The organism is Ruegeria sp. CDSA021, assembly GCF_059612325.1.
This window is the reverse complement of the sequence record NZ_JBXWQJ010000011.1, coordinates 55812-112244: the sequence shown is the minus strand read 5'-3', so window position 1 is coordinate 112244 and position 56433 is coordinate 55812. Positions and strand designations below refer to the sequence as shown.

Below are 56433 nucleotides of genomic sequence, written 5' to 3'. Positions count from 1 at the left end.
TTGCGCCGAGATGACGCAATATCCGGTGTTCATGATCCGGCGCGGCCCCCTGAAATACATTCACTGCGACCCGGACCCTCCACAACTTTACGATCTATCAAAAGACCCGCTGGAGAAAGTGAATCGTGTTGGCGACCCGGCCTACGCTGAACAGTCCGCACAGTTTGCTGAAGAAGTTGCACGACGTTGGAGCAGCGAAAGCCTGCGCGCGGACGTGATCTCGACACAAAGGTCCCGTCGCGCCCTTCACGCTGCGATGGAGGCGGGTGCCGGTGAGGCCTGGGACTACAGCCCGCCACGAGATGCCGCTCAGGAATACGTGCGCAACCATATGGATTGGACAGTCGCTGCGACCCGCTATCGCTATCCGCCTTTGAAGGAGACCAAAGAATGATGCTGGAAGGAAAAACAGCCCTTGTGACCGGTGGGCGCGGCGGGATCGGGCGCGCGATCGCGGCGCGTTTCCTGCGCGAGGGTGCGCGGGTCTATGCAGCTGATCTGACGCCCGAGGGATCTCTGACGGTCCATAACGACGACGGCAGCATCTTTGTGAAACTGGACGTCACGCAGGAAGCTGACGCAATTGCGGCGATGGAACAGGTTGGGGCCGAGGCCGGCCAATTGGACATTTTGGTCAACGCCGCTGGCATCGAGATTGAAAAGACCATTGAACAAACCACGCTGGAAGAATGGAACCTGTCCTTTGCGGTGAATGTCACTGGCACATTTTTAACTTCAAAACACGCGTTGCCACTTTTGCGCAAAGGGGCTGCGTCGGGAGCATCAGCCTCAATCATTAATTTTGGCAGCTATGACGGGTTCATTGCTGATCCCGGCCTTGCCGCCTATTGCGCAACCAAGGGTGCGGTTCATGCCCTGACCCGTGCGATGGCGTGTGATCACGGGCCGGAAGGTATTCGCGTGAATGCCATATGCCCCGGCTATGTCGACACGCCCATGTTGCAGAGCTTTTTTACCGGCGATGGTTCTGGCGGAGGCGGTAAGACCATCGATCAACTGCAACAGGCCGTGCGTGACGTGCATCCGATGCGCACATATGGAACGCCTGACGATATTGCCAATCTGGTGAACTGGCTGGCTTCGGACGAGGCGCGCTATGCCAGCGGTCAGCTTTGGGTTCTGGACGGAGGGCTGAGCGCGCAAGTTCAGCAGATGAAGCTATGAGCAAACCGGTCATCATCACCTGTGCTCCGACTGGCGGGATTCACACGCCCACCATGTCTGAACATCTTCCTATCACACCGAGTGAGATTACCGAGGCCAGCATCGGTGCGGTCGAGGCTGGGGCATCGATCATTCACTTGCATGCCCGCAACCCCGAAAACGGTCGCCCCGACCCGGATCCGGACCTCTTTATGCAATTCCTTCCCCGCATAAAACAGGCGACGGGTGCTGTCATGAATGTCTCAACCGGAGGCGGGCTGGGCATGACGCGCGAAGAACGCCTGCGCGCGGCGCTGCGTGCCAGCCCCGAAATGGCCAGCATGAATATGGGATCGATGAATTTCGGCATTTTCCCGATGATGCAGAAATACTCGGGCTGGAAACATGACTGGGAGCCCGAGTTTCTGGATATGACCCGCGACTTCATCTTCCGCAATACATTCGCTGATATCGAATATGCGATGAAGGAACTGGGTGAAGGCCACGGCACGAAGTTCGAGTTTGAATGCTACGATCTGGGGCATCTCTACAACCTGGCCTGGGTCGTCGACCAGGGTTGGGTAAAGCCGCCGTTTTTCATCCAGATGGCTTTTGGAATTCTGGGCGGCGTGGGGGCCGACCTCGATAACCTGATGCACATGCATTCGATTGCTGAAAAGCTGTTCGGCGACAGCTATGAATGGTCGGTTCTGGCCGCCGGTCGCCACCAGATGGCCTTTACCACTCAGGCCGCAATTCTTGGCGGCAACGTGCGGGTTGGGCTGGAAGACAGCCTTTACATCGGGCCCGGTGAAAAGGCGAAATCCAACGCTGATCAGGTCCGCAAGATTCGCTCAATCATCGAAAACCTTGGCCTGACGGTCGCAACTCCGGATGAGGCCCGCCAACGGTTAGGCTTGAAGGGCAACGACCAGACCGCATTTTGACGGGGGAAGATATGCAGACAAACACGCGTTTTGGCGACGGGTGCCGAGGGAAGGTATATTGATGCGGTTGACTGGGAAAAGAGCGCTGGTGACAGGTGGACGGCAAGGCCTTGGTCGCGGGATTGTCGAGGCCTTTTGCAGTGAAGGCGCGACAGTGACGACGTGCGGGCGCGGGGCGCGGCCCGATGGGCTGGCTGACGACATCATCTGGTATCCGCTGGATGTTACGGACCCGGATGCGGTCAAAGCGTTGGCCGCAACAACAAACGGCACCGACATTCTTGTGAACAATGCAGGCGTTCAGGTCGAAAAGACTGTCCCTGACAGTTCGGACGCAGATTGGGACGCAGTGATCGGCACCAATTGCCGGGGCGTTTTCAACATGTGCCGGTTCTATATCCCAAGGATGGATAAGGGCGCTTCAATCATCAATATAGGCTCTATTTCTGGGCAATTCGCCGATCCATCCATGGCGCTGTACAACGCCTCCAAGGCCTTTGTGCATGGTTTGACCCGTTCTATTGCGGTTGATCACGGGCCAAAAATCCGCTGCAACGCGATTTGTCCCGGTTGGATCGAAACAGGAATGTTGGACGCCGCGTTTGAGTTGGCCAATGATCCCGACGCCGCGCGCCGGGATGCGATCGCCCGCCATGCCACGCGCCGCTTTGGCAAGCCCGAGGATATTGCGAGTATGGCCGTCTGGCTGGCGTCGAATGAGGCAAGCTTTGCGACAGGTCAACTCTTCACGGTGGACGGTGGTATGACGGCCGCCTCACCTTTGAACCCAGGATTGTTCTAATGAAAATACAACACACGGCCTGCCTGGGCGGAGGCGTCATTGGTGCCAGTTGGGCAGCGCTTTTTCTGGCGTCCGGGCGTTCCGTTGCCCTCTTTGATCCTGACCCAAAAGTCGAACAGAAAGTACGCCAATACATCGAGGACGCATGGCCGACGCTGGATGCGCTGGGTCTGACGGATAACGGAAATCCGGACGAGATTATGTTTCATTCCAGCCCTGCTGCTGCGGTGGCCGGTGCAGGGTTTGTTCAGGAAAATGTGCCCGAGCGTCTGCAGATCAAACATGCAACCTTTGCCGAGATCGAATCCGCTCTGTCAAAGAGCGCAATTGTCGCCAGCTCTGCGTCGGGTTTAACATTGGGACAAATGCAGCCGGGCTGGTCTGACCCGTCACGCTTTGTATTGGGACATCCGTTCAACCCGCCACACCTGATCCCGCTGGTCGAGGTGATGGGAAATGAAAAAACAGCCAACGGCGTCGTTGATGCAGCGCAGGCGTTTTATCAAAGCGTGGGCAAGACCACGATCCGGGTCAACAAAGAGGTGCCTGGCCATGTTGCAAACCGGCTGCAAGCTGCGCTGTGGCGCGAAGCTATCCATCTAGTGGTATCGGGCGTTGCATCGGTCGAGGATGTGGACAAGGCCGTCTGGGCCGGACCGGGCGTCAGATGGGCGGCGATGGGGCCAACCATGTTGTTCAATCTCGGTGCCGGGGAAGGTGGGCTCAGGGCGTTTTGCGACCATTTCTCCGATACGTTCAATGGATGGTGGGACGATTTAGGTCAGGTCTATTTGACCGATGAGGTCGCTCAGCAGCTTGCAGACGGTGTGATCGCTGGGGCCGCAGGGAAAACGCCAGCCGAGCTGTCTGGGCAGCGGGACGCATTGATCCTGGCGATGCAGAAATCTATTGCGGAGTTCCGCTGAGCTTAGCCCAGCAGCTGCCCCAGCTTCATTGCGACGCCCATATTGCCCGAGATTTTGAGCTTACCCATAGCAACACCTGTCATCGGGTTCAGCTTTCCAGTCAGTAGCTTGGTCAGGTTGTCCTGTGAGATGCGGATGGTGCAATCCGTTTCCTGATCCTGCGTCGTGGCCTGACTGTCAGCCAGAACAATCACCCCGTCCTCGCCACAATCGAATTTCAACGATCCATCAAAGGTTTTGCCGTTCAGGCCCTTTTGAATTCCGTCAGCGATGTCTTGAAGCATCCGGGTTCCTTTCGCAGTTTCCGAATGCGTAAAGGGTCAGCCGGCGCGCAGGCAAGGCTGACCCAACGGGAACTTCCGATTACGAAGTGCCAAGGCTCTGAACTGTCCGATTGCAGGGTTCACCACCATAAAAGGTGTCGAGAACGGCCTGAAACTCGGCCGGGGCATCTGCCACGGAAGAAAACAGTGTCATCGACGACCGAAGCTTTTTCGCGTCAATCCCACCCAGAATGTCAGCGGCATCCCGCCCTTTGTGCAACAGCATAAGCGACGTTGCTTTGGTCAGGCGACGGCGCAGTTCCGGGTGGTTCAGATAGGCCGTGGCCTCATCCAGATCTTCGATCCCGTAGAGTTGAGCCATATGGGATTGACCCAGCTCGGCCAGTTGCGGAAACACAAACCACATCCAGTGGCTGGTTTTCTGCCCCTGCTCCAATTCACGCAGGACATCGGCCCAAACCGTGTCCTGCGCCTCGATGAACATATCGAGTTCGTCGTCGTTATCGTCTTCGTCAATCACTTGGACAAACGCTTGTCGCGTGCGGCCAGCAGTTTCAGACGCAGCGCATTCAGCTGAATGAAACCTGCCGCGTCTGTCTGATCATACGCGCCGGCGTCTTCCTCAAACGTCACATGCGCCTCAGAGTACAGCGAGTGATCTGACCAGCGGCCCACGGTCGAGGCCAGACCCTTGTACAGTTTCAAACGAACGGTGCCGGTGACGTGCTCTTGCGATTTATCAATGGCAGCTTGCAGCATCTCACGCTCGGGCGAATACCAAAAGCCGTTATAGATCAGCTCAGCATATTGCGGCATCAGCTGATCTTTCAGGTGCATCGCGCCACGGTCCATGGTGATGGACTCGATCCCGCGATGCGCTTCCAACAGGATGGTGCCGCCGGGCGTTTCATAGATGCCACGCGACTTCATGCCCACGAAACGGCCTTCGACCAGGTCCAGACGGCCAATGCCGTGCTTGCCGCCATATTCGTTCAGCTTGGTTAGGATGGTGGCCGGGCTCATCGCCTCGCCATTGATGCTGACCGCGTCGCCTTTTTCGAAGCCGATTTCGATGAATTCAGGCTCGTTCGGCGCATCCTCGGGGTGAACGGTGCGCTGATAGACATAGTCGGGTGCCATATCGGCAGGGTCTTCCAGAACCTTGCCTTCGGACGAGGTATGCAGAAGGTTCGCGTCAACCGAGAACGGAGCCTCGCCGCGTTTGTCTTTGGCAATCGGAATCTGGTGTGCTTCGGCCCATTCCAGCAGCTTGGTACGGCTGGTCAGGTCCCATTCGCGCCAGGGCGCGATCACCTTGATCTCGGGGTTCAGAGCATAGGCTGCCAGTTCGAAGCGCACCTGATCGTTGCCCTTGCCGGTCGCACCGTGTGCTACCGCATCGGCACCGGTGGCCTCGGCAATCTCAACCAGACGTTTCGAGATCAACGGGCGCGCGATCGAAGTGCCCAGCAGGTACAACCCCTCATACTGGGCATTGGCGCGGAACATCGGGAAGACGAAATCGCGGACGAATTCTTCACGGATGTCCTCGATATAGATGTTCTCGGGCTTGATCCCCAGCAGCTCGGCTTTTTGGCGCGCGGGCTCCAATTCTTCACCCTGACCCAGATCGGCGGTGAAGGTCACAACTTCACAACCATACTCGGTCTGCAGCCATTTCAGGATGATTGAGGTATCAAGGCCACCGGAATAGGCCAGAACAACTTTCTTGGGCGCGGACATCTGACTTCCCTTTATGCGTAGAACGATTGGCCCCTAACGGGTTTTGTGACCGGGAGCAAGTTGTGAGGATTGACGCAGAACGGGATTTGGGGTGAAACATACGCAATTTAAACAATGTTTGGTTGAAGGGGCAGTTTCAAATGTTGGGATGGCAAATATTTTTGCATTCGGTGCGGATGGTGTTCGGAAACCTGAAGCAGGTCCTGCAGATTACGGTTGGCCCAGCTCTGATTGCGACAATCATAATTGTGGGCGTGTTTCTGGCACTTGGTATTCCACTTGAGGCGCTTGATGAAAATGCAGGCGAATTGCCTCCCGGTGTGACTGCAGGGTCGATCTTTATTTTTGTCTGCGTCCTGCTGGCGGTAATATTCGTCACCATGTTCTGGATTGCCGTGTCATGGCACCGCTTCATCCTGTTGGAAGAGTACCCCACGGGAATTATTCCGACATTCCGTTTCGACAGGATTCTTGCCTATTTCGGTCGCGTTCTGATGTTAGGGATTTTGATGATGATCGCATATATCCCCATGGGTTTGGTCGTTGCAGTACTGGGCGAAAGGCTCGCGGGGTTTTCAATCGTGTTTCTGATTGTTTACACGGTTTTTCTGGTCATTTGCTTCTACCGCCTTTCCATTATTCTCCCGGCGGCAGCGATAGGGAATCCGATCCCGCTCAGAGACGCTTGGAACAACACAACAGGTGTCGGCGCTGCAATCTTGGTGCTGCTGGTGGTCGCCTTCCTGTTCCAAGTTTTGGTGCAACTGGCTTTCACCGCGTTGGCATTAATTCCGGTTTTGGGCGTTTTGCTGACCGTGTTCTTCGGCACGCTCATCCTTCCGATGATCAACGTCAGTATCTTTACCACCATGTACGGCGTCTTCATCGAAAAACGGGAACTCACCTAAGCCCCGTACACATATGTATTCCTTGCCCTTCTCGCACTGATGCGGCAGTGAAACCGACATGACTGATTTCATGACCCGCGCCCGCGCCGCCGAACAGGCGATGCGCTCTGTCTTTCCGGCGACGCCGTTGCAGCGGAATGCCCATTTGTCTGATCGCTATGGGGCCGATATCTGGCTTAAGCGCGAGGATCTGAGCCCGGTGCGGTCGTATAAAATCCGCGGCGCGTTCAATGCGATGCGCAAGCAACAGGGGCAGGACCTGTTCGTCTGTGCCAGTGCGGGAAATCACGCGCAGGGCGTGGCGTTCATGTGCAAGCATCTGGGCGTGAAAGGTGTGATCTTCATGCCGGTGACAACCCCGCAACAGAAGATCCAGAAAACCCGTATCTTCGGCGGCGAGAATATCGAAATCCACCTGACCGGCGACTATTTCGATGACACGCTAGCTGCCGCGCAAACCTGGTGCACGCAGCAGGGGGGGCATTTCCTGTCACCGTTTGACGATGCGGATGTGATTGAAGGGCAGGCTTCTCTGGCGGCCGAGATCGAAGAGCAACTGGGCGGTGTGCCGGATCACGTCGTGTTGCCGGTCGGCGGTGGCGGCATGTCCTCGGGTGTGGCCACATGGTTCGGGGATCGCAGCCATTGTCTGTTTGTTGAACCCGCTGGAGGCGCGTGCCTGCGTGCCGCATTGGCGGCAGGACATCCTGTTTCGCTGGATCATGTAGACACTTTCGTCGATGGTGCCGCCGTTGGGCGGATCGGTGAGAAGCCGTTCGAACTACTGAAATCACGCCACCTGTCGGATGTGCTGGTCCTGTCCGAAGACCGTATTTGTACCACGATGATCGAGATGCTGAATGTAGAAGGCATCGTCTTGGAACCCGCGGGCGCGCTGGCGGTCGAAGCAGTGGGCGATATCCAAAGCTTTGTGCGTGGCAAGACGGTGGTCTGCGTGACGTCCGGTGGCAACTTTGACTTTGAACGCCTGCCTGAGGTCAAAGAGCGCGCGCAGCGCTATTCCGGGGTGAAGAAGTACTTCATTCTGCGCCTGCCGCAGCGCCCGGGTGCGTTGAAAGAATTTCTGGGCATACTTGGCCCCGAGGATGACATTGCCCGCTTTGAGTACATGAAAAAGTCAGCGCGCAATTTCGGTTCGGTCCTGATCGGGATCGAAACCCGCAAGCCTGAAAACTTCATGCGCCTGTTTGCGCATCTGGACGAGGCCGGGTTTACTTATACTGATATTACCGAAGACGAAACGCTGGCGCAGTTCGTGATCTAGCCCAGCTTCTGGTGCAGTTCCGCTTCGAACTTGAGTTTCGAGCTGTCAAAAACGGCCAGAAGGGCAGGCAGATCAACGTCTGCGCCCTGACCTGCGGATGCCTGCCGTTCGCCATCCTGGCAGAGTTTCGAAAACTGATCGAACCCAAGGCTGAGCGCGCTGCCTTTCAGGAAATGCAGGTTTTGTTCCAGCTCAACCCGGTCGATGTCGCGATGCAGGCGCGCGATGACCTCCTGCACCTCTTCCAGAAAAATCTCGACCACCTCGTCAAATTCATCTGGGCCAACTTCGTCCCGCAATTGCATGACTCTGTCCCAACGGATCATGGTGAAATACCTGCCATTTAACCTTCAAGGTTCTGCGTAAACCACGGCTGGTAAAAACCCGGTTAATGGCACCATTTGAACGCGGGTCGGGTCTTCACCGGATGTTAAACCTGCGGACGCTAGGGTCGCCCTGACCGGTCAATCTCATGAGAGCAGAGGGTAAATGGTACCAGGGGCGAGTCTTGAGGACACCAGATCCGATCTGGACTTCGGCGCGATCCGCAAGGTGCTGGTTGTGGATGACAGCCGTTTGCAGCGTCGCATTCTGGTGGCCTCGCTCAGGAAATGGGGGTTTGACGTGGTCGAGGCTGATACCGGCGAGGCCGCGTTGGAGCTTTGCCAGGCAGACCCGCCCGATCTTGTGCTCAGCGACTGGGTCATGCCGGGGATGAGCGGTCTGGAGTTCTGCTGCACGTTTCGCGCGCTGGATACAGACCAATACAGCTATTTCATTCTGTTGACATCCAAAAGCGAAAAGCAAGAAGTCGCGCGTGGTTTGGACGCCGGGGCGGATGATTTTCTTATCAAACCTTTGGAAGCGGACGAGCTGCGCGCGCGCATTTCGGCCGGCGCGCGCATATTAGACATGCAGCGCGAGCTTTCGCAAAAGAACCGCCTGATTGAATCCGCACTGGAAGAATTGAAACTGGCGCATGACGCGATCGATAAAGACCTGATGCAGGCCCGCAAGATCCAGGAATCGCTGGTGCCTGAACTAACGCGGGAATTTGGCAACTCGCGAGTCAGCCTGTTACTGAAACCTTGTGGTCACATTGGTGGGGATCTTGTCGGTATGTTCTCACCTGGCGTGAATCGGCTGGGGTTTTATAGCATTGATGTGTCCGGCCACGGGATCACCTCGGCCATGATGACGGCCCGGTTGGGCAGCTATCTGTCCAGCAAGCATTTTGATCAGAATGTCGCGATGGAGCAGCGGTTCAACAAGTTCTACGCACTTTTGCCGCCGGAGGAGGTTGCGAGAACGCTCAATTCCCGTCTGATGGCGGATGAAGGGATCGAAGAATATTTCACAATGGTCTACGCCATCGTAGATTTGCGCAACGGGCATCTGAAAATGGTGCAAGCCGGGCACCCACACCCCCTTCTGCTTCGACGGGATAGCAGCAGCTGTTTTCTGGGTGAAGGAGGGTTGCCCGTCGGATTGATCGAAGGTGCGAGTTTTCAGCAAATCGAGACTCAGCTGCAGCCTGGCGACAAACTATTGTTGTATTCAGACGGTTTTACCGAATGCGCTCTGGCCGACGGCGGCCTGTTGGACGAAGGTGGTTTGCAAGAGATGGCGCAACACTGCGTTTCGGAACATGGCGGGTCCGAGTTTCTGGATGACATGTTCTGGCGTCTGACACAGGTGATGTCGCCCAAAGAGGGAATAGGAGATGACGTCTCGGCCGTGTTCTTCGAATATAACGGCCCCTAGAGCGACCAAAGATGCATTCTGGCAAAATGCCGGTCACCGCCATTTCCAAGTTTTTCAACCGCATCTGACGCATCCACCCATCGCGCTTCGTGAAACGCTTCGGCTGGCGGGCCCATGCGGCGGACGGGGCGCGCGCGATAGATCATGCAGATCTTTTCCGCCCACAGATCGTATTCCGGCATATAGGTAAAGCGGCGAAAGGCACCGACACGGCGCGGGTTGGCAACTAGCCACCCGGTTTCTTCATAGACCTCGCGATGCAGTGCCGTGATCGGCGATTCGCCCGGATCAATGCCTCCACCCGGCAGTTGCAGCTCTGGGTTGAGGCCGTCGTCATACCATGTCACCAGCAAAGACCGTCCACGAGGCAAAAGCACGTACACTCCGGGTCTTTGCGTATATTTCTGCCCTGCCTGAGGGGTTTCGCCAAACCGTCTGATCATGTATGGCCCCTTAAAACCCAATCTGTACGACCTATATGGTGCCGGTATGCCAACCCGTGGCGTGTAAGGAAACCCCATGTCTCTTGGAACAAAAATCGCGTGGGACGACACCGTCCTGCCCTTTCAACTTGATGCATCCGACATGCGCGGCCGCGTGGCCCGTCTGGATGGCGTGCTGGATGGCATCTTGAAGCAGCACGATTATCCGCAGCAAGTCGAAGCGCTGGTGGCTGAAATGGCCTTGCTGACCGCGTTGATCGGCCAGACCGTTGCACTGCGCTGGAAGCTGTCGCTGCAAGTGCAGTCCAAAGGGGCGGTCCGCATGATCGCGACCGACTATTACGCGCCGCAGGAAGAGGGCCAGCCCGCCCAAATTCGCGCTTATGCCAGTTTTGACCACGACCGTCTGACCGATGCTGCACCCTTTGATCAGGTGGGCGAAGGGTATTTCGCCATCATGATTGACCAGGGTGAAGGCACGCAACCGTATCAGGGCATCACGCCGCTGGCTGACGGATCGCTGAGTGCGTGCGCCGAAGCGTATTTCGCGCAATCCGAACAGTTGCCGACGCGGTTCTCGCTGAGCTTTGGCAAATCGACCGAGCCCGGCGCGGGCGAGCATTGGCGTGCAGGCGGCATCATGTTGCAGCACATGCCCAAAGCGTCGCCCTTTGCAGCATCAGGTGAAGGTACGGGTGAAATCCTGACCGCCACCGATCTGGTAGACGGTGAAGAAGGTGAAAACTGGGGTCGCGTCAATATCCTGCTGGATACTGTCGAGGATCTGGAAATGATCGGCCCCTCTGTTGCGCCGACCGACCTTTTGGTTCGCCTGTTCCACGAGGAACAGCCGCGTGTTTATGACGCGCAATCGGTTCAATTCGGCTGTACCTGTTCCGAGGATCGGGTGCGTCAGAGCTTGTCGATCTATTCGGCGAAGGACATCGAAAAGATGACAACTCCCGAAGGTCTGGTCACAGCTGATTGCCAGTTCTGCGGCGCGCATTACGTGCTGGATCCGGCCACAGTGGGCTTTGAAGCTGAAGACAGCGAAGGTGCATGATCCGGTTGAACAGATCCGGGCGGCCTTGCGCCGCCCCGGTCACGGATCCAGCGATTTTGACCTGAACCCCGATACCGTTCTGCCACCCGGGCGGCGGCTGCGCCCTGCAGGTGTTCTTGTGGCCATCTCATTGGCCGGTGATACGCCTCGGGTGATCCTGACCAAAAGGTCTTCTGCATTAAAGCACCATCCGGGGCAAATCGCCTTTCCCGGAGGCAAACAGGATGAATCGGATGCCGATGTCACGGCAGCGGCTTTAAGGGAAGCACAGGAAGAGATCGGGCTGCCACCTGATTTGCCAGAGGTTCTGGGGTTTCTGCCGATGCATGAAACAGTCACCTCTTTCAACGTCACACCCGTGGTCGCAGTCGTGCGTGACAGATTCGAACCTGTGCCTGAACCCGGCGAAGTGGACGAGGTATTCTCGACCCCTCTTGCTCATCTCTTGAATCCCGAGAATTATCTGGTTGAGTCGCGTCGCTGGCGCGGCCAGAAACGCAGATACTACGCAGTTCCGTACGGCCCTTATTACATATGGGGCGCGACGGCCCGCATATTGCGCGGGCTTGCAGCACGGGTGAATGAATGATGCAGATTAATGAGCCTTGGGTCAGTGAACCAGCGACCCAACAGGTATGCGCAGCCCTGACCTCATCCGGCGCACAGGCGCTTTTTGTGGGTGGCTGTGTGCGCAACGCACTTCTGGGCGCTCCTGTCTCGGACATCGATATTGCCACCGATGCCCGACCAGAGCAGGTGGTTCAGATGGCACAAGCTGCGGGGCTCAAAGCTATTCCAACCGGTATAGACCACGGTACGATCACGGTGGTCAGCGCAGGTATCCCGCACGAGATCACGACCTTCCGACGTGACGTGGAAACCGACGGTCGGCGAGCAGTCGTCGCCTTTTCCAAACACGTTGAAGAAGACGCTGCGCGGCGCGATTTTACCATGAACGCGCTTTACGCACTGCCCAATGGGGCTGTGTTAGACCCACTTGGTGGCCTTCCTGACCTTAAAGCTCGGTCAGTGCGGTTTATCGGAACGGCCGAAAATCGGATCCGCGAAGACTATCTTCGCTCACTTCGTTATTTCCGCTTTCACGCCTGGTATGGTGATCCTGACGCCGGTTTTGATCCCGATGCGCTGGCGGCCATCAGTGCCAACCTTGAAGGGTTGGAATCGCTGTCGCGCGAACGGGTCGGGGCAGAATTGCTGAAGCTTCTGGGTGCGCCTGATCCAGCCCCCGCCGTTGCAACGATGCGCAGCACAGGCGTTTTGACCCGGTTGTTGCCGGGTGCGGACGATCGGTCTTTGGCACCTTTGATTGCGCTGGAACAGGCGGCGGGTGCCGATCCCGATCCGGTGCGGCGTCTGGCAGCCATCACCTCGCCCGAGGATGCAGCGACATTGCGGTTAAGCCGTGCGCAGCTGCAACGCCTGACCCGAATGCGTGACGAGGCGCAGGCCACAACCAGTGTGGCAGAGCTTGGGTACCGCTATGGCGACGAAGGTGGCTTGCACGAGACCCTCTTGCGCTGCGCCTTTCTGGAACGATCATGGTCCGAAGACCTAAGGCGTGACTTGCATGCAGGGGCAACGGCCCGCTTCCCGATACAGGCCAAGGACCTGATTCCCAGCTTTACCGGGCCGGCGCTGGGCAAAAAGCTGGCAGAGCTTGAAAACCGCTGGATCGCGTCCGGCTTTGCGCTTTCGCGTGAGGAGTTGCTTGCAACTTAGCGCGAAGTCTCAAAAGGGGATGACAACTTTTTTCCTTTGTGCTTAGGTGCGCCTGACACATGGATGGAGGAATGCGAATGTATTACGGGATCTGGTTCGGCTAAAGCCAGGACACTTGCCCCGTAACGGGTGGTGTTCAGGCGCCATCTTTCTTCGCACGTCTTTTATCTGCTCAATCGGAGCACTCTCCATGTTTCGCTATTTCGAAAATCTTGTTGACCCTTTTGTCGCCTATACGGACTCCGACAAACCACCGACCAAGCTGTGGCCGTTTATGTTGGACTATTCGCGGCCCTTCTTTCGGGTATTTGTCTGGGCCGCGTTGATTTCCATCATCGTCGCGGGGGTTGAAGTCGGGCTGATCTACTACATGGGCCGCGTTGTCGATCTTTTGGGGGGCACCCCGGCCGAGGTCTGGCAGAATCACGGAACAGAACTGTTGTTGGTGGCTGCATTTGTACTGCTGTTGCGCCCGTTGCTGCATCTGATCGACGTGCTGTTGCTTAACAACACGATCCTGCCGAGCTTTGGCACCCTGATCCGCTGGCGCGCGCATAAACATGTTCTGCGCCAATCAGTTGGGTGGTTTGAGAACGACTTTGCCGGCCGGATCGCCAACCGAATCATGCAGACGCCGCCCGCCGCGGGCGAAGTGGTCTTTCAGGTTTTTGACGCGATTTCCTTCTCGTTGGCCTATCTGATCGGCGCGGCAATCCTGTTGTATGTTGCGGACGCACGCTTGTTGATCCCGTTGCTGATCTGGTTCGCATTTTACGCGATGCTGGTGCGTTGGACGGTGCAGCGTGTGGGCCCGGCTTCAAAGGCGGCCTCGGATGCGCGCTCGACAGTGACGGGTCGGGTGGTGGATAGCTATACGAACATCCACTCGGTCAAAATGTTCGCCCATGGCCCGCAAGAGCTGGACTATGCCCGCGAAGCCATCCAGGAAACCCGCCGAACTTTTCAGATCGAGATGCGGATTTTCACCATCATGGATGCGGTTCTGGTCACGCTGAACGGTATGCTGATCGTGGGCGTTGTTGGCTGGGCGATTGGGCTTTGGATGCAGGGGACAGCTTCGGTTGGTGTTGTTGCAGCGGCGACTGCGTTGACCCTGCGCCTGAACGCCATGACCGGATGGATCATGTGGGCATTGACCAGCTTTTTCCGCCAGTTGGGTATCGTGGCCGAGGGGATGGAGACCATTGCGCAGCCCATCGATCTGCTGGATGCACCGACTGCGAAACCCCTGCATCTCAGCAAGGGCGAGATTCAGATCCGTGATCTTTCGCACCACTACGGTCGTGAGACCGGAGGCTTGGACCATGTCAACCTGACCATCCAGCCTGGTGAAAAGATCGGTTTGATTGGGCGTTCCGGCGCCGGTAAATCGACTCTGGTTAAGCTTCTTTTGCGGTTTTACGACGTCGAGCGCGGTGCGATTTTGATCGATGATCAGAACATCGCGCAGGTCACGCAAGACAGCCTGCGCAGCCATATCGGCATGGTCCAGCAAGACAGCGCGTTGTTGCACCGGTCTGTGCGCGACAACATCCTGTATGGTCGGCCGGATGCGTCCGAGGCGCAGATGATCGCGGCCGCCAAACAGGCTGCAGCGCATGAGTTCATCCTTGATCTGCAAGACCCGCAGGGTCGGACCGGGTATGATGCACATGTGGGGGAACGCGGCGTGAAGCTGTCCGGGGGTCAGCGTCAGAGAGTGACCCTAGCGCGAGTTATCCTGAAGGATGCGCCGATCTTGTTGTTGGATGAAGCGACATCTGCCCTAGATTCCGAGGTTGAAGCGTCAATTCAGGAAACTCTCTACGGCATGATGCAAGGCAAAACCGTGATCGCAATTGCGCACAGGCTCAGCACCATCGCGCAGATGGACCGCATTTTGGTGATGGATGCTGGCCGCATCGTGGAAGAAGGCTCACATTCAGACCTTCTGGCGCAGGGCGGCCTTTACGCGCAGTTCTGGGCGCGGCAGTCTGGCGGCTTTGTGATCCCGGAGGCCGCTGAATGAGGGTTGCTGACCTCATCTACCCGTTCAAAAACATCGAAACGCCGCCACCACAGACTTTGGGGGCGTTTATTCGCTGGAGCCTGTCCGGGGCATGGCCCATGCTGTTTGTCGCGGCTTTCTTCTCGGCCACAGCAGGCGCGATGGAGGCAGGGACAGCGTGGATTCTGGGTCGCGTGATAGATGTGGCAACCTCCAGCGGGCCCGAAAGTTTTCTGACCGCAGCAAATATGTGGATGATCTTTGGCGCGGCTGCGTTCTTTATGCTGCTGCGCCCGATCCTGTTTGGCCTGTCGTCTCTGTCGAACAACTACATCGTCATGCCCAACATCACACCTTTGGTGCTGGCCAAGTTGAACCGTTGGACGTTGGGCCAGTCGGTGACTTATTTCGACGACGATTTTGCCGGTCGGATCGCGCAGAAACAGATGCAGACGTCGAACGCCATGGCTTCTGTCGTGTCGGAAACGATCAGCGCGATTGTGTTTGCCTTGGCGTCTCTGGCCGGATCTTTGCTTTTGTTAGGATCTATTCATCCATTGGTGATGTTGCCCTTTGCGGCCTGGCTGGTGGTCTATTTCCTGCTTGTACGCTGGTACCTGCCGCGCATCCGCGTGCGTTCTGCCGCGCGGGCCGGGGCGCGGGCGATGGTGTCGGGGCAGGTGGTCGACACGATCACCAACATCAAGACCGTCAAGCTGTTCGCGCATTCCGCTTTCGAAGATCAGGCCGCGCGCCACTCGATGGTGGAATTGCGCGAACGATCGCTGGATTTCGGCAAACTTTCGGCCAGTTTTCGATTCATTCTCATGACGCTGGCCGGTGTGCTGCCCGTTCTGCTGTTGGGCGCGACGCTATGGTTGTGGCAACTCGGCATGGCGACCGCAGGGGATATTGTGGCGGCCGGTGCGGTATCGATCCGCATCGCGCAGATGACCGGTTGGGTCAGTTTCACGCTGATGGGTCTTTACGCCAACGTGGGTGAGATCGAAAACGGAATGAAAACGCTGGCCAAGCGTGACCGGGTCGAGGATGCGGGCGACGCAAAAGACCTGACCGTGCACGACGGATCGATCTCATTCGAAAATGTCAGTTTTGCCTATGGTCGGGATATAGGCGGTGTCACGGATCTGACCTTGACCATAGAACCCGGCGAAAAGCTGGGTATCGTCGGTGCCTCGGGCGCGGGTAAGTCCACACTCGTTTCGCTTCTGCTCAGGCTCTATGACAGGGAAAGTGGCGCAATTTGTATCGACGGGCAGGATGTGTCGCAGGTGACGCAAGACAGCCTGCGCCGTCAGATTGGCATGGTCACGCAGGAAACGGCGATGTTCAACCGCTCAGCGCGCGAGAACATCCTGTACGGTCGCCCGGACGCATCCGAGGATGAGATGATTACTGCCGCGAGGAAGGCCGAGGCGCATGAATTCATCCTGAGCCTTGAGGACGCAAATGGTCGCAAAGGCTATGACGCCCATCTGGGCGAGAGAGGCGTTAAACTCAGCGGTGGGCAGCGGCAACGTATCGCTTTGGCCCGCGCCATTCTGAAGGACGCGCCGATTTTGGTTCTGGACGAGGCGACCTCGGCGCTGGATTCCGAGGTCGAAGCCTCGATCCAGACGGCGCTGCATCGGGTGATGGAAGGCAAGACCGTTCTGGCCATTGCGCACCGCCTGTCCACCCTCAGCGAGATGGACCGGATCGTTGTTCTGGATCAAGGGCAGATCGCAGAATCCGGAACGCATGAGGCTCTGCTGGATCAAGGCGGGCTGTATGCGCGGTTCTGGCACCGTCAGTCAGGCGGCTTCATTCAGGCGGAAGCTGCGGAATAAGGGTTTTGTTGCCGTCAAAGCCCGGCTATCAGGCACTCCATGACGCAGCAATTCACAATCACACGGCTTGGCCATCAGGGCGACGGCATTGCCGATGGTCCCGTCTATGTACCGCGCACGCTTCCCGGCGAAGTCGTTAGTGGTACTCTGACAGGCCAAGTGCTGACCGACATACGGGTGGAAACGCCGTCTGAAGACCGGGTCAAAGCCCGGTGCCGCCATTACAAAGCCTGCGGAGGATGTCAGTTACAGCACGCGTCTGACGCCTTTGTTGCTGATTGGAAGCTTGAAATCGTTCGCAACGCCTTGGCGGCGCAGGGTCTGGATGCGCCCATGCGCCCGATACACACGTCCCCCGAACAGTCGCGTCGACGCGCAACGATTGCGGTAAGGCGTACGAAAAAGGGCACATTGGCCGGATTTCATGGTCGCGCCTCGGACACGATCACGGAAATCCCCGACTGCCGGTTGTTGGACCCGGCGCTGATCTCGGCCATTCCAGTGGCAGAGGCGCTGGCCGTTCTGGGTGGAAGCCGTAAGGGCGTATTGGCCGTCACGCTCACATTGTCCGAAGGTGGGCTGGACGTCGCCGTCAAAGGTGGCAAACCCTTGGACGGGCCGCTGGAACTGGCACTGGCTCAAGCGACCGAGAAGCACGGTTTGGCGCGGTTGAGCTGGGATGATGAAGTGATCGCCATGCGGCAGGCGCCGCTTCAGTGCTTTGGAACAGTTGAAGTCACGCCGCCGCCCGGTGCGTTCTTGCAGGCGACGAAGGACGGAGAACAGGCTCTATTACAAGCAGTTTTGGAGGCAACTGAAGGTGCCAAGCGCGTCGTCGACCTGTTTGCGGGTAGCGGTACATTTTCGCTTCCTCTGGCCCAAGCCGCCGAAGTTCATGCGGTGGAAGGCGAGGCTGCCATGGTTCAGGCGCTGGATCACGGTTGGCGCAAGACGCAGGGCCTGAAACGCGTGACAACCGAGGCCCGGGACCTGTTCCGCCGTCCGTTGATGCCCGACGAGCTAAAGACATTTGACGCGATCGTGTTGGATCCGCCTCGTGCCGGGGCCGACGCACAGGTGGAGGAACTTGCTCAAGCCAAGCGCCCTGCCATTGCGTATGTCTCGTGCAACCCAGTGACATTTGCGCGGGATGCGAAAAACCTTGTTAACGCAGGCTACACCCTTGAATGGGTACAGGTCGTTGACCAATTTCGGTGGTCGTCACATACGGAACTTGCAGCGCGGTTTGTCCAGAACACCGCATCTTGATCAGACAGGAGATTGCGACACATGGGTGTCAAACAGCGCTTGCTGAACATTGTCGAAGCGCCCGTGTTTGGGCGGTTTATAACGGCCGTCATCATCTTCAATGCGATCCTTCTGGGAATGGAGACGTCGCCGACCCTGATGGAAATAGCTGGTCCAGTGATTGTGGCGCTGGACAAGCTGTGTCTTGCGATCTTCGTGGCCGAAATCACGATGAAGCTGATCGCCACCGGGCGCAGATTTTTCACGAATGGCTGGAATATCTTTGATTTCCTGATCGTGGGGATCGCCCTAATCCCCAGCGCCGGAGGCTTGTCCGTGCTGCGTGCCCTTCGGATTCTGCGGGTATTGCGCGTGATTTCCGTGGCGCCCCGCCTGCGTCGCGTGGTCGAAGGATTTATTTCGGCCCTGCCGGGGATGGCCAGTGTCTTCCTGCTGATGGCGATCCTGTTCTATATTGGCGCCGTAATCTCGACCAAACTGTTCTCAGGCTCGTTTCCGACTTGGTTCGGTGATCTGGGCCTGTCGGCTTATACCTTGTTCCAGATCATGACGTTGGAAAGCTGGTCCATGGGCATTGTCCGCCCTGTAATGGAGGTTTTTCCCTACGCATGGCTATTCTTTGTGCCTTTTATCATGGTCACGACCTTTGCCGTGGTGAACCTGTTGGTGGGTCTGATCGTGAACTCGATGCAGGATGCCCACCATGCCGAGGATGAAGTCAAGACCGACGCCTATCGCGACGAAGTGCTGGAACGGCTGGCAAGCATCGAGCGCCGCCTGACCGAGCAGAAGAACAGCAAAAAGTGATTTCCGTTTCTTGATGTTTTTGGCATATTAGTTCCAAAAAACAGAGCAGGCAGTGAAACATGGATCGTCGAGCATTCGGATTGGGAGCTATGGCAACGCTGAGCCTTTCGGCTTGTGCCTCAGCCAGCCCAAGATTTCTTAGTTATAATGGGCCCGAGGTGACCTCGTTGGTGGTCAACAAGGGTGCCCGCAAACTCTATCTGCTGCATCATGGGCAGATTTTGCGAGAATATGATGTGGATTTGGGATTTGCACCACAAGGTACAAAGATCAAAAAAGGGGATGGTCGCACGCCCGAGGGCAGCTATCTGATCGACCGCAGGAATCCTCGCAGCCGCTATCATCTGTCGCTGGGCATTTCTTACCCCAACTCTCAGGATGTCGCTCAAGCCAAGGCAGAAGGGGTTAACCCGGGCGGAGATATTTTCATCCACGGCCAGCCGAATCTTCGGTCAGAACTCAAGCGCGCGCGGAAAACACCGGATTGGACGGCAGGATGCATCGCGGTCAAGAATGACGAGATCGAGGAGATTTATTCGATGGTCAACAAAGGTACGCTGATCACTTTGCGTCCCTAGGCGGCACTGGCGCCCAGGCAGCAAATCCAAACACTTCGTAGTCGCGCTGGTAGGCCTCTGCTGCCAGCGCCTCAAGTTTCGCGTCATAGATCTGGTCCAACGTAAACGGCACGTCGGGCGCGCATGGGCCAGGCGCAGGTGGGTGCGAATGCCCAATCTCATGCGCCAGTGCAGGAAGTGCCGCCGCCATCTCTTCTTCTCGCAGGATCAGGTCAGGCATTAGGAAACTGGCAATACCGTCCAACACCCGCGATTGGCTGCACCACGTCCCGTCGACGCGGATTGGCGTTTGACCATTGAGGTTGAGGCGCAGGAAGCTCAGGAAGGCCGAAAACGCGTCCCGGTGTTGCTCGATGGAATAATTGTTATCCCGCACTTGCCCCGGAATCGGTATTTTGAGCCGGTTACGCAGATAGTTGCGCACCATTTTATAGCTGCCCGGCCCTGTGCTCAGGATGTGCTGGCAAAAGGCCGTATGTGCTCGTGCCAACGGGTGGCGCAGGACGGTGAATTTTCGATGGCCGGGGTAATCCTTTAACCAGGCGCGGATTTGTTTGCGATTCCGATCGGTGATCAGGTCGCCAACCACGCAGCCATCCAGATCGGCCAGCCATTGGCCGATGACAGGCTCTAAACCGCTACGAATAGGTAGAAACATCAGGGCGGACTTTGGCGCTGCGATGTATTGCGGTACAGCGGCCCCGCGCTGCGGTTCGAAGCCATATGAACGATGTAACCCAAACTGATCGATATCTGCCAAAGCGCGCGTCATGTCGTCAGGATTGGTGACCTTTGACACGGCTGGCGCCGGGTTTTGCGGCTTCAGCGTGTCATCCAGCTTGGTCAAACGCGCGTCGACCCCCAGCCATGTAGCCAAACCGTTTAGGACGTCCAGCTCGGTCAGGTCGTCATAGGTGACGAAAAAAGCGGTTTGGCCAGTCTTTTGCAGATGCTGCCGAAGCATGTGCTGGTGGTCTTGGACCTGATCCAGATAATCCGAAAACTCCTGTGCATCAAAGTCAACCACAGCATCGACACGCCGTTTGACGTTCTTCAGCAGCCATTGCTGCGTGGCCCGCGCGATTTTTAACGACAGGTAACTGTCCAGCGGGTTGCGTGTCAGGATGATCTTGGCGCAGCGAGGGTCATTCAATACTGGCTTTAGAACCCGCGGGTCGTGTTCTACGAAATATCGGAATCCGTTGATGTCACCGGGGGCAGAGCGAATGGCTTTCAGCAATTTCAACGGGTCCGCATCCCGGTCTTCCAGAGACAGGCCCAGCAGGCTATCTGATTTCAGATTGCCCGCAAAATGCGGGTTGAACGCTTCGCCATGGCAGGTCACGCCGTCCAGCGCATTCAGATTTGCTTCCAGCAGGTTCGACCCTGTGCGCATGGCCGCCAATACAACGAAATAATCAAAGTTGGCTGACATGGGCCGTCACTGCACCAGATAAGGTTTGCGGAATGGTTTTGTCTGAGGGCCAAACACATCATCCACGGGGAAGTCCCCCATGAGGTATGGGTGCATACCCTGATTCTTGAGGTTTTGTAGGAACTTACCGAAACCAGACAAATCACCCATAGTGGGCACTTCGGTCAGATGGCTGGTCTGATTCACTCCGATTTCGTCAAGGATGGACTGCAAGGGATCCATCGGCGATTCAATGAAATCCGCCAACGTCCAGTTGCGCACTCTTGCCTTGGTCCAGACCGAGGTCAAAACCTCAAGCTGCTTGGTTTCGATCTGCTGCAGCCGTGCCGCTTCGCATCGGATATCCGAGAAGTTGAGATTCGAGCGGAACAGCGGAATCGCCCACGCTCCGGTGATGACCGAGATCTGGGCGTTCTTGTCGCGCGCCAGAAACCAGTTGATCTCTTGCGTGTCTCTTGGGCCGAACTGAAAACACTGTCGTTCCCCCCGCGTATTCCAGACCAAGTTCGACAGGAAAGCTGTGGGATTATAATCCCGCAACGATGCAGAATCGCTGAGAGCCCCGTTGGTTATGGGTTCGCCCTGCGCAAACTCGGCGTGTTGGGGTTCGAACAAGTGCCCGTGGACCCTTGTGCCCGTGATGGTTGCCAGCCAGGATTCAAAATCGTCAAACAGCTCGGAAAAGCCCTGAAAGACGGAATAGGGCGAAGATGTCAGGCCATTTTCGCTACCGTGACGTGGGAAGCGACTTTGCATATAAAGCCCGTCGCGCCCGCGTGTCCGCCGTTCGACCGCTTTCGAGAAGATGCGATCTATCTTACCCGGATTGGGTTCGGCCGGTTTCATGGCGCCGCTCTGGTCGGTCAGGAATGCCTGATACAAACGTTCGGCCTGAGGCCAGATCTTGCGCGCTACAAAGCAGTCCGAGCGTCGTAGCAATTGCAGGTGGTCGTCGTAAAAAATGTGAGGGCGGCCCTGATAGTCGAACTTGGACAGGGTCAGGGAACGGCTTTCGATATGTGTGGAGTATTGCCGAGAAAGTGTTTGGAAATAGCTTTCGTCGGGTATCCAAACATGGCGGAAATACTTGTCGTACTGTTTGCGCTTGGGATCTTGAAGAATGGCAGACAGCGTTTGGCGGGTCAGGCACCACCATTGGCTACCCATATGAGGTACCAATCCGTCGGGGATATTCCTGCGGTATCCCAACGCTCGCTGAATCCTGACATAGGTGTCAAACAGCTTGCGTTGTTTTCGCCACGAAAACGGGAAGCGCAGGGTAAAGCGTTCATGGTCCAGCCCGCCAATGGTCCAGTTGACGTCCGATGTCGTCGCGCTTTCGATGAAGTCCACGCGGGGCCGGTCGGCCAGGTATGCTATCAATTCCTGAACCGGGCGCAGCGGTAAGCACGCCCCCGAGGACAAAAACACGTGCCGCACCTCAGGGAATTGTTCCAACATCATCTCGGATGCGCTTTGCGAGGCAGCAACAATGCCCCACCCGCCCCAATCGCACCTGTGACGTTCGGAAAAAACGATGCTGGGATCATTCGAGCAGGAGGCGACAAAGCGTGTGTATAGACCATCGGGTACTTTGCGATCTACGTGGATCACGACCGGGCATCCTGCAGCCGTCCAGTGGCGCGCGACCTGCTCGGCCCGATCCAGTGATGTATGGACCAGCATGACGATGCCCAGACCGCTCATGCCCAATTCCCCTTGGACATCAGGCCCAGAATCTCAAGCTGCCGCCAATTGATGTACGCCTCGGACCATTCGCACCAGAAAACGGGTTTGTCCTCAAGCCGGGCAGCATAGGCTTTGTATTCATCCGACCCGCGATAATGCTGACCGCGCTTCAGTTCCTCGCGCGCCTTGTCGCCAAGGGTGTTTATCAATTTGGCGTGAAGCAGTGACCCGCTGGCCTTTTCCCCACCCCATTCGTCATACACCTGGTTCAGCCCCCGCGGCAAAAGCGAATGGGTCGAGCTGATATAGACATAGCGCCGATCCCATTTCACCAACGGAATCTTGTTCAACGCTGGAGCCTTGGAGGGGTTTTCGCGGAAAAACACTCGCGCCCTTGGGCCGCCCTGAATCCACAGGTTCTTATAATCCGGGTTTTTGGTGATCATGTAATTCCCGGGATCGAACCAACGCGCGATTTCGAACGGATCCTGCCCCTCGTGGTAGGGTTCCGCATCCACCGGGCCTTCGGGGTACATGTCGATCAGCATGGTTCCAAAGCTGCGCACGGCGCTGCCATCCAGCCAATCCGTCAACGCACGGATCGGACGGGTATCACAAAATGGATAGATGAAGAACTCATCCGGGTCGACGGTCAGAACCCAATGCCCGTGCGCGTATTTGCGCAGAATGTAGTTTGACCAGTCCAGACCATAGCCCGCGCGTTTGTAACTGGTGGTCGTCCGCCAGACTGACACGTCGACCTGTTCTTTCAGGAACTCGAAGCTTCCGTCATCGCTGTTGTTGTCGATGAACAAAAAGTGGTTGATGCCCAGTTTGCGGTAATATTTCAAAAAGAATGGCAGGCGGATTTTTTCGTTTCGGATAACACTCATCAACAAGATGTCGTCGCTGCGGATTGCTGATGTATTGTTACTGGCAGGTTTGAGCTCACGTCTTCGTCTGAGGCAACGCAGAATACGGCGCTTGCGCCGCAGTCTCATCTTGTAGGACTCAAACAGGCTCACGTGACTGCCCAACCCTTTTTATAACGCGAGCTTTCCCCGACCCCGTCATGACCGCTGGCACGACAAAGCATTATCGGTTTATGGCACCTATGCATCTTCTGAGGCAACTTCTTTAAATTCTGGAAAGGGTAAACGGGCCGTTGATTGTCGTGTTTTCATGACAGCACCCAATCCCCGCCTGTCATCAGCCCCATTTGCTGCAACTGTGTCCAACCAGCGTATCGCACCGATTGTGGGGTCCACATGTCCGGTTTATTAATTATCCCGTCATAGTACGCCCCGAATTGGTTCGGGTCGTGAAAATGCTGGTGTCGTTGCTTTTCGGATTTGGATTTTTCGACAATCTCCGGCAGGAACTTCGTGTGCAGCAAAACCCCCGAAGGGGCCGAGCCGTCCGGTCCGTCATAAGTTGCGTTCAGGTGACGCGGCAGGGCGGAATGGCAAGAGTTTACATAGGCATACCGCCGCGACCAGCGCATAAGCGGGATCTTGTTCAGCGTGGGGGATCGTTGCCGCGTCTGGGCGAAGAACATGCGTTCCCTTGCGCCGCCTTGAACCCACAGATTGCCCATCGGGCTTTGTCGCTCTGCGCGATGTGGCCCTGCGTCGAACCAACATAACAACTCCGTCGGGTCGGTATTGGAGTCATAGGCCTCATGGCCCAGCGGACCTTTGGGGTAGAGGTCCAGCATCAACGCGCCAAAACCAACCCGCCCTTGCTGGTCCAGCCAATGCGTCAGGTCCTGTAGGGGGTAGGTATCGCACTGTGAATAGACCAGCAGTTCATCCGCATCGACCATCAGGCACCAGTGATTGTGCCCATACCGCATCTGAAGCCAGGTTAGCCAATCCAGGCCAAATCGTGATCCCCGATAGCTGGAATAGGTTTGCCAGACAGACACATCCGGTTGGTCCAACAAATATTCTGCCGAGCCGTCATCGCTGCCGTTATCCACGAAAAGGAAATGACCTACGCCCAACTGGCGGTAGTGGTGAAAGAGCCAGGGCAGGCGAGTGATCTCGTTGCGCAATGTTGTAAAGCACAGCACTCCACCAGCGCGGATCTCGCCTGTCTGATCTTTCAGGCAGGTCAATTGGTGCCGACTGCGCAAGGACCGCCACAGCAGCCGTCGACGTTTCCAGCGCAGCTGATACTTTTGCCGCCAACTGATCCGGGGCAGGTTATGCACTGTGCCGGAGGTCACTGGTGACTCATTTCTCGTAATGCCCGTTCTGATGCCAGCGCCAGGCATCCGCGATCATCGTCTCTAACGTTGATCTTTTGGGCGACCATCCAAGTTCGGTTTCAGCACGTACAGAACCTGAGACCAGCTTTGTGCAATCCCCGGCGCGACGCGGTCCGATAGAATACGGTACCGGTCGATTGGTGACGGATTTGGATTGTTCGATGACCTCAAGCACGGAAAATCCGGATCCGGTACCCAGATTGAAGACGCGACTTTCCTTGCCCTGTTCCAACCAGTCCAGCCCCAGAACATGCGCGTCCACCAGATCGCAGACGTGTACATAGTCGCGGATACATGTTCCGTCGGGGGTGTCGTAGTCGGTGCCAAAGACGGTCAAACCATCCCGTTTGCCATCAATCGCGTCCAGCATCAGAGGGATCAGGTGAGTCTCGGGGCGGTGAAATTCACCCACTTCCCCCTCGGGATCCGCCCCGGCAACGTTGAAATAGCGGAAAATGACATTGCGCAGGCCATGGGCCGCTTCGAAATCCTTCAGGATGTCTTCGATTGCGCGCTTTGAGGCGCCATATGCATTCAACGGAAGCTGCGCGGTGGATTCATCCAGAACCACGTTGTCATGCTCGCCGTAGGTGGCGCATGTGGATGAAAACACAAAGTCCAGACACCCGGCTGCGACTGCAGCTTCGATCAAGTTCAGTGAACCCGTAACATTGTTTGACCAGTACACTCCGGGCTGGCGCATCGCGTCACCCACCTGGCTTAGGGCAGCAAAATGAATCACCGCCGCTGGTTGGTGTTTGGCAAACACCTCGTCAAGACGCGCCCGGTCCAGCAGGTCGCCCTGTTCAAAAGGGCCGTATTTCACTGCATCCTGCCAGCCCGTGACCAGATTGTCATACGTCACCGGAACATAACCCGCCTTCGCCAGCGCCTTACAGGCGTGCGAGCCAATATACCCGGCACCACCGGTCACAAGGATAGTTGTCATGATGCGCCCTTTGGAGCCGAGTTACCTTTACATAAGATATGGGGACCGCCGGATGTCATGGGGAAAATCGGTTACTCCAGCCCCATCGCCGCCATCATCTCTTCGATCTTTGGCACGTCCTGCGGGTTGTTCAATTCCCAGAACTGGCGGCCCTTGGCCGCGACCTCGACGCACAGAACCTTGCGCCCGTTTTCCATGAACCGAAGCTGTTCCAGACCCTCCAGCTGCTCCAGCGGGCCGGTGGGCCAGCCTGGATATGCGGCAAGCGCATCGGGTCGGTAAGCATATACGCCCACGTGATGAAACACCGGGGTCGGTTCGCCGCCTGCATAAGTCTCGGACGTAAAAGGCACGACCTCTTTCGAGAAATACATCGCGCTGTGGTCGCGCCCGAACACTGCAGTTGTACCGCCAACGCGCCCATTTTTGCGATCGTTCAGCAGACTGTTCAGCGCGTCCCCGTCGCAGCGCAGCACGGGCGTGGCAACACCGGCATCTGGCGCGGCGCGCAGGCCGGCGATCAGGTCTTCGACAAACCAGCGTGGCGTCAGCGGCGCGTCGCCTTGCAGGTTGACCACGATGTCATGACCACCACCCAGAACTTCATGCGCTTCGGCGCAGCGTTCGGTGCCGTTCTGGCAGCTTTCCGAGGTCATGACCACTTCGGCCCCAAACCCTTCCGAGACCTCGCGGATACGATCGTCATCCGTTGCAACGACCACCCGGTCTACACCCGAAACAGACTTGGCCGCGCGCCAGGACCGTTCGATCAGCGTCATTGCAGCACCTGTGGCACCCGATAGCGGCACCAGTGGTTTGCCCGGATAACGGGTCGAGGCATAGCGGGCAGGGATGGCGATCAGAACAGACATCAGGCTTCCTTCAGTTCAACACCCGGAGCGTAAGCGATAAAAAACGGGTTGGCATAGCCTTCTTTGCCATAAGCCAGCGGCGAGTGGTCGTCAAAACGCACCACCTTTCCGCCCGCCCCGGCAAGCACCGCATGGCCTGCCGCCGTATCCCATTCCATCGTGCGCCCAACGCGGGGATAAATGTCCGCCTCACCCGTAGCCACCAGGCAGAACTTGAGCGAGGACCCCGCGCTTTTGCTGTCTTTCACCTGATACTTGTTGATGTAGTCCTCGGTGGCCTGATCCCGATGGGATTTCGAAGCCACAACAAAAAGCGCCGAATTGTCCGGTTTAGAGACTGATATTCCGGTCAAAGTCCCGGGCGTTGCCTTGTCAAACGCCCCTGTTTCCTCGACTGACTGACCATCCGATTGCGTATAGAACATGCGCCCGCGTGCTGGTGCATAGACCACGCCCCGGGTCGGTACTCCGTTCTCGACCAGCGCGATGTTGACGGTGAAGTCGCCGCGACGGTTGATGAATTCCTTGGTGCCGTCCAACGGATCAACAATCAGGAAGGTATCACCTTTTTCCGAATGCGAGGCGGCCTGTTCTTCAGTGACCAGAAGGATATCCGGGAAGGCTGCGCGCAACCCGGCGGAAATCAAAGCGTCAGCAGCCTCGTCCGCTTCGGTCACAGGGCTAGAGTCGGATTTGACTTTGACGTCGAAATCATCCGCCTCATAGATCTCCATGATCTTGTCGCCCGCCTCCAGGGCCAGCCGCCGAATGACGGGAATAAGCGCGTCGTAGGTCACAAAAATGCTCCGTTCCTGTGGTTTGTTGATCCAAACTCATCACCGACTTATGATGCGGCGGTTACGGAACGGCAAGATATTCGTGGCAGATTAAAGGCGACGCGGCAGGAAAGACCTTCGAGTGTATTACTTCAAGCGCAATCAATCACTGCTGGGCGGCGCCTTTACAACGGCTGAGCTGGTGTTCCACGCTTCGGTGCGAAATGTGCGTGCGCAACATCCCAATGCGGTGATGGCCATCCTGATCAACGTTATGCAACTGGTGGTTATGGGCACTACGTTTTACCTGCTTATGACTTTGATGGGTCGAGGCGGTGTTCCCAAGATCAGAGGCGAATTTCTACTCTACGTCCTGTCGGGAGTTTTTCCTTTCATGATGCATATCCAATCCATCGGCGCGATTTCAGGGGTCGGGACGGCGAATAATCCAATGATGCTGCATTCGCCGATGAACGTGATGGTCACGATCCTGTCGTCAGCATTCAGTACGCTGTACAAGCAATTGCTGGCCATGTTCATCATCCTTTTTTTCTACAGCGTCGCAATCGCACCGATTGAGATTCAGGATCCTGGCGGTGCTTTTGCAATGATTTTGCTGGCCTGGTTTACCGGGTGTGCTGTGGGATTGGTGTTTATGGCACTGAAACCGTGGTTTCCGACAACGGTCGGAATGCTCACCAATATCTATCGTCGTCTGAACATGGTGTTTTCCGGCAAAATGTTTGTTGCTAATACACTGGGTGGCGGGTTGCTGATGATGTTTGCGTGGAATCCGCTATTTCATATCATCGACCAATGTCGCGGTTTCATTTTCCAGAATTATTTCCCGCGCAATTCCAGCTGGGAATACGCGCTCTGGGTTGGGATTGCCTTGTTGATGATCGGCCTGATGGGTGAGTTCTTTACACGCCAGCACGTTTCACAAAGCTGGAACGCCCGCCGTTAACGCGCGACCCGCAATGTAAGGTTGATCCGTCCGCCTTTGGGCAGCAGCCGAGAAGATCCGAACCTGATCCGATCTACCCCGTGATACGCCAACCGCGCTGGTCCACCCATGACCACCACATCACCCGAGCCTAGCCAGATTGACTCGGTCTTGCCGCCACGGGTCGTGTTGCCAATGCGGAACAGGGCGTCGTCGCCCAGAGAAACTGACAAAACGGGCCAGGAAAAATCGGCCTCGTCTTTGTCCTGATGAAGCCCCATCTTTGCGCCTTCACCATAGTAATTGATTAAACAGCAATCCGGTTCACGTTCGGCGCTGACCAAATCACGCCAGATATCCAGAATACTTTTGGGAATGCCGGGCCAGATGCCGCCCTTGGGATGCTGATCCTGATAGCGATAGCCCGCCTTGTCAGTCACCCAACCCAAGGCCCCGGCTGAGGTCATCCGCACCGACATCTCTTTGCCCGAGGGCGTAACGGGGCGAAACAGGGGCGCGGCTTTCAGAATCGGTCGCAAATCAGCGATGACCTGCGTCTGAGCGGCAGGATCCAGATAGGCTTTTCTGATATCGAACCCCCGCAAAACCAGCCGCGCCATTCCGGAAACCCCAATCCTTTCCAAATCCTTGCCAAAAAAGGCCACAGATTCCCGAAAACCTGCCTTTTACGGTGCTTGCAGGCCCTTGGTCTCGCCCTTATATACGCCGGGACGCGCGATGGTAGTGCTGTCGCGCACAACAGATCGGGGACAGGATGCCGAAACGGGTCCGGTCCTCGGGACATCGCCTTGAAGAGAAAGGGATTGCAAAAATGGGAAAAGTAATCGGGATTGACCTCGGTACCACAAACTCTTGTGTGGCCATCATGGACGGCTCACAGCCGAAGGTCATCGAAAACGCCGAAGGGGCGCGGACGACGCCCTCGATCGTCGCCTTCACCGAAGATGAGCGTCTGGTCGGTCAGCCTGCAAAACGTCAGGCGGTCACCAACCCCGACAACACGATCTTTGGCGTCAAGCGTCTGATCGGTCGTCGCGTGGACGATGCCGAAGTCGAAAAAGACAAGAAAATGGTGCCGTACGCCATCGTCAATGGCGGCAATGGCGACGCATGGGTGGAAGCCCGTGGTGAAAAGTACTCCCCAAGCCAGATCTCGGCCTTCACTCTGGGTAAGATGAAGGAAACCGCCGAAAGCTATTTGGGTGAGGAAGTCACGCAAGCCGTTATCACCGTTCCGGCCTACTTCAACGACGCTCAGCGTCAGGCCACCAAAGACGCAGGCAAGATCGCCGGTCTGGAAGTGCTACGGATCATCAACGAACCGACAGCGGCTGCTCTGGCCTATGGTCTGGACAAGGAAGAAACCCAAACCATCGCGGTCTATGACCTTGGTGGCGGCACGTTCGACGTGACCATCCTGGAAATCGACGACGGCCTGTTCGAGGTCAAATCGACCAACGGTGACACCTTCCTGGGTGGTGAAGACTTTGACATGCGCATCGTCAACTACCTGGCAGATGAGTTCAAAAAGGAACACGGTGTCGATCTGTCTGCCGACAAGATGGCCCTGCAGCGTCTGAAAGAAGCCGCTGAGAAAGCCAAGATCGAACTGTCTTCAACCTCGCAGACCGAAATCAATCAGCCGTTCATCTCGATGGGCTCGAACGGTCAGCCGCTGCACATGGTCATGAAACTGACCCGTGCCAAGCTGGAATCGCTGGTTGGCGACCTGATCAAGAAGTCGATGAAGCCTTGCCAGGCCGCTCTGAAAGACGCCGGTCTGTCGGCTGCCGACATTGATGAGGTTGTTCTGGTCGGTGGTATGACCCGAATGCCGAAAGTGATCGAAGAGGTTACCAAGTTCTTTGGCAAGGAACCACACAAGGGTGTGAACCCGGACGAAGTGGTTGCAATGGGCGCCGCCATTCAGGCTGGTGTTCTGCAGGGCGACGTCAAAGACGTGGTTCTGCTGGACGTGACCCCGCTCAGCTTGGGTATCGAAACCCTGGGTGGCGTGTTCACCCGTCTGATCGACCGCAACACCACGATCCCGACCAAGAAGTCTCAGGTCTTCTCGACCGCCGAGGACAACCAGAACGCGGTGACCATCCGCTGTTTCCAAGGTGAACGCGAAATGGCTGCGGACAACAAGATCCTGGGTCAGTTTAACCTTGAAGATATCCCGCCCGCGCCACGCGGCATGCCTCAGATCGAGGTGACTTTTGACATCGACGCCAACGGCATTGTCTCGGTTTCGGCCAAGGACAAAGGCACAGGCAAAGAGCAGAAGATCACCATCCAGGCATCTGGCGGTCTGTCCGACGAGGATATCGACAAGATGGTCAAGGACGCCGAAGAGAACGCGGAAGCCGACAAGGAACGCCGCGAGCTGATCGAGGCGAAGAACCAGGCGGAAAGCCTCATCCACTCGACCGAAAAGTCGATGGAAGAGCATGCCGACAAAGTCGATCCGACCACTATCGAAGCCATCGAGCTGGCGATCGCCGCACTGAAGGACGAGCTGGAAACCGAGAATGCCGACAAGATCAAGTCGGGTATCCAGAACGTCACCGAAGCAGCCATGAAGCTGGGCGAAGCCATCTATAAGGCGCAAGCCGAAGAAGGCGAAGATGAGCCTGCGGCTGCAGATGCAGCACCAGCGGACGATGACATTGTCGACGCCGAGTTCGAAGATCTGGACGACGACAAGCGTAAGTAACGGGTAACCGGGCCAGTTTGGGCCGGTCCGGATGCCGGGCCGGCCTATTTACGTTGAGGCAGAAGGAAATACTGATGTCAAAGCGCGACTATTACGAAGTGCTGGGTGTGGCCAAGGGCGCTTCGGCGGATGAGATCAAGAAAGGTTTTCGCACGAAAGCCAAAGCGCTGCATCCTGACCGCAACAAGGACAACCCGGATGCCGAAGCGCAGTTCAAGGAAGCCAATGAGGCCTACGACGTGCTGCGCGATGCCGAAAAAAAGGCAGCTTATGATCGCTTTGGCCATGCCGCATTTGAAAACGGCATGGGAGGCGGTGGTCGTCCCGGTGGTGGCTTTGGCGGACAAGGCGACTTCTCGAGCGCGTTCTCGGACGTTTTCGACGATCTTTTCGGCGATTTCATGGGCGGTCAACGCGGTGGCGGCGGTCGTCGCGCCGCGCGAGGTTCGGACCTTCGCTATAACCTGCGCGTGACGCTGGAAGAGGCGTTCTCGGGTCTGCAGAAAACCATTAACGTACCCACGGCCGTGGCCTGTTCATCATGCGACGGGACCGGGGCTGAAGGTGGTGTTGAGCCCACAACCTGTCCCACCTGTTCCGGCATGGGCAAAGTACGGGCGCAGCAGGGTTTTTTCACCGTTGAACGCACTTGCCCGACCTGTTCAGGGCTGGGTCAGATCATCAAGAACCCCTGCAATTCCTGCCAGGGATCAGGCCGTGTCGAAAAAGATCGCGCCTTGTCGGTCAACATCCCTGCTGGAGTCGAAACCGGAACGCGTATTCGTCTGGCGGGCGAGGGTGAGGCCGGAATGCGTGGCGGCCCTCCGGGAGACCTCTACATTTTCGTCGAAGTATCCGAGCACAAACTGTTCGAGCGCGACAGCGTGAACCTCTACTGCCGCGTGCCGGTCAGCATGGCCAAGGCGGCGCTGGGCGGATCGATCGAGGTTCCGACCATCGATGGCGGGCGCGGTCGCGTTCAGATACCAGCCGGAAGCCAGTCGGGTCGGCAAATGCGCTTGCGCAGCAAAGGCATGCCTGCGCTACGCGGTGGTGGCGTTGGCGACATGTTCATCGAACTGGCAGTGGAAACTCCGGTCAACCTGACCAGTCGTCAGAAAGAGTTGCTTCGCGAGTTTGACGATCTGGGTGAAGACAACCACCCGGAATCCAAGAGCTTTTTCTCTTCTGTCAAATCCTTTTGGGACGGAATGAAAAGCTAAGATTGAGGCGGCATTTGTCGCCTCTTTTTCGCTCTGGCCTTCTTAAAAAACACCCAAGCCTCATGGCGTGGATTCATTAAAATCGGCGCTATCGGGTTTCCAGCCAGTCCATCAGGCGCATCGACCAGATTGCCGAACCTAAACCTGCAACCTTGAATGAGCGATAAGGCATGGCTCGCACGGGGGTCGTTGGAAACGTCAGAGACCCTGGATCAGCCCCCAATGCACGCTCGGCCAGTACCCGACCCATGACATGTGACATTGCAACGCCACGCCCGTTATAGCCTAGCCCGACTAGAAGACCCGGCTGCGGTTCATGCAGGTGAGGCAGGTGATCGTCGGTGATCGCAATACGCCCTCCCCAGCGATGGGACCAGTTGGCACCTTTCAACTGAGGGAAAACGCGTTCGGCGTCCCGTTGAAGCCAGTCGAAACCGCCCAAATTGCCCGCGCGATCCACGCGACCCAACCCACCGTAGACCAATCGATTGTCTGGCTCGCGCCGCGCATACATGATGATACGTCGGCTGTCCGAGATTGTGTGCCCCCGCGGCAGGATCGAAGCGACGATATCTTCTGGCAAAGGGTCTGTTGCGATTTGGATCGGTGTCAGGGGCAGGATGCTGTTGGGCAGTTTCGGCACCAGTGGTCCAGTATAGCCATTGGTTGCAACGATCACCGTGTCGGACGTGACCGAACCCTGATCTGTGCGCAGTTGCCACTTCCCGCCGACCCTGTTCATCGAGGTAACAGCGCTGTTACCAAAAATCGAAACGCCGCGCTGTTGGGCGGCGCCTGCCACGCCGCGCGCCAGCATCATCGGTTGCACCGCACCGCCGCGCGGGGTCACGACACCACTGGAATAGGCGTTTGTGCCCGAAGTGATTCTCAGATCGTCGCCGCGTAGAACCTCCATTCCTGCGCCAAAGTCGTTCCAGGCTTTCACATCAGCCTCGGCCTTACGCAAAGCTCGATCATTGTGCAGCACCCGCAACCAACCTTTTTGTCGCGCCTGACACGGGATCTGATAGGTGTCGATCAGTGAAAACAACTCATCTGCCGAGTTTAACGAGGTCTCGGTCAAACGCTCGAAGTAAGTCTGCCCCAGCATTCGGCGCAGATCCTCGGGCGAGTTAAAGGGCAGCATCGGATTGACCTGCCCGCCAGTGCGCCCGGAAGCGCCCCAGCCCACATCACCGGCATCAAGCACAACAACAGACGTGCCTGCTTCGGCCAAGGCAAGCGCCGCGCGCAGACCGGTGAAACCCGCGCCCAGAATGGCCACATCCGTGTGTAGATCGCCGGACAACTCTGGGCTCTCGGGTTTCTGTAGCGCAGTGGCGGCCCAAAGCGAGTTTGGTCGTGTGGCTATGGGCGGCGGCGTTGCGAGCATAAGACTCTCGTATATCGGAACTGTCATTCCAATTTTCGATAGAATTGCTCAGGTCGTCAAGTCGAAGTTTTCCGGGGCCTCGCCTCCGATCCGGGCGCAGATCTCAGCGGCGGTTTGCTTCAGCATGCCGAGATGGGCAAGCAATTCCTCAGGCGTGTATTCTGCCGTAAATGTCCAGGCAGAAAGGCAGGCAGCCACCTTGCCTTGTTCATTCCAAATCGGGGCGGACATGCCCATGACCTGTAGGAATTCCTCTTTTACTACAATTGCATAGCTCTGGTTCCGAACGACATCCAGATCCGCTTCAAGCTCTGGCAGGCTGGTCCGGGTGAACTCGGTGAACTTTTCCAATCCGGTTGAGTCGAGCACGGAACGGCGTTGATTCTCGGACATAAAGGCAAGAAAAACCTTACCCGCAGCGGTGCAGTGCAGCGGGGCATGATCGCCCGGGCGTGCGGCATACCGTACGGCAACGTGGTTAGACGTCCGCAAGTAAAGAATGGTATCCCCATCCAGCACAGACAACGCGATGTTCATACCGGTCGCTTCGCTCAGACGGTCTACAGGTTCGGCCACAACTTGCTGAAGATCGGGATGGCGGAACCCGGCACGCGCCCAATCCTGAAACCGCGAACCGGGTTTGTAGGTTCTGCCAGTTCTTTCATATTCGACCAGCCCTTCGCTTTGCAGAACGGCCAAGACACGGTGGCACGAGCTTTTGACGAAACCGGTCTGTGTGACAATGTCCGAAAACACCATTGGCCTTTTGGCATGGGTCAGGACATCCATGATCTTAGCGCACTTTGCGACGATAGAGCTGTCTGTTGGTCTCGCCATGCCTGCCCCCATAACTATTACATTGCAGAACTACGACGAAATTATACTCGTTTCAAGTCTTTGTGTGACCGTTCTTGCAGGGTTGAACAATAAACAGTTGACGGAGAGAATATGCACTCTCTAATGTTTCAATTCTGAAAAGCTGTTCTGCAGAACGATAGAGTATAGGGCTTCAAGATAGGCGGCGTGCAACAACAAAAAACAGGCGGCACTGTACCGCAAGATGCACCCAACGCTCCCTCTACAGTAATACGGCGGCTTACGCTGAAAACAAAAAATGACCCAACCGGAGGATACTATGAAGAAAACATTCGCCACTCTCGCAGCGACCAGTGTGCTTGCGCTGACAAGCCATGCGGTGCTTGCGCAGGATCTGGAAGAATTAACTGTCGCATACTTCCTGGAATGGCCCCTTCCCATGTTGGAAGCCAAAGCCAACGGAACCTATGACGAGGCGCTTGGCCTCAAAGTAAACTGGGTAAGCTTTGAAACCGGCACGGCGATGAGCGCGGCCATGGCCTCGGGCGACGTGCAGATCGCGGTCAGCCAAGGTATCCCGCCATTTGTTGTTGCTGCATCAGCAGGTCAGGCGATTCAGGTGGTCGATGTCGCTGTGACGTATTCTGAGAACGACAACTGTGTTGTGTCGGAAGCGCTGGAGATTGACAAGGAAAATGCCAGCGAACTGGCAGGCAAAAAGGTCGCTGTGCCACTGGGCACCGCCGCGCATTATGGGTTCCTGCGCCAGATGGATCATTTCGGCATCGACCTGGCCGGCCTTGAAGTTGTCGACATGGCCCCGCCTGAAGGCGCTGCTGCATTAAGCCAGGGCGCGGTTGATTTCGCCTGTGGATATGGCGGCGGTCTGTCCCGGATGAAAGAACACGGCAACGTGTTGCTGACCGGCGCAGAAAAAGAAGAGCTGGGTATTCTGGTGTTCGACGTAACCTCGGCTCCAGAAAGCTTTATCTCGGAAAACCCGGAACTGGTCGCACAGTTCTTGCAAGTGACAGCAGATGCAAATGAGCGCTGGAACTCGGGTGCTGGTGGTGACGCTATGCTTGAGGTCGTTGCCAAAGAATCCGGTATGGACCTTGAAGGTGCGCGCGCCGCGATCGGGACGATGGGCTTCCCCAGCATGGATGATCAGCTGTCGTCGAAATGGCTGGGCGGCAACGTGCAGACCTTCATGAAAGGCGTGGCCGATGTGTTTGTCGAGGCCGGCAGCATCGACGGTGCGCTGGACAGCTATGACAACTCGGTCAACACCGAGCCGATGACGATTGCCGACGGCAAGTAACAAGGTCCGGCGTGGCGCAATTCCATGCGCCCGCCTATCTTTCCCCCGGCAATCGGGCGTGCTGCCTGCGTGTGGCGGCGCCCTCATCTATAGAGAGAGGGATATGACAGGTTTATCCATCGAAAAAATCTCCATGCGTTTTGACTTGCCCAACGGAACGGCGGTGCAGGCGTTGAAAGACGTCACGTTGCATCTGAACGAAGGCGAGTTGCTAAGCGTGCTGGGCCCCTCGGGTTGCGGCAAGACCACATTGCTGAACATTGTCGCGGGTTTTCTGGCCCCGACCGAAGGGCAGATCGTGTTGAACGGCCACACGGTCACCGGCCCTGATGCCGAACGCGGTATGGTGTTTCAGAAGGGCGCCTTGTTCGAATGGATGAGCGTGCGGGACAACGTAAGCTTTGGTCCTCGAATGAAGGGCCAGAAGGAAGCGCAATACGCTGCCGAGGTCGACCATCTGCTCGAGGTCGTGGGCCTTCAGGACTTCAAGGAAAAGGCGATCTACGAATTGTCTGGCGGGATGCAGCAGCGCGTGGCGCTGGCGCGGTGTCTGGCCAATGACCCGGATGTCATCCTGATGGACGAACCGCTGGGCGCGCTGGATGCGCTGACCCGTGAAAAAATGCAGTCTCTGGTTTTGAAACTGTGGAAAGAGACTGGCAAGACCATCATCCTGATCACCCACTCAGTGGAAGAAGCGCTGCTGCTGGGCGAGCGTTTGCTGGTGATGGCCCCCAGACCGGGGCGCATTCACAAGGAATATCGTCTGCCCTTTGCGGATATGGGTGTCGACCAGGACCTGCGAGAAGTTAAAAAACACCCTGAATTTGCCATCAACCGCGAAGAGATCCTGGGCATGATCTGGGACATGGAAGAAGAAATCATGGGTCGGACGGAGGCAGCGCAATGATTCCCATTCTGATCTATATCGCGATTTTTATCGGTGCCTTCTTCGTGGTCAAACTGGTGACAGCCGGCACAGACCGCCATGATTTCACGTCTCTTAAAACGGTTACTTTTGGCGATGAAAGCGCCGTTGTCTCGGATCGTAAGGCGTCAATTATCTCGATCGTCGCCATCATCGTGCTTTGGGGTGCGTTCACCGGGTCGGTCTTGTTGCCGTCCTTCTTGCACGCGCCCGGGCCTTACGTCGGAGAGGACTCGTTCACTTACACGGTTGAAACGGCAGATGGGCAGACCGATGACGCCACAGTGACGGTGATCGTGCACCCTGCGGATGCACCGGTGGACGAACCCGAAGTCGCGCCCGGCGATGGCTTTGCCAAGGACGACGTGGTCGTGGTGCAGGCCTATCGCAGCAAATTGGCCCGTCTTGACCGAAATGATGAGATCGGTCGCGACGAAGGGGCCAAGATTGTTGCCGTGAATGGCCAGCCGATTCAGCCGGGTGGTGTTGTGAACACCGATTTCGGCCGTGTGGTCATGTCGCAGCGTGGCACGCTCAACATTGACCCGGACAAAGGCTGGCAGATGGAGCCGATCTGGCTGCCAGCACCGGAAAACGTTTTCGAACGGTTGGGCGAAATTGCCAGCGAAGGCTTCCGGAACTTCACCCTTTGGGAGCATCTGGGCTATTCGCTGTTCCGCGTGATCGTGGGCTTCCTGTTGGGATCGCTTGTGGGCATTCCCTTGGGCTATGCCATGGGTCTGTCCAACTGGTTCCGTGGGTGGTTCGACCCGATCGTCGAATTCATGCGCCCGGTTCCGCCATTGGCTCTGATCCCGCTGGTGATTATCTGGGCGGGGATCGGTGAGGGTGGCAAGATCATCCTGCTGTTCCTGGCGGCGCTCTGGATCATGGCGATCGCAGCCCGTTCTGGTGTGTCCGGCGTGAACATCTCGAAGGTACACGCGGCGTATTCCCTTGGGGCGTCAAAGTGGCAGGTGATGCGCCATGTGATCATCCCCAATTCGTTGCCAGAAATCTTCACCGGTGCGCGGGTTGCCATGGGCGTGTGCTGGGGTACGGTTGTGGCTGCTGAACTGGTCGCCGCTGAAAAAGGGGCCGGCATGATGATCATGGTTGCCTCGAAATTCCAGAACACCGACATCGTGATTATGGGCATCATCCTGATCGGTGTCATAGGGTTCGGTATCGACATGCTGATGCGCTGGGCTGAACGTGTTCTGGTACCTTGGAAAGGTAAAAGCTGATCGACTTGCACCAGACGTCAACACGCGTCTAATTTCATCAATACAGATCATGAGGCGCGGTTTCCCGGTCGGGGTGCCGCGCTTCTTTCGTTTTCGTGCCTGCGGTTCGGGTATTCAGACCATAAATCCTGCCCAGCGATATAGCCAGTTTGCTGACCAATAATGTCCAATTGGCTCTTGCGTTCGGCGTCAGTGGCTGAGATTGTCCGCTTCAACCGTTGGGGTGCCCTTTCTGAAGGGCTGAGAGGCGCGGCTGCGCTAACCCATCGAACCTGATCCGGGCAATTCCGGCGTAGGGAACGGTCTTATGAATACAGACAGTTTTCCTGCATCGTTGCCCTAAGAAGATGGAGCGACGACATGGCTGCAATTGCCTTGACCATAGCGGGATCTGACAGCGGCGGCGGCGCCGGGATACAGGCCGATCTGAAGGCCATGTCAGCGCTTGGTGTCTTTGGCGCAAGCGTGATCACGGTCGTCACAGCACAGAACACGCAGGCCGTCACAGCGGTGCACGGCATTCCTTTGGATGTGATCGAGGCGCAAATTTATGCGGTGCTCAGCGATTTGGATGTCAAAGCCGTCAAGGTCGGTATGCTGGCGACACCAGAGATCATTCAAACAGTTGCCAACGGGTTGGCTGATTTTCAGGGACCCGTTGTTTTGGACCCGGTAATGATCGCCAAGTCAGGTGACGCCTTGCTGGCGCAAGAAGCAATTCAGACATTGCGCGATGTGTTGTTGCCTATGGCGGCGGTTTTGACGCCAAATCTGCCCGAAGCCGCCCGCCTGTTGGATGCACAAGAGGCTGAAACTCCGGATGAGATGGCCGCGCAGGGGCAGGCCCTTTGCGCTTTGGGTGCGCGCGCGGTGTTGATGAAAGGCGGCCACGGCGCAGGCGAGGTGTGTCATGATCTGCTGATCGATCCGACGGGTATCGTGGCAGAGTTTCGGGCCCCGCGCCGGAATACCAAAAACACGCATGGCACGGGTTGTACTTTGTCATCCTCGATCACGGCGGGTTTGGCCAAGGGTCTGCCTTTGAAGGATGCGTCTGCGCAAGCGCATGAATATTTGCAAGGCGCCATTACGCGGGCGGATGAGTTAAACGTGGGTTCCGGGCATGGTCCGGTTCATCATTTCCATCAGGTCTGGCCCAAGTGACGCTTTGGTCTGTCATAGGAGCCGGGGTTGCCGGTCTGGCCGTCGCCAGCGAACTGATATCGCGCGGCGCGAAGGTGCAGGTGTTTGATCCCGGCGGCTTGCCCGGCCCCCATGGTTGTTCATGGTGGGCCGGGGGAATGCTGGCCCCCTGGTGCGAATACGAAAACGCTGAAGAGCCGGTGCTGAGACTGGGTCAGCAGGCCATCGGTTGGTGGGCCAGCCGCACAAAGGTGCAGCGGCGCGGTACTCTGGTTGTCGCCAATGCCCGAGACCTTTCAGACTTGCGCAGGTTCGCGCGCCGGACTGAAGCGTTTACAGATGTAGATCGGGCAAAAATTACCGAATTAGAGCCTGATCTTCATGGATTTGGGAAGGGTCTGTTCTTTGATCGGGAAGCCCATCTTGATCCCCGTCAGGCATTGCAGGACCTGTACCGGGGGTTGAAAGAGCAAGGGGTGGAGTTCCACCGAAAACTGGCCCCTGCGCAGCTTGAGAATGCAATCGACTGTCGCGGTCTGCACGCACGCGAATACCTTCATGATTTGCGGGGCGTGAAGGGTGAAATGTTGGTTGTGCGCTGCCCCGACGTGACACTGACGCGTCCTGTGCGTCTATTGCACCCCCGGATGCCGCTTTACGTCGTGCCGCGGGGCGATGGTGTCTACATGCTAGGCGCGACCATGATCGAAAGCGAAGACAGCAGTCGCATCACGGCCCGGTCCATGCTGGAATTGCTCAGCGCGGCCTATGCCCTGAACCCGGCCTTTGGTGAGGCTGAAGTATTGGAAATCGGCGTCGATCTGCGCCCTGCCTTTCCCGACAATTTGCCCCGCATCCGTCGCTTGGGCCGGACAATCTATGCCAATGGACTCTATCGGCACGGCTACCTTCTGGCCCCAGCGTTGGCGCAGGGCGTGGCGGATCTGGCGCTGGACAACACACATACGGAGATGGTCGATGAAGATCGTGCTTAACGGCGAGACGCGCGACGTGCGCGCCCAAAATTTGGCCGAGCTGCTGGACGAATGCGGGTTCACAGGCCGTTTCGCTACTGCAGTGAACGAAGACTTCGTGCCGTCCAGCCTGCGCATTGCGCACAAACTGACCAACGGCGACCGGGTCGAAGTCGTTGCGCCGATGCAGGGGGGGTGAGGATGAAAACCTTTTACGGCACGGAACTGTCAAACCCTTTGATGCTGGGCACGGCCCAATATCCTAGTCCCGCCATTCTGGAACGGGCCTTTCGCGAAAGTGGCGCTGGGGTCGCAACCGTATCCTTGCGCCGCGAATCCGGTGCCGGGCAGACCTTTTGGCAGATGGTCCGGGAACTGGGCGTCTTGATCCTGCCAAACACGGCTGGCTGTCACACGATAAAAGAGGCTGTGACCACCGCCCATATGGCCCGCGAAGTTTTCGAAACGGCGTGGATCAAATTGGAACTGATCGGACACACGGACAGTTTGCAACCAGATGTGTTCCAGTTGGTCGAAGCCGCCCGTACCCTGACAGAAGACGGGTTTCAGGTGTTCCCCTACACCACCGACGATCTGATCGTGGGCGAACGCTTGCTGGAAGCGGGGTGCGAGGTGTTGATGCCCTGGGGCGCGCCCATTGGGTCCGGGCGTGGTCTGAATAACGAATATGCCCTGCGTGCAATGCGGGCCGAGTTTCCGGATGTTCCACTGGTGGTGGATGCCGGTATCGGCCTGCCCAGCCATGCGGCCCACGCGATGGAGCTGGGCTATGACGCCGTGCTGCTGAACACAGCTGTGGCCCGCGCCGGAGATCCCGTTCTAATGGCCAACGCGATGGCGCAGGCGACGCTGGCCGGGCAGTTGGCCCATCAGGCAGACCCGATCGAGGCGCGCGATATGGCCGAACCCTCGACCCCTGTTGTTGGAAAGGCATTCCTGTCATGACGCTGGATCGTTTTTATCCAATCTTTGATCACTCGGACTGGCTGCGCCGGATGTTGCCGCTGGGGGTCAAACTGGTTCAGCTGCGCGTCAAGGATCAACCAGATCAAAAGGTGCGTGACCAGATAGCGGCCTCGCGTGATCTCAGCCGCGCCTATGGGGCGGTTTTGGTGATCAACGACTACTGGCAGGACGCCATCGATTTGAGTTGCGATTGGATTCACCTGGGGCAGGAGGATCTGGACGATGCCGACCTGAAAGCCATCCAAAAAGCGGGTCTAAAGCTGGGCGTTTCCACCCATGATGATGATGAGCTTGAGCGTGTGCTGGCCATGGATCCCGATTACGTGGCGCTGGGACCGGTCTACCCAACCATCCTGAAAAAGATGAAATGGCATCAGCAGGGCCTGCCCCGCGTGACCGAATGGAAGGCACGGGTTGGTGACATTCCTCTGGTTGGCATCGGTGGCATGAGTGTCGAACGTGCAGCAGGTGTGTTGGAGGCCGGGGCCGATATTGTCTCGGCCGTCACGGACATTACCCTGAACGCTGACCCCGAAGGGCGGGTGCGTGCATGGATCGAGGCCACAAGATGAGTCGATACGCCCGTCAGACGCTTCTTCCCGAAGTCGGAGCCGAAGGGCAAGGCCGCCTGTCTGCCGCCCGAGTTTTGGTGGTGGGCGCGGGCGGGTTGGCCGCACCGGTCCTGCCGCATTTGACAGGGGCCGGAGTGGGGCGGATCACGATTATCGATGGTGACACGGTCGATCTGTCGAATCTGCACCGCCAAACACTGTTTTCCGAGGCAGATTGCGGGCACCCGAAGGCAGCGCGCGCCGCTGACCGATGCCGCGCGTTGAATGCCGAGGTGGAGATTGCTGCGCTGCATCAGAAACTCACCAGCGAAAACGCGGCCTCACTGGTCGCGCAGGCTGACGTCATTCTGGATTGCGCGGATAGCTACGCGGCCAGCTATATCTTGTCCGACACGTGCCTGGCACAAGGCAAACCGTTGATCAGCGCCTCGGTTTTGGGACTTTCGGGCTATGTCGGTGGTTTCTGCGGCAGGGCCCCGTCCCTGCGCGCTGTGTTCCCGGATGCGCCGGACAGCGGGGCTAGCTGCGCCACAGCGGGCGTTCTGGGTCCTGTGGTTGGCGTGATCGGATCGATGCAGGCGCAAATGGTGTTCAACCTGATTCTTGGATTGGAGCCATCACCCTTGGGGCAGATGGTGCAATACGATGCGCGTACCCTGCGCAGCACCGGGTTCCGCTTTGACGATGCACCCGAGCCGAATACATGCTTTCGGTTCCTGTCTGCCAATCAACTGACGGATACCGACCAGATCGTGGAACTGCGCGATATCGAAGAAGCACCAGTTCCAGCACATCCAGATGCCATCCGTATGTCGCCGGAAAATTTGCAAAGCATAGGCCCTAACAAAGGGAAAAGATTAGCGCTGTGCTGCGCTACGGGCCTGCGGTCGTGGCGCGCAGCCGAACAGATACAACCGGATTGGCCAGGCGAGATCGTCCTCGTCGCGGCCTCAACCTCGTGAGTGAAAAGGAAACGCAAGACATGAAAAAGCTGATGACAACCATTGCCCTTCTAGCTGCAGCGCCAGCTTGGGCCGAAGACAAGATGACCGTCCTGCTGGATTGGTTTATCAACCCTGACCACGGACCCATCATCGTGGCGCAAGAAAACGGCTATTTTGCCGAGCAGGGGCTTGAAGTCGAGATTGTCCCACCCGCGGATCCGTCCGCCCCGCCCCGTCTGGTGGCTGCCGGTCAGGCGGAACTGGCCGTGTCGTATCAGCCGCAGCTGCACCTGCAAATCCACGAAGGCCTTCCCCTGAAACGCGTTGGCACACTGGTCGCGACACCGCTGAACTGCCTTCTGGTGTTGGAAGATGGTCCGATCAAGTCGCCCGCAGACCTCAAGGGCAAGAAAATCGGCTTCTCGGTTGCCGGTGTCGAAGAAGCCATCCTTGGCACCGTTCTTGGCAAATATGACGTTGCTCTGGACGATGTTGAGCTGATCAACGTCAACTTCTCGCTCTCGCCGTCGCTAATGACTGGTCAGGTAGACGCGGTGATCGGGGCTTATCGCAATTTTGAACTGAACCAGATGGATATCGAAGGTCGTCCCGGCACTTGCTTCTATATCGAGGAAGAAGGCGTGCCGTCTTATGACGAGCTGATCTACGTCGCCAACCCCGAAACGATGGATGCAAACAAGATCGCCCGTTTTCTTGCTGCGACCGAAAAGGCGACCCAATACATCGTCAATAATCCAGAAAAAAGCTGGGAGATCTTCTCGGCCACCTCGCCTGAGCTGCGGGATGAGCTGAACGCCCGTGCCTGGGTCGACACGCTGCCACGTTTTGCGCTGCGCCCGGCAGGTTTTGATGCCGGTCGGTATGCCCGGTTCGAAGCGTTCCTGAACGAAAGCGGCATGATCGACGGCATCCTTCCGGTCAGCGACATCTCCATCGATGTGACCGCGCAATGAACGATTATGGCAAAGCCTTCGCGCTGATGCGTGACGCAGCGCAAGAGCCGTGGCGGGACTATACCCGCCACGCTTTTGTCGAGGGGATGAAAGACGGTACGCTTCCGCGCGAGGCGTTTCTTCACTATCTGCGTCAGGATTACGTTTTCCTGATCCACTTCTCTCGTGCTTGGGCACTGGCAGTGGTGAAATCTGAAACGCACGAAGAGATGTTGGCTGCGTCACGTACTGTGAATGGCCTGATCAGCGAAGAGATGAAGCTGCATATCGGTGTTTGCGAAGCCGAAGGTATTTCGCAGGCCGAGCTGTTTGCGACCCCCGAAAGACAAGAGAACCTCGCCTATACCCGCTTTGTCCTTGAAGCAGGATACAGTGGTGATTTGCTGGACCTTCTGGCAGCGCTGGTGCCTTGCGTCATGGGTTATGGTGAGATCGGTGCGCGACTAGCGTCCGAAGCGAGCTCCGAAGCTTATCGTGACTGGATCAACACTTATGCTGGTGAGGATTATCAAGGCGCTTGTAAAGCGGTTGGAGAGTTGTTGGATTCGGCTCTAACAAGGCGAATTGGGGCGGATTTCGAGGCTTCTCCTCGTTGGGATCGCATCTGTAAGACCTTCCGCACAGCAACTGAGTTGGAAGGCAACTTCTGGCAAATGGGCCTGACCCCATGACCCTTGCGCCCGATCTGACAATCAGCGGATCAGCCACAATCGACGGCGCGACTTTGTTTGCGCCGCTGACCCTGTCCCTTGGGGCGGGGGCGTGGACCTGTTTGCTGGGCGGATCGGGCGTTGGAAAAACCACCGTTTTGCGGCTGATCGCCGGGCTTGAGACCGGGGCTACATTCTCGGGCAAGATCATGGCCAGCGATGGTCTGTTGGTCTCGGATCGGGTGGCCTATATGGCGCAGGATGACCTTCTGCTGCCCTGGGCAACGGTGGCGCAGAACATTTCACTTGGTGCGCGGCTGCGGGGCGAAAAGCCCGATCTGGATCGGCGCGACCGCCTGATCAAACGGATGCGCCTGCAGGATCATATGACCAAGAAACCGTCCGAGTTGTCGGGGGGACAAAGGCAGCGCGTCGCGCTGGCCCGCACGCTGATGGAAGATCGGCCCATCGTGCTGTTGGATGAGCCATTTTCGGCGCTCGACGCCCGTACTCGCGCCGATATGCAGGATCTGGCCGCCGAGGCGCTGGCCGGACGGACCGTTCTATTGGTCACGCATGACCCCGGTGAAGCTGCGCGCTTGGGGCAATCCATTGTTGTCATGACAGAACATGGCCTGACCCATTGTGAACCGCCGCATGCCCCGGCCCCGCGCAGCGTGGATGATTTGGAGACACTGGAAACTCAGGGTGCTTTGCTACGACTTCTGCGGGAGGGTGCAGCATGAAGTACCTGTCCGCACTGGCAGCCACCCTGTTTGCACTGGTCATCTGGCAGGGGATTGTGACCCTGACCGGGTTGCCAAAGTTCATCCTGCCTGGACCCGCCTTAGTGGCCGAAACCTGGTGGCAAAACAGGTGGTTGATCGCCGAGCATGCGTGGATCACCGCAGTTGAAGTTGTCATAGGCTTGGCCTTCGGAACGGTGCTGGGCGTCATCACAGCACTGCAATTGGCGAATTCGCGCGCCGCGCGAGTTCTGGTGCAACCCATGCTGGTGTTCACACAGGCGCTGCCGGTCTTTGCGCTGGCACCGTTGCTGACCCTGTGGCTGGGCTATGGCCTGTGGTCCAAGGTCGCGATGGCGGTGCTGATCATCTATTTCCCAATCACGTCGTCCTTTTTTGACGGGTTGATGCGAACACCGCCGGGCTATCTGGATCTGGCACGCACCATGCAGGCCAGCAAACGGTCAGTGCTGTGGCACATTCGTATTCCGGCGGCCCTACCATCGTTGGCTTCGGGTATGCGTTTGGCGGCAGTGTATGCGCCGATCGGGGCGGTGATTGGTGAATGGGTCGGCTCGTCGCAAGGGCTGGGTTATTTGATGCTGCTGGCCAATGGCCGCGCCAAGACCGACCTGATGTTTGCGGCGATGCTGACGCTGGGTGTGTTCTCGATCCTTCTGCACATGATCGTCCGCCGCGCCACCGCGCACATGGCGAGGGAGGCGCGTTAACCAATCAGAAACCGATTCTGCGTCAAGATGAACCCATGACACAGGACGCCTTTGCCGAAGCCCCCATGCTGTTTGACACGGACGAAGCGCCGGCGCAGCCGCTGCCCTCTGGTCGGTTACCCTCCTACATTAAAGACCATCGCAAGCGGCTGCGCGAACGCTTCATGGCGGGCGGGTCGGCGGCGATGCCGGATTATGAGTTGCTGGAATTGGTGCTGTTTCGCTCCATCCCCCGGCAAGACGTAAAGCCGCTGGCACGTGCTTTGCTGGATGCCTTTGGGGATTTCAACCGCGTGTTGACCGCACCGGAAGAACGGTTGCGGCAGACCAAAGGCGTGGGCGATTCGGTGATCACGGATCTGAAGATTCTTGAAGCTTGCGCCCATCGGATGGCGCGCGCTCGGGTGATGCAGCGGCATGTGATCTCGGGTTGGGATGCGCTGCTGGATTATTGTCACACTACTATGGCCCATCGCGAAACCGAGCAGTTCCGGGTGTTTTATCTGGACCGAAAGAACGTTCTGATCGCCGATGAAGAACAGGCCAAAGGCACTGTCGATCACGTGCCAGTCTATCCGCGCGAGGTGGCGAAACGGGCGCTGGAGCTGAATGCCTCGGCCTTGATATTGGTCCATAACCACCCTTCGGGTGACCCGACGCCCTCGCAGTCGGACATCGATATGACCAACCGTATTCAGGATGCTTGTTCGGCCTTGGGGCTAACCCTGCACGATCACCTGATCATCGGCAAATCGACCGAGCTGAGCTTTCGGTCGGAAGGGTATTTGTAACCTCTACTGAACCCAGATTTCGACCCGACGGTTGACCTTGCGACCCCATTCGGTGTCATCACAGGCCATCGGCATCGCCTCACCAAAGCCTTCGGCAGATACCTCGATACCTTCGGGCAATGACGACTCCACAGCCGCCAGCACTGCATTTCGCACGGTTTGCGCGCGCCGCAAGGCGATGCGTGCATTTGCAGCGGCGCCGCCGTCACCGTCGCTGAAGCCGGCAAACACCAGCTTGCGCGCTTTCAATGATCCGGTTTCAAGCATCTGAGCCAGGTGCTGAATGTTCGAGCGGGATTGCGCATCAGGGCGTGAGGATCCGGGCTCGAACCGAACAGACAAGGACAGACGCGACAATGGGCGCAGCGTGTCGATCATGCGCTGCAACTCTTCCAGCCCAACCTCGGCCCCCCCTGTGACGATGGCATTGGCAAGCCTGTCGCCCTGTACGCCAACTGGCAGAGTTTCGGGCGATTGGTCGATATAACCTGCGCCCCGTATCGCCATCTGCGCCCCAGGGCTTTGGGAATACGCCAGAAACTGCCGCGCAATCCGTGGCAGACGCCGGTCCGGCAGATAAAGGAACATCGGCTGGGTCAGAGGATAATCCTCGGTCTTGATCGATTGTCGGGTTGCGGCAAGCGGATGCCCGCAGCCTCCGGTCAACGGCAGGGTGCGGGTAACATCGGCCACAGCCTTGCTGGCGATCCCGATGGAAAAGGGGTCTTTTGCCACAGCGTCAATCATATCGCGCGTTCGGCTATGAGGAATTGCCGCCTTGGATAATTCGGCACCCGCGGTTCTCAGAACCTGATCCTCGACCGCCTGTGCAAGCCCAGAGCCCGTTTCCGGGACATGCAAGGCGATCGGAGCGTCCGGCCCCCCTAAATCCACCCAGTTGGTCACATCACCGGACAGAACGCGTATCAAATCCGCCATCGAAATCTGCTGTATCATGCTGTCCGGGGCCACCACCGGGACCATGGCGTCCAAGGCGATAACCCGCGACCGTCGCGACCGTTTCAGATCGCCCAGACCTGCGGCCTCGGCCTCTTCTCGTTCTGCCTCGCGCACTTCACGCTGGGCCATCACGATATCTGTCTGATCCGCGATAAAGTCACTGAACCCACGCGCTGTTGTGCCGACGTTAAAATAAAACCGTGCCAGCGGTGCGGAACGGTTGGCCTGTCTGAGCTCATAGACGAAACTGTCCGAATCCACGCGGGCGGGGGTTGCAGTCAGGTTTTCCTGCTGCGCGAACCCGATGATCAAAGCGGGCAAAACTGTTTCGGCCATGACCGATGAGCCGGAAAACCAAAGCTCGGCCACAAAATCCGTCAGGTTCGGACAGGCGGGACCGTCGCAGGTGACGCCAGACCCATCCACCGTCAGAGCGCCAAACTGAGTTTCAACGCGGTAAAACTCGCCGTCAAAACCCAATAGATTGCCGGTCACTTCGACCTTGCCGTCATGCGACGTCAGGGTGATATCCTGCGCCACAGCGCCGGTTGCGAATGAAATCAGCGCAGCTGCCGCTACACGGAAAATTGTCATAAGAGAGTCGAACCTGCCTGCGGATTACTTTGTCGCAATTGTCAGGTCTGAGAGCAAATTATTCAACACCAGAAACTCACCGGCCCGTGAACAATCGGGCAGGGTCAGCGACATGTCGCGAGACCGCAAGCGGCGGTCTGACAGCAGCTCCAGGGCTTGCACGTTCAGCGTGTGCCCACAATTTGCTTCTGTCACTTCGGCCTCGACCGTCAGGTCGATTGTGCCGGACTGATCCGATGCGCCTGCAGGGAAAGAATACACTTCGATATTCTGTGCCCTTTCGTGACCGGTCTGACCCAGTCGCAGGACATCTCCAGCGCCGTTGGCCGATGCGTCATCCCATACATGGCCATTGCCGCCATAGCTGGCGCCAAACTCTAATGCGTGTATTTGCAACTCGGTCTCGCCTTGCCATTGCAGAGCCACACGATTGTATTTGGCAATGTCAGTCACGTGAGTGGTGGCGACAGAGCCGGTTTCATCTTCGAACGAAATCAGGAAAATCGCATATTCCGACAAGGCCGGGATCGTTATTTGCAACGCGCCGGACGCGTCGGTCATCTTGCTGACAGTCAAGCCGCTGTGATGGATTTCAACACGTTCTTCGGTTTTGCACGGCGCTTTGAGCGACAGACGAGCCATTGCGCCGGGAACGGCGATAGCGCGGGCGCTGATATTGCAATCCGACGTCCCGGGAGCTGAAGGGGCCGCGCGAGAAACCGGAGCGGTATTGCCAGGAACAGCGTCTGAGGGTGTGTCTGAGGGTGTGGCCGAGGTCAAAACGATGTCTTCCAGCCCGGACAGAACCGAGGACTGCTGCGCGGCCGAAGCCACATCTACACCCGCCTGCGCACGGTTGTGCTGCGCAGTTGGGCCGTTTTGCATCAAGAAGCCTATGCCCAACGCACAGGCGACCGTGCCACACATGGTCACGTAGTTGCGAACTACAAACAAGACACCCTCCCCAGTTGAAGGAGCAGCTTGTACCTTCGCCTCGAATCGCGGCCAATTTGTGGCCGCGAGGCGGACTCATTGTGATCAGAAGATGTTTACGTCAGGTCAATCTGCCATGGCAGTGCTTGAACTTCTTACCTGTTCCGCAGGGGCAAGGGTCGTTGCGCGATGGGTTGCCCCAGGTTGACGGATCGTTTTCGTCAAACCCAGGAAGTGCGTCGCCTGATGCCGCAGCTTCGGCTTTTGCTTCGGCCTGTTCGGTGGCCTGATCGACTGCCTGTTGCGTCTGCGCCTGTTGTGCTGCCATCTGCGCCATCATCTCTTTCTGTTCTTCCTCGGTCAGAGGTCGCACACGAGACAATTGCTGCGTCACGGTTTCGCGCAAGGAATCCAGCATCCCTTCGAACAGCTGAAAGCTTTCGTTCTTGTATTCGTTCAGCGGATCGCGCTGGGCATATCCGCGGAAACCCACGACAGAGCGGAGATGTTCCAGCGTTAGAAGATGCTCACGCCATTTGCTGTCGATGGTTTGAAGCAGAACCTGCTTTTCGATGTTGCGCATATTCTCGGGGCCGAAGGCCACAGCCTTTTGCGCCATCATCTCGTCGGCGGCCTTGACCAGACGTTCGCGGACCTGCTCGTCATCCACCCCTTCCTCCGCGGCCCAGTCTTGAACCGGGGCGTCGATGGTCAGCTTGTCCTTGATCGCCTCATGCAGCCCGTCTGTATCCCATTGATCAGCATAGGATTTCGGCGGCATATATTCGTCGATCAGGTCGTCGATCACTTGTTCGCGCATATCCGATACGATTTCGGACAGGTCATCGGCCGACATGATCTCACGCCGCTGGCTGAACACCACCTTACGCTGGTCGTTCATCACGTCGTCGAATTTCAAAACGTTCTTTCGCATGTCGAAGTTGCGGCCTTCGACCTTGGATTGCGCCCGTTCCAGCGACTTGTTCACCCAGGGGTGTACAATTGCCTCGCCCTCTTTCATGCCCAGCGTCGTCAGCACCTTGTCCAGGCGCTCCGAGCCAAAGATGCGCATCAGGTCGTCTTCCAGGCTCAGGTAGAACACAGTTCGGCCGGGGTCACCCTGACGGCCCGAACGGCCCCGCAGCTGGTTGTCGATGCGGCGGCTTTCGTGGCGTTCCGAGGCCATCACATACAGACCACCAGCAGCCAGAACCTTTTCCTTTTCCTCGGCATGGCGTGCCTCTTCCGCCGCGCGCAGTTCGGACGGGTCGGCTTCGGGGTTTTCTTCCAACGCCTTCAGCACCTTCATCTCGACATTGCCGCCCAGCTGAATATCGGTGCCGCGACCGGCCATGTTGGTGGCAATCGTCACAGCACCCAGACGGCCTGCATCGGCAACGATCTGGGCTTCCTGCTCGTGCTGGCGGGCGTTCAGAACGTTGTGCTCGATCTTCTCCTTGGTCAGCATCTGGCTCAGCAGTTCCGATTTCTCGATCGAAGTAGTGCCCAGCAAAACCGGTTGGCCTGTTTCTTGCGCCTTTTGGGTTTCGGAGATCATCGCGCCGTATTTTTCAAGGGCGGTGCGATAGACCTGATCATCCTTGTCGATACGGGCAATCGGCTTGTTGGTTGGAACCTCGACCACGCCCAGACCATAAATTTCCTGAAATTCTTCGGCTTCGGTCAGCGCGGTGCCGGTCATGCCGCCAAGTTTGTCATACAGGCGGAAATAATTTTGGAAGGTCACGCTGGCCAGCGTCACGTTTTCCGGTTGGATTTGAACGTTTTCCTTGGCTTCAATCGCCTGATGCAGACCTTCCGACAGGCGGCGGCCCGGCATCATGCGGCCAGTGAATTCATCGATCAGCACCACATTTCCGTCGCGCACGATGTAGTCTTTGTCGCGCTGGAACAGTTTGTGCGCGCGCAGACCCTGGTTCACGTGGTGCACGACCGTGGTGCTTTCCGGGTCGTACAACGAATGCCCCTCTGGGATCAGCCCACCTTCCAGCAACAGTTGTTCCAGAAACTCGTTGCCTTCATCGGTGAAGGTCACGTTACGCGCCTTTTCATCCAGAGCAAAGTGATCTTCATTCAACGAAGGAATCAGCGCATCAATGGCCGTATACAGATCCGAACGGTCCTGGGCAGGACCCGAGATAATCAGCGGTGTCCGTGCCTCGTCGACCAGAATCGAGTCGACCTCGTCCACAATCGCAAAGTTGTGGTGTTTCTGATATACCTGCTCTAGATCTGCTTTCATGTTGTCGCGCAGATAATCGAAGCCCAGTTCATTGTTGGTGGCATAGGTGATGTCGCATTTATAGGCGGCCATCTTCTCGTTATCGGGCTGACCCGACCAGATCACGCCGGTGGTCATGCCCACGGAGGCAAACACCTTGCCCATCCATTCCGAGTCGCGCTTGGCCAGGTATTCGTTCACCGTGACGATATGCACGCCCTTGCCGGTCAGAGCGTTCAGATAGGCAGGGAGGGTCGCGACCAGCGTCTTGCCCTCACCGGTTTTCATTTCCGAGATATTGCCCTGATGCAGGAAAGCCCCGCCCATCAACTGCACATCAAAGGCACGCAGACCCAATGCACGTTTGGCGCCCTCACGTACGTTGGCGAAGGCTTCCGGCAGCAGATCATCCAGGCTTTCGCCATCCAGCGCCCGTTTGCGTAGTTCTTCGGTCTTGTCGATCAGACCCTGATCCGACAGTTTCTCGAACTTGGGTTCCAGCGCATTGATCTTTTCGACCAGCGGGCGGGTCGCCTTGATCTTGCGGTCGTTCGGTGTTCCGAACACCTTTTTGGCGAGCGTTCCGAGTCCCAGCATGTTCACTCCAGCGGATCTGTTCTTATCGTGGTTGCGACAGGCTTGCCCACCTTGCGCGCAACCCATAGATACGGGGGGTGAAAGGCGGCCCTGTCCAAGGCTTCAAAGCGATGTAAGCGGCAGGTTCCAGAGTGTCAACGCCGCGCCCTGTCGCGGCAAGGAAATAGGATGATTCAATGCCCAAAGGCCTCACTTTTCTGCCATCGCTGGCTCTGACTGCCATGATGGCACTGCCGCTGGCCGCCGAAACCCAGCCCGATGCGTCCACGGTTGTGGCGCGCGTGAATGGTGATGAAATCACACTCGGTCACGTGATTGCGACCGTTGCCGTTCTGCCGGCGCAATACCAGCAGGCCGAAGATGACGTACTGTTCGATTTCGTGTTGGAACAACTGATCCAGCAGCAATTGCTGGGACAGCAACAAGATGGTCTGAACAAACAGAACGCGTTGACACTCGACAACGAAAAACGGTCGCTTCAGGCGGTTCAGACGGTCGCAGCCCTGACCGAAACCGTCGTCACGGACGAGGCCATTCAGACTGCTTATGACGCGCAGTTCAATGAATTTGCGGGCGAAGACGAATTCGACGCCAGCCATATTCTGGTTGAGACAGAAGAAAAAGCCAAAGCGCTCAAGGCACAGCTTGATGACGGTGCCGATTTTGCCGAGCTCGCACGTGAAAACTCGACCGGCCCGTCCGGCCCCAATGGCGGTGCATTGGGATGGTTCGGAAAAGGCCAGATGGTGCCCGAATTTGAAGGCGCAGTGATCGCGTTGGAAAAAGGGCAGGTTTCGGATCCGGTCCAGACCCAGTTTGGTTGGCATCTGGTCAAACTGAACGACAAGCGTAAGACCGAAGCGCCCGAGCTGGATGCCGTGCGAAATGAGCTGGCCCAAACCATCCAGCAGGACGCCATTCAGGCGCGGATCGACGAACTGACGCAGCAGGCGCAGATCGAACGCCCCGCGCTGGACGGCGCAGGCCCCGAGGTCATGCGCCAACTGGACCTGATTCAGGAGTAAAGACCCGTGGCCACGATCACAAAGGTTTCGCCGCTGGCGCCTGTGTCCTTCCCTGAACTGCCTGCGATTGACGGTGTGCGTTTTGGCACCGTCGAAGCGGGCGTGCGCTATCAGGGCCGCACCGATGTCATGCTGGCCGTTCTTGATCCGGGCACGTCTGTCGCCGGGGTCTTTACACGTTCAGCCACACGGGCCGCGCCGGTGCTGGACTGCCAGGAGAAAATCGGCGGGTCCAGTGATGGGCCTGCGGCGATCCTGGTGAACTCGGGCAACGCCAATGCTTTTACCGGGCATTATGGTCAAACATCGGTGGCCGAAGTGACGCAGGCCGTCTCGAAGGCAACCGGCGTTCCAGTCGAACGAGTCTTTACCTCATCCACCGGCGTGATCGGTGAACCGCTGCCGCACGACCGCATCGTCTCACAGCTTGAGGTCTTGAAATCCGGGCTCAGCCGCCACGCCATAGAAGACGCCGCACGTGCTATCATGACCACCGACACGTTCCCGAAGGGGGCCAGCGCACAGGTCGAGATTGATGGAAAAACAGTCTCTATTGCAGGGATTGCGAAGGGATCCGGCATGATCGCCCCGGACATGGCGACCATGCTGGTCTATATCTTCACCGACGCACAGGTCGAGCAATCGGCGCTGCAATCGATGCTGGGCGCTCAAACCGACCGTACCTTTAACTGCATCACTGTGGACAGTGACACCTCGACCTCGGACAGTCTGCTGCTGTGCGCAACTGGCGCGTCGGGCGTGGACGCCTCTGGCAACGCAGCGTTTGCCGAGGCTTTGGAAACGGTGATGCTGGATCTTGCCCAGCAAGTGGTGCGCGACGGGGAAGGGGCAACGAAATTCGTGGAAATCCGCGTGACCGGAGCCGCCTCGGATGCCGACGCCAAGACCCACGGACTGGCGATTGCCAACTCTCCGCTGGTCAAAACCGCCATTGCGGGTGAAGACCCCAACTGGGGCCGCGTGGTCATGGCCATTGGCAAATCCGGTGCGGCGGCGGACCGTGATCTGCTGAGCATTTCCTTTGGGGAAATTCTGGTGGCTGAAAAGGGTTGGGTCAGCCCCGATTACCGCGAGGAAGCAGCGGCCGCTTATATGAAGGGTCAGAATCTGGTGATCTCGGTTGATCTGGGTCTGGGCGACGGGCGTTCCACAGTTTGGACTTGCGACCTGACTCATGGCTACATTGAGATTAACGCGGATTACCGTTCATGAAGACAGTATTAGTGTCTGCTGTTGCCCTGATCGACATCGAGGGCCGCGTCCTGCTGGCTCAACGTCCCGAGGGCAAATCCATGGCGGGTCTCTGGGAGTTCCCCGGCGGCAAGATCGAACCCGGCGAAACGCCCGAAGCTGCCCTGATCCGCGAATTGCACGAGGAACTGGGCATCGACACCTGGGCCTCGTGCCTCGCACCGTTGACCTTCGCCAGCCACAGCTATGAGGACTTCCACTTGCTGATGCCGTTATTCGCCTGTCGCAAGTGGGACGGAATTCCGCAGTCGAAGGAGGGACAGGCGCTGAAATGGGTGCGCGCGAATGATCTGCGCAACTACCCGATGCCTGCGGCGGACGTGCCGTTGATTCCGATCCTAAGGGATTGGTTGTAGGCGTGTGACAAGGCGGGCACTTCAGTGACCTGATCAGTGATCTGATTGGGCGACGGTTGCAAATATCGAAGCGGCCATAGCCGAACAGTTTTCAGTCTTTGAGCTTTAGGCCCAGCCTAGTTGTTTCAAAGAGTAAGCGTCGTTCCAGATCTTGGTCATATGCCTGATCTTGTCGCCGTCGAACTCGATCGCGTAAACGTAATCGGCAGCCAGCTTTTTCCCAGTGGCCGGCACGGGTCCATCAACCGAATGGGTTCCATGGAAAACGGCGAACGCGTTTACAATTCCGCGCTCATCATCTGTCGAAAAGGATTTGAGTTCGTAATGCCCATCCGGAATAGGTGTTAACAGTCCCTTCATCCAGTCAGCGTAGCCTTCCAAGGTAGTAACGTCAGCCAGCGCGTCGGCTTGAGCCGAAAATGTAGCCCCCTCGTGACAGAAGTCCTTGCACCCGTCCCAGCCCTTACCTGTATCGCAGGCCTCTAAGAATTCTCTTCCGATCTCTTGGATTGACATTCGTTCCGCCTTTCAAAAATCTACCAAACCTTTCGGGCAATAAGTCGAACTTCACCAAACAGGGTACGCCCAGTTGGGTGGATTTCAAAATGGTTTACTCTTGGCCTCGGCATGTGCACCGTGGCGGGTGGGAGTGACGCTAAAACCCCTGGTTGCACCGATGCGGATGAAGTTTGCTTTAAGGCGCGACGCCCAAACAGAAAGGTCTCTCACCAACCCTGATACAACTTGCGAGACTTGAGAAAACATCGGGCAAAACTTGACGTTGATCGTGCCTCTTTCCCTCTACTGAGGTCGCTGCGTTCACGACTTGGTTTTATTACATCGTCCGCTGTCGTTGTACCAAGTGACGAGGGGATAAAATGCGGATGGTCAATGGATGACCCTTAAAAGCTGCAAATGCGTGGGCAAGAAGGGTGGATCAAAGAATGTCCAGGCACTTTCGCGCTGCCAAAAAAGCCGATTGTGAAAGCCGCCAGCCTCGGACTGCAATCTTTTCAGCGCAACGGCAGCTTGTTGTGGTTCGGGTTTTTGAACAACAATACGCCATCCGTTTCGATCTGTGGACGCCCTTGGATCAACGTATGAATAACTGGGCGGTCCATCTCGAGCTTCCATCCTTTCGACAGGAAAAACTCCTGCAAAGCGCCTTCAAGATAGCGAGAGTGCGTTCCGATAAACACGCGTTTTACAAGCTTTTCTATGCTATCGAAATTGTTCCGCACAAAGTCCAACTCCGAACCCTGAATGTCGATATGCAGCAAATCGACAGCTTCGCCATTCGAGAGGTTCTCGAGCGTATAACAATCCAGCTCGGTATAGTTGCCTTTGGCTCGGGCTTTGGCCAGAATCTCTTCGTTCGGATAAAAAATCGGCTCTGCGCCCCAGTTTTCATGTGCCTTTTCAAACTTGGGGAATAGCGCAATGCCTTCCTTGCTAGCGGCAACTCCGTTGACGAGACGGAATTCGTCCGGATTGAAACCGTTCAGCTGAAACGTTCGCTCGGCATTCGCCAGATGAGAACCGTCACCTTCAATACCGATCAAATCAACGTTCAGGCCTCTTTTTTTCGCGACGAAGCCCATGTTGTTCAACCAGCATGCCCAACCACAGCCGAGCTCGATTATTCGATAAGTGCCAGACGCCTCTTTCACAGACAGAAGTGCCGCCGCCCATTCCGCGATGTCGGCATGCCAATTTCCCGGATCGGGGATCGCCTCTACCGAGCCTGCCAACGG

The 56433-nt window shown here is 57.3% G+C and carries 56 protein-coding genes and 1 riboswitch (2 of these 57 running past the window's edge); of the genes, 36 read left to right on the top strand and 20 right to left on the bottom strand.

Features of this window, described 5'->3' with window-relative positions; translation table 11 throughout:
• The 5 genes from betC to AC2FLD_RS15395 form a co-directional block, all read left to right on the top strand.
• Positions 1–394 carry the final stretch of a choline-sulfatase gene (gene betC, locus AC2FLD_RS15415; protein ID WP_496670209.1) on the top strand. It extends 1142 nt beyond the left edge of the window, so only the last 394 of its 1536 coding nucleotides appear in the window; its start codon lies off the left edge, out of view; its stop codon occupies positions 392–394.
• Positions 391–1185, top strand: coding sequence for an SDR family NAD(P)-dependent oxidoreductase (locus AC2FLD_RS15410; RefSeq protein ID WP_496670208.1), 795 nt, complete (start codon positions 391–393; stop codon positions 1183–1185). The genes betC and AC2FLD_RS15410 overlap by 4 nt, the downstream gene beginning before the upstream one ends.
• Positions 1182–2111: a 3,5-dioxohexanoate:acetyl-CoA acetone transferase gene (kce, locus tag AC2FLD_RS15405; RefSeq protein ID WP_496670207.1), complete on the top strand. Its 930-nt coding sequence runs from the start codon at positions 1182–1184 to the stop codon at positions 2109–2111. The genes AC2FLD_RS15410 and kce overlap by 4 nt, the downstream gene beginning before the upstream one ends.
• Before the next feature lie 61 nt (positions 2112–2172).
• The gene (locus AC2FLD_RS15400; RefSeq protein ID WP_496670289.1) at positions 2173–2913 is read left to right on the top strand and encodes an SDR family NAD(P)-dependent oxidoreductase; all 741 of its coding nucleotides are present in this window, start codon (positions 2173–2175) and stop codon (positions 2911–2913) included.
• Entirely contained in the window at positions 2913–3839 is a 927-nt protein-coding gene (locus AC2FLD_RS15395) for a 3-hydroxyacyl-CoA dehydrogenase NAD-binding domain-containing protein (protein ID WP_496670206.1), read from the top strand. Before AC2FLD_RS15400 ends, AC2FLD_RS15395 begins: the two co-directional genes overlap by 1 nt.
• Before the next feature lie 2 nt (positions 3840–3841).
• Here AC2FLD_RS15395 and AC2FLD_RS15390 read toward each other — a convergent pair whose 3' ends face one another.
• From AC2FLD_RS15390 to AC2FLD_RS15380, 3 genes are all read right to left on the bottom strand, one after another.
• The gene (locus AC2FLD_RS15390; RefSeq protein ID WP_050604628.1) at positions 3842–4123 is read right to left on the bottom strand and encodes an SCP2 sterol-binding domain-containing protein; all 282 of its coding nucleotides are present in this window, start codon (positions 4121–4123) and stop codon (positions 3842–3844) included.
• Between the two features lie 79 nt (positions 4124–4202).
• Positions 4203–4607, bottom strand: a complete 405-nt coding sequence (locus tag AC2FLD_RS15385; RefSeq protein ID WP_496670285.1) for a DUF1810 domain-containing protein — start codon at positions 4605–4607, stop codon at positions 4203–4205.
• A gap of 32 nt (positions 4608–4639) precedes the next feature.
• Complete coding sequence (locus AC2FLD_RS15380) at positions 4640–5866, bottom strand: argininosuccinate synthase (RefSeq protein WP_050604626.1); 1227 nt, start codon at positions 5864–5866, stop codon at positions 4640–4642.
• 140 nt (positions 5867–6006) lie between these two features.
• Here AC2FLD_RS15380 and AC2FLD_RS15375 point away from each other — a divergent pair, with 140 nt between their 5' ends.
• Positions 6007–6774 carry a hypothetical protein gene (locus AC2FLD_RS15375; RefSeq protein WP_496670205.1) on the top strand — a complete coding sequence of 256 codons (768 nt, stop codon included), beginning with the start codon at positions 6007–6009 and terminating at the stop codon, positions 6772–6774.
• A 58-nt stretch (positions 6775–6832) separates the two neighbouring features.
• Positions 6833–8059, top strand: coding sequence for a threonine ammonia-lyase IlvA (gene ilvA / locus AC2FLD_RS15370; RefSeq protein WP_496670204.1), 1227 nt, complete (start codon positions 6833–6835; stop codon positions 8057–8059).
• On the opposite strand, the gene AC2FLD_RS15365 is transcribed toward ilvA, so the two are convergent.
• Positions 8056–8385 (bottom strand): Hpt domain-containing protein, encoded by a 330-nt coding sequence (locus AC2FLD_RS15365; RefSeq protein ID WP_496670203.1) that lies wholly within the window; start codon positions 8383–8385, stop codon positions 8056–8058. The two genes, ilvA and AC2FLD_RS15365, sit on opposite strands and share 4 nt — an antisense overlap.
• A 163-nt stretch (positions 8386–8548) precedes the next feature.
• Here AC2FLD_RS15365 and AC2FLD_RS15360 point away from each other — a divergent pair, with 163 nt between their 5' ends.
• Complete coding sequence (locus tag AC2FLD_RS15360; protein ID WP_496670202.1) at positions 8549–9823, top strand: PP2C family protein-serine/threonine phosphatase; 1275 nt, start codon at positions 8549–8551, stop codon at positions 9821–9823.
• Here AC2FLD_RS15360 and AC2FLD_RS15355 read toward each other — a convergent pair.
• Positions 9820–10266 carry an NUDIX hydrolase gene (locus tag AC2FLD_RS15355; RefSeq protein WP_496670201.1) on the bottom strand — a complete coding sequence of 149 codons (447 nt, stop codon included), beginning with the start codon at positions 10264–10266 and terminating at the stop codon, positions 9820–9822. The genes AC2FLD_RS15360 and AC2FLD_RS15355 overlap by 4 nt on opposite strands.
• A gap of 76 nt (positions 10267–10342) precedes the next feature.
• On the opposite strand from AC2FLD_RS15355, the gene hslO reads away from it, so the two are divergent.
• The 8 genes from hslO (at position 10343) to AC2FLD_RS15315 (ending at position 19581) form a co-directional block, all read left to right on the top strand.
• The gene (gene hslO / locus AC2FLD_RS15350; RefSeq protein ID WP_496670200.1) at positions 10343–11329 is read left to right on the top strand and encodes an Hsp33 family molecular chaperone HslO; all 987 of its coding nucleotides are present in this window, start codon (positions 10343–10345) and stop codon (positions 11327–11329) included.
• Entirely contained in the window at positions 11301–11918 is a 618-nt protein-coding gene (locus AC2FLD_RS15345) for a CoA pyrophosphatase (RefSeq protein WP_496670199.1), read from the top strand. The genes hslO and AC2FLD_RS15345 overlap by 29 nt, the downstream gene beginning before the upstream one ends.
• Positions 11915–13069, top strand: a complete 1155-nt coding sequence (locus tag AC2FLD_RS15340; protein ID WP_496670198.1) for a CCA tRNA nucleotidyltransferase — start codon at positions 11915–11917, stop codon at positions 13067–13069. Before AC2FLD_RS15345 ends, AC2FLD_RS15340 begins: the two co-directional genes overlap by 4 nt.
• 190 nt (positions 13070–13259) lie before the next feature.
• Complete coding sequence (locus tag AC2FLD_RS15335) at positions 13260–15098, top strand: ABC transporter ATP-binding protein (RefSeq protein WP_496670197.1); 1839 nt, start codon at positions 13260–13262, stop codon at positions 15096–15098.
• The gene (locus tag AC2FLD_RS15330; protein WP_496670196.1) at positions 15095–16927 is read left to right on the top strand and encodes an ABC transporter ATP-binding protein; all 1833 of its coding nucleotides are present in this window, start codon (positions 15095–15097) and stop codon (positions 16925–16927) included. The genes AC2FLD_RS15335 and AC2FLD_RS15330 overlap by 4 nt, the downstream gene beginning before the upstream one ends.
• A gap of 39 nt (positions 16928–16966) precedes the next feature.
• On the top strand, positions 16967–18196 hold the full coding sequence (locus tag AC2FLD_RS15325; protein WP_496670195.1) for a class I SAM-dependent RNA methyltransferase: 1230 nt from the start codon (positions 16967–16969) through the stop codon (positions 18194–18196).
• Positions 18197–18217: 21 nt separating this feature from the next.
• Positions 18218–19003 (top strand): ion transporter, encoded by a 786-nt coding sequence (locus tag AC2FLD_RS15320; RefSeq protein ID WP_496670194.1) that lies wholly within the window; start codon positions 18218–18220, stop codon positions 19001–19003.
• Between the two features lie 59 nt (positions 19004–19062).
• Entirely contained in the window at positions 19063–19581 is a 519-nt protein-coding gene (locus tag AC2FLD_RS15315; protein WP_050604613.1) for a L,D-transpeptidase family protein, read from the top strand.
• On the opposite strand, the gene AC2FLD_RS15310 is transcribed toward AC2FLD_RS15315, so the two are convergent.
• From AC2FLD_RS15310 to cysQ, 7 genes are all read right to left on the bottom strand, one after another.
• The gene (locus AC2FLD_RS15310; protein ID WP_496670193.1) at positions 19565–21016 is read right to left on the bottom strand and encodes a nodulation protein NodH; all 1452 of its coding nucleotides are present in this window, start codon (positions 21014–21016) and stop codon (positions 19565–19567) included. The genes AC2FLD_RS15315 and AC2FLD_RS15310 overlap by 17 nt on opposite strands.
• Positions 21017–21022: 6 nt before the next feature.
• Positions 21023–22723, bottom strand: a complete 1701-nt coding sequence (locus AC2FLD_RS15305) for a DUF5927 domain-containing protein (RefSeq protein ID WP_496670192.1) — start codon at positions 22721–22723, stop codon at positions 21023–21025.
• Entirely contained in the window at positions 22720–23706 is a 987-nt protein-coding gene (locus tag AC2FLD_RS15300) for a glycosyltransferase family 2 protein (RefSeq protein WP_496670283.1), read from the bottom strand. The genes AC2FLD_RS15305 and AC2FLD_RS15300 overlap by 4 nt, the downstream gene beginning before the upstream one ends.
• Before the next feature lie 179 nt (positions 23707–23885).
• Positions 23886–24935, bottom strand: coding sequence for a glycosyltransferase family 2 protein (locus tag AC2FLD_RS15295; RefSeq protein ID WP_496670191.1), 1050 nt, complete (start codon positions 24933–24935; stop codon positions 23886–23888).
• A 7-nt stretch (positions 24936–24942) separates the two neighbouring features.
• Positions 24943–25926, bottom strand: a complete 984-nt coding sequence (gene galE, locus AC2FLD_RS15290) for a UDP-glucose 4-epimerase GalE (protein ID WP_496670190.1) — start codon at positions 25924–25926, stop codon at positions 24943–24945.
• Positions 25927–25997: 71 nt separating this feature from the next.
• Entirely contained in the window at positions 25998–26798 is an 801-nt protein-coding gene (locus AC2FLD_RS15285; RefSeq protein ID WP_496670189.1) for a 3-deoxy-manno-octulosonate cytidylyltransferase, read from the bottom strand.
• A complete protein-coding gene (gene cysQ / locus AC2FLD_RS15280) occupies positions 26798–27595 on the bottom strand; it encodes a 3'(2'),5'-bisphosphate nucleotidase CysQ (RefSeq protein WP_496670188.1) in 798 nt (265 codons plus the stop codon). Before cysQ ends, AC2FLD_RS15285 begins: the two co-directional genes overlap by 1 nt.
• A gap of 121 nt (positions 27596–27716) precedes the next feature.
• On the opposite strand from cysQ, the gene AC2FLD_RS15275 reads away from it, so the two are divergent.
• Positions 27717–28541, top strand: a complete 825-nt coding sequence (locus AC2FLD_RS15275) for an ABC transporter permease (protein ID WP_496670187.1) — start codon at positions 27717–27719, stop codon at positions 28539–28541.
• On the opposite strand, the gene AC2FLD_RS15270 is transcribed toward AC2FLD_RS15275, so the two are convergent.
• A complete protein-coding gene (locus tag AC2FLD_RS15270; protein ID WP_496670186.1) occupies positions 28538–29140 on the bottom strand; it encodes an alpha-ketoglutarate-dependent dioxygenase AlkB family protein in 603 nt (200 codons plus the stop codon). The genes AC2FLD_RS15275 and AC2FLD_RS15270 overlap by 4 nt on opposite strands.
• A 212-nt stretch (positions 29141–29352) precedes the next feature.
• Here AC2FLD_RS15270 and dnaK point away from each other — a divergent pair, with 212 nt between their 5' ends.
• Together dnaK and dnaJ are read left to right on the top strand one after the other, a co-directional pair.
• Positions 29353–31260 carry a molecular chaperone DnaK gene (dnaK, locus tag AC2FLD_RS15265; RefSeq protein ID WP_050604605.1) on the top strand — a complete coding sequence of 636 codons (1908 nt, stop codon included), beginning with the start codon at positions 29353–29355 and terminating at the stop codon, positions 31258–31260.
• A 74-nt stretch (positions 31261–31334) separates the two neighbouring features.
• Complete coding sequence (dnaJ, locus tag AC2FLD_RS15260; protein WP_496670185.1) at positions 31335–32483, top strand: molecular chaperone DnaJ; 1149 nt, start codon at positions 31335–31337, stop codon at positions 32481–32483.
• A gap of 88 nt (positions 32484–32571) precedes the next feature.
• Here dnaJ and AC2FLD_RS15255 read toward each other — a convergent pair whose 3' ends face one another.
• Positions 32572–33876 (bottom strand): NAD(P)/FAD-dependent oxidoreductase, encoded by a 1305-nt coding sequence (locus AC2FLD_RS15255; protein WP_496670184.1) that lies wholly within the window; start codon positions 33874–33876, stop codon positions 32572–32574.
• A gap of 48 nt (positions 33877–33924) precedes the next feature.
• Entirely contained in the window at positions 33925–34713 is a 789-nt protein-coding gene (locus AC2FLD_RS15250; RefSeq protein WP_496670183.1) for an IclR family transcriptional regulator, read from the bottom strand.
• A gap of 298 nt (positions 34714–35011) precedes the next feature.
• On the opposite strand from AC2FLD_RS15250, the gene AC2FLD_RS15245 reads away from it, so the two are divergent.
• The 14 genes from AC2FLD_RS15245 to radC all read left to right on the top strand — a co-directional run bounded on the left by AC2FLD_RS15245 (position 35012) and on the right by radC (position 46700).
• Positions 35012–36013 carry a taurine ABC transporter substrate-binding protein gene (locus AC2FLD_RS15245; protein ID WP_050604696.1) on the top strand — a complete coding sequence of 334 codons (1002 nt, stop codon included), beginning with the start codon at positions 35012–35014 and terminating at the stop codon, positions 36011–36013.
• Positions 36014–36116: 103 nt separating this feature from the next.
• Entirely contained in the window at positions 36117–36923 is an 807-nt protein-coding gene (locus tag AC2FLD_RS15240) for a taurine ABC transporter ATP-binding protein (protein ID WP_050604601.1), read from the top strand.
• Positions 36920–38188: an ABC transporter permease subunit gene (locus AC2FLD_RS15235; RefSeq protein ID WP_050604600.1), complete on the top strand. Its 1269-nt coding sequence runs from the start codon at positions 36920–36922 to the stop codon at positions 38186–38188. The genes AC2FLD_RS15240 and AC2FLD_RS15235 overlap by 4 nt, the downstream gene beginning before the upstream one ends.
• Before the next feature lie 209 nt (positions 38189–38397).
• Positions 38398–38504: riboswitch (TPP riboswitch) on the top strand.
• A gap of 44 nt (positions 38505–38548) precedes the next feature.
• Positions 38549–39352: a bifunctional hydroxymethylpyrimidine kinase/phosphomethylpyrimidine kinase gene (gene thiD / locus AC2FLD_RS15230; protein WP_496670182.1), complete on the top strand. Its 804-nt coding sequence runs from the start codon at positions 38549–38551 to the stop codon at positions 39350–39352.
• Complete coding sequence (locus AC2FLD_RS15225) at positions 39349–40326, top strand: FAD-dependent oxidoreductase (RefSeq protein ID WP_496670181.1); 978 nt, start codon at positions 39349–39351, stop codon at positions 40324–40326. Before thiD ends, AC2FLD_RS15225 begins: the two co-directional genes overlap by 4 nt.
• Entirely contained in the window at positions 40310–40504 is a 195-nt protein-coding gene (thiS, locus tag AC2FLD_RS15220) for a sulfur carrier protein ThiS (protein ID WP_496670180.1), read from the top strand. Before AC2FLD_RS15225 ends, thiS begins: the two co-directional genes overlap by 17 nt.
• Positions 40505–40506: 2 nt before the next feature.
• A complete protein-coding gene (locus AC2FLD_RS15215) occupies positions 40507–41271 on the top strand; it encodes a thiazole synthase (protein WP_496670179.1) in 765 nt (254 codons plus the stop codon).
• On the top strand, positions 41268–41864 hold the full coding sequence (locus AC2FLD_RS15210; protein WP_496670178.1) for a thiamine phosphate synthase: 597 nt from the start codon (positions 41268–41270) through the stop codon (positions 41862–41864). The genes AC2FLD_RS15215 and AC2FLD_RS15210 overlap by 4 nt, the downstream gene beginning before the upstream one ends.
• The gene (locus tag AC2FLD_RS15205; RefSeq protein WP_496670177.1) at positions 41861–42826 is read left to right on the top strand and encodes a HesA/MoeB/ThiF family protein; all 966 of its coding nucleotides are present in this window, start codon (positions 41861–41863) and stop codon (positions 42824–42826) included. The genes AC2FLD_RS15210 and AC2FLD_RS15205 overlap by 4 nt, the downstream gene beginning before the upstream one ends.
• Before the next feature lie 20 nt (positions 42827–42846).
• Positions 42847–43782: an ABC transporter substrate-binding protein gene (locus AC2FLD_RS15200; protein ID WP_496670176.1), complete on the top strand. Its 936-nt coding sequence runs from the start codon at positions 42847–42849 to the stop codon at positions 43780–43782.
• The gene (tenA, locus tag AC2FLD_RS15195) at positions 43779–44453 is read left to right on the top strand and encodes a thiaminase II (protein ID WP_496670175.1); all 675 of its coding nucleotides are present in this window, start codon (positions 43779–43781) and stop codon (positions 44451–44453) included. The genes AC2FLD_RS15200 and tenA overlap by 4 nt, the downstream gene beginning before the upstream one ends.
• Entirely contained in the window at positions 44450–45178 is a 729-nt protein-coding gene (locus AC2FLD_RS15190) for an ABC transporter ATP-binding protein (RefSeq protein ID WP_496670174.1), read from the top strand. The genes tenA and AC2FLD_RS15190 overlap by 4 nt, the downstream gene beginning before the upstream one ends.
• Entirely contained in the window at positions 45175–45909 is a 735-nt protein-coding gene (locus AC2FLD_RS15185) for an ABC transporter permease (protein WP_496670173.1), read from the top strand. Before AC2FLD_RS15190 ends, AC2FLD_RS15185 begins: the two co-directional genes overlap by 4 nt.
• Positions 45910–45944: 35 nt before the next feature.
• Positions 45945–46700 carry a RadC family protein gene (gene radC / locus AC2FLD_RS15180; RefSeq protein WP_496670172.1) on the top strand — a complete coding sequence of 252 codons (756 nt, stop codon included), beginning with the start codon at positions 45945–45947 and terminating at the stop codon, positions 46698–46700.
• 3 nt (positions 46701–46703) lie between these two features.
• Here radC and AC2FLD_RS15175 read toward each other — a convergent pair whose 3' ends face one another.
• The 3 genes from AC2FLD_RS15175 to secA form a co-directional block, all read right to left on the bottom strand.
• The gene (locus tag AC2FLD_RS15175; protein WP_496670171.1) at positions 46704–48254 is read right to left on the bottom strand and encodes a phosphate ABC transporter substrate-binding/OmpA family protein; all 1551 of its coding nucleotides are present in this window, start codon (positions 48252–48254) and stop codon (positions 46704–46706) included.
• A gap of 24 nt (positions 48255–48278) precedes the next feature.
• Positions 48279–49208, bottom strand: coding sequence for a hypothetical protein (locus AC2FLD_RS15170; protein ID WP_496670170.1), 930 nt, complete (start codon positions 49206–49208; stop codon positions 48279–48281).
• Between the two features lie 100 nt (positions 49209–49308).
• Positions 49309–52026 (bottom strand): preprotein translocase subunit SecA, encoded by a 2718-nt coding sequence (gene secA / locus AC2FLD_RS15165; protein WP_496670169.1) that lies wholly within the window; start codon positions 52024–52026, stop codon positions 49309–49311.
• A 176-nt stretch (positions 52027–52202) separates the two neighbouring features.
• Here secA and AC2FLD_RS15160 point away from each other — a divergent pair, with 176 nt between their 5' ends.
• From AC2FLD_RS15160 to mutT, 3 genes are read left to right on the top strand one after another with little or no spacing between them, the layout of a single operon-like run.
• On the top strand, positions 52203–53051 hold the full coding sequence (locus AC2FLD_RS15160; protein WP_496670168.1) for a peptidylprolyl isomerase: 849 nt from the start codon (positions 52203–52205) through the stop codon (positions 53049–53051).
• 6 nt (positions 53052–53057) lie between these two features.
• Positions 53058–54284, top strand: a complete 1227-nt coding sequence (gene argJ, locus AC2FLD_RS15155; RefSeq protein WP_496670167.1) for a bifunctional glutamate N-acetyltransferase/amino-acid acetyltransferase ArgJ — start codon at positions 53058–53060, stop codon at positions 54282–54284.
• A complete protein-coding gene (gene mutT, locus AC2FLD_RS15150; RefSeq protein WP_496670166.1) occupies positions 54281–54679 on the top strand; it encodes an 8-oxo-dGTP diphosphatase MutT in 399 nt (132 codons plus the stop codon). The genes argJ and mutT overlap by 4 nt, the downstream gene beginning before the upstream one ends.
• Before the next feature lie 105 nt (positions 54680–54784).
• Here the strand turns inward: mutT and AC2FLD_RS15145 are convergent, their stop codons facing one another.
• Together AC2FLD_RS15145 and AC2FLD_RS15140 are read right to left on the bottom strand one after the other, a co-directional pair.
• Positions 54785–55195, bottom strand: coding sequence for a nuclear transport factor 2 family protein (locus tag AC2FLD_RS15145; RefSeq protein ID WP_496670165.1), 411 nt, complete (start codon positions 55193–55195; stop codon positions 54785–54787).
• A 497-nt stretch (positions 55196–55692) separates the two neighbouring features.
• Positions 55693–56433: the 3' portion of a class I SAM-dependent methyltransferase gene (locus AC2FLD_RS15140; RefSeq protein ID WP_496670164.1), read on the bottom strand. The gene runs 111 nt beyond the window's last position; the window shows 741 of its 852 coding nt (coding positions 112–852); its start codon lies beyond the right edge, outside the window; it ends in the stop codon at positions 55693–55695.

What these genes read in the sequence shown, in the direction of transcription:
- AC2FLD_RS15410 (WP_496670208.1), top strand. Translation starts at nt 391, where the DNA reads ATGATGCTGGAAGGAAAAACAGCCCTTGTGACCGGTGGGCGCGGCGGG.
- kce (WP_496670207.1), top strand. Translation starts at nt 1,182, where the DNA reads ATGAGCAAACCGGTCATCATCACCTGTGCTCCGACTGGCGGGATTCAC.
- AC2FLD_RS15400 (WP_496670289.1), top strand. Translation starts at nt 2,173, where the DNA reads ATGCGGTTGACTGGGAAAAGAGCGCTGGTGACAGGTGGACGGCAAGGC.
- AC2FLD_RS15395 (WP_496670206.1), top strand. Translation starts at nt 2,913, where the DNA reads ATGAAAATACAACACACGGCCTGCCTGGGCGGAGGCGTCATTGGTGCC.
- AC2FLD_RS15390 (WP_050604628.1), bottom strand. Translation starts at nt 4,123, where the DNA reads ATGCTTCAAGACATCGCTGACGGAATTCAAAAGGGCCTGAACGGCAAA.
- AC2FLD_RS15385 (WP_496670285.1), bottom strand. Translation starts at nt 4,607, where the DNA reads ATGTTCATCGAGGCGCAGGACACGGTTTGGGCCGATGTCCTGCGTGAA.
- AC2FLD_RS15380 (WP_050604626.1), bottom strand. Translation starts at nt 5,866, where the DNA reads ATGTCCGCGCCCAAGAAAGTTGTTCTGGCCTATTCCGGTGGCCTTGAT.
- AC2FLD_RS15375 (WP_496670205.1), top strand. Translation starts at nt 6,007, where the DNA reads ATGTTGGGATGGCAAATATTTTTGCATTCGGTGCGGATGGTGTTCGGA.
- ilvA (WP_496670204.1), top strand. Translation starts at nt 6,833, where the DNA reads ATGACTGATTTCATGACCCGCGCCCGCGCCGCCGAACAGGCGATGCGC.
- AC2FLD_RS15365 (WP_496670203.1), bottom strand. Translation starts at nt 8,385, where the DNA reads ATGATCCGTTGGGACAGAGTCATGCAATTGCGGGACGAAGTTGGCCCA.
- AC2FLD_RS15360 (WP_496670202.1), top strand. Translation starts at nt 8,549, where the DNA reads ATGGTACCAGGGGCGAGTCTTGAGGACACCAGATCCGATCTGGACTTC.
- AC2FLD_RS15355 (WP_496670201.1), bottom strand. Translation starts at nt 10,266, where the DNA reads ATGATCAGACGGTTTGGCGAAACCCCTCAGGCAGGGCAGAAATATACG.
- hslO (WP_496670200.1), top strand. Translation starts at nt 10,343, where the DNA reads ATGTCTCTTGGAACAAAAATCGCGTGGGACGACACCGTCCTGCCCTTT.
- AC2FLD_RS15340 (WP_496670198.1), top strand. Translation starts at nt 11,915, where the DNA reads ATGATGCAGATTAATGAGCCTTGGGTCAGTGAACCAGCGACCCAACAG.
- AC2FLD_RS15335 (WP_496670197.1), top strand. Translation starts at nt 13,260, where the DNA reads ATGTTTCGCTATTTCGAAAATCTTGTTGACCCTTTTGTCGCCTATACG.
- AC2FLD_RS15330 (WP_496670196.1), top strand. Translation starts at nt 15,095, where the DNA reads ATGAGGGTTGCTGACCTCATCTACCCGTTCAAAAACATCGAAACGCCG.
- AC2FLD_RS15325 (WP_496670195.1), top strand. Translation starts at nt 16,967, where the DNA reads ATGACGCAGCAATTCACAATCACACGGCTTGGCCATCAGGGCGACGGC.
- AC2FLD_RS15320 (WP_496670194.1), top strand. Translation starts at nt 18,218, where the DNA reads ATGGGTGTCAAACAGCGCTTGCTGAACATTGTCGAAGCGCCCGTGTTT.
- AC2FLD_RS15315 (WP_050604613.1), top strand. Translation starts at nt 19,063, where the DNA reads ATGGATCGTCGAGCATTCGGATTGGGAGCTATGGCAACGCTGAGCCTT.
- AC2FLD_RS15310 (WP_496670193.1), bottom strand. Translation starts at nt 21,016, where the DNA reads ATGTCAGCCAACTTTGATTATTTCGTTGTATTGGCGGCCATGCGCACA.
- AC2FLD_RS15305 (WP_496670192.1), bottom strand. Translation starts at nt 22,723, where the DNA reads ATGAGCGGTCTGGGCATCGTCATGCTGGTCCATACATCACTGGATCGG.
- AC2FLD_RS15300 (WP_496670283.1), bottom strand. Translation starts at nt 23,706, where the DNA reads ATGAGACTGCGGCGCAAGCGCCGTATTCTGCGTTGCCTCAGACGAAGA.
- galE (WP_496670190.1), bottom strand. Translation starts at nt 25,926, where the DNA reads ATGACAACTATCCTTGTGACCGGTGGTGCCGGGTATATTGGCTCGCAC.
- AC2FLD_RS15285 (WP_496670189.1), bottom strand. Translation starts at nt 26,798, where the DNA reads ATGTCTGTTCTGATCGCCATCCCTGCCCGCTATGCCTCGACCCGTTAT.
- AC2FLD_RS15270 (WP_496670186.1), bottom strand. Translation starts at nt 29,140, where the DNA reads ATGGCGCGGCTGGTTTTGCGGGGGTTCGATATCAGAAAAGCCTATCTG.
- dnaK (WP_050604605.1), top strand. Translation starts at nt 29,353, where the DNA reads ATGGGAAAAGTAATCGGGATTGACCTCGGTACCACAAACTCTTGTGTG.
- dnaJ (WP_496670185.1), top strand. Translation starts at nt 31,335, where the DNA reads ATGTCAAAGCGCGACTATTACGAAGTGCTGGGTGTGGCCAAGGGCGCT.
- AC2FLD_RS15255 (WP_496670184.1), bottom strand. Translation starts at nt 33,876, where the DNA reads ATGCTCGCAACGCCGCCGCCCATAGCCACACGACCAAACTCGCTTTGG.
- AC2FLD_RS15250 (WP_496670183.1), bottom strand. Translation starts at nt 34,713, where the DNA reads ATGGCGAGACCAACAGACAGCTCTATCGTCGCAAAGTGCGCTAAGATC.
- AC2FLD_RS15245 (WP_050604696.1), top strand. Translation starts at nt 35,012, where the DNA reads ATGAAGAAAACATTCGCCACTCTCGCAGCGACCAGTGTGCTTGCGCTG.
- AC2FLD_RS15240 (WP_050604601.1), top strand. Translation starts at nt 36,117, where the DNA reads ATGACAGGTTTATCCATCGAAAAAATCTCCATGCGTTTTGACTTGCCC.
- AC2FLD_RS15235 (WP_050604600.1), top strand. Translation starts at nt 36,920, where the DNA reads ATGATTCCCATTCTGATCTATATCGCGATTTTTATCGGTGCCTTCTTC.
- thiD (WP_496670182.1), top strand. Translation starts at nt 38,549, where the DNA reads ATGGCTGCAATTGCCTTGACCATAGCGGGATCTGACAGCGGCGGCGGC.
- thiS (WP_496670180.1), top strand. Translation starts at nt 40,310, where the DNA reads ATGAAGATCGTGCTTAACGGCGAGACGCGCGACGTGCGCGCCCAAAAT.
- AC2FLD_RS15215 (WP_496670179.1), top strand. Translation starts at nt 40,507, where the DNA reads ATGAAAACCTTTTACGGCACGGAACTGTCAAACCCTTTGATGCTGGGC.
- AC2FLD_RS15210 (WP_496670178.1), top strand. Translation starts at nt 41,268, where the DNA reads ATGACGCTGGATCGTTTTTATCCAATCTTTGATCACTCGGACTGGCTG.
- AC2FLD_RS15205 (WP_496670177.1), top strand. Translation starts at nt 41,861, where the DNA reads ATGAGTCGATACGCCCGTCAGACGCTTCTTCCCGAAGTCGGAGCCGAA.
- AC2FLD_RS15200 (WP_496670176.1), top strand. Translation starts at nt 42,847, where the DNA reads ATGAAAAAGCTGATGACAACCATTGCCCTTCTAGCTGCAGCGCCAGCT.
- tenA (WP_496670175.1), top strand. Translation starts at nt 43,779, where the DNA reads ATGAACGATTATGGCAAAGCCTTCGCGCTGATGCGTGACGCAGCGCAA.
- AC2FLD_RS15190 (WP_496670174.1), top strand. Translation starts at nt 44,450, where the DNA reads ATGACCCTTGCGCCCGATCTGACAATCAGCGGATCAGCCACAATCGAC.
- AC2FLD_RS15185 (WP_496670173.1), top strand. Translation starts at nt 45,175, where the DNA reads ATGAAGTACCTGTCCGCACTGGCAGCCACCCTGTTTGCACTGGTCATC.
- radC (WP_496670172.1), top strand. Translation starts at nt 45,945, where the DNA reads ATGACACAGGACGCCTTTGCCGAAGCCCCCATGCTGTTTGACACGGAC.
- AC2FLD_RS15175 (WP_496670171.1), bottom strand. Translation starts at nt 48,254, where the DNA reads ATGACAATTTTCCGTGTAGCGGCAGCTGCGCTGATTTCATTCGCAACC.
- secA (WP_496670169.1), bottom strand. Translation starts at nt 52,026, where the DNA reads ATGCTGGGACTCGGAACGCTCGCCAAAAAGGTGTTCGGAACACCGAAC.
- AC2FLD_RS15160 (WP_496670168.1), top strand. Translation starts at nt 52,203, where the DNA reads ATGCCCAAAGGCCTCACTTTTCTGCCATCGCTGGCTCTGACTGCCATG.
- mutT (WP_496670166.1), top strand. Translation starts at nt 54,281, where the DNA reads ATGAAGACAGTATTAGTGTCTGCTGTTGCCCTGATCGACATCGAGGGC.
- AC2FLD_RS15145 (WP_496670165.1), bottom strand. Translation starts at nt 55,195, where the DNA reads ATGTCAATCCAAGAGATCGGAAGAGAATTCTTAGAGGCCTGCGATACA.